General features: G+C 66.3%; 53 protein-coding genes and 1 pseudogene (2 of these 54 only partly in view). 24 read left to right on the top strand and 30 right to left on the bottom strand.

All coding sequences use genetic code 11. The features are described 5' to 3' along the window. The 6 genes in view from ACXJLH_RS25835 to ACXJLH_RS25810 are tightly spaced (at most 24 nt apart) and all read right to left on the bottom strand, a layout consistent with a single transcriptional unit that may run on beyond the window. Nucleotides 1-84: the 5' end (the start) of a HEAT repeat domain-containing protein gene (locus ACXJLH_RS25835; RefSeq protein ID WP_157281793.1), read on the bottom strand. 300 nt of this gene lie to the left of the window's left edge; 84 of the gene's 384 nt are visible here — the first part of the coding sequence; it begins with the start codon at nucleotides 82-84; its stop codon lies off the left edge, out of view. Nucleotides 85-108: 24 nt separating this feature from the next. Then, entirely contained in the window at nucleotides 109-600 is a 492-nt protein-coding gene (locus tag ACXJLH_RS25830; RefSeq protein ID WP_056199972.1) for a hypothetical protein, read from the bottom strand. A gap of 9 nt (nucleotides 601-609) precedes the next feature. Then, nucleotides 610-1,506, bottom strand: coding sequence for an ADP-ribosylglycohydrolase family protein (locus ACXJLH_RS25825; RefSeq protein ID WP_457447205.1), 897 nt, complete (start codon nucleotides 1,504-1,506; stop codon nucleotides 610-612). A 14-nt stretch (nucleotides 1,507-1,520) separates the two neighbouring features. After that, nucleotides 1,521-2,087, bottom strand: a complete 567-nt coding sequence (locus tag ACXJLH_RS25820) for an NADAR family protein (protein ID WP_457447203.1) — start codon at nucleotides 2,085-2,087, stop codon at nucleotides 1,521-1,523. After that, nucleotides 2,080-2,691: a DUF4291 domain-containing protein gene (locus tag ACXJLH_RS25815; protein WP_056199963.1), complete on the bottom strand. Its 612-nt coding sequence runs from the start codon at nucleotides 2,689-2,691 to the stop codon at nucleotides 2,080-2,082. The genes ACXJLH_RS25820 and ACXJLH_RS25815 overlap by 8 nt, the downstream gene beginning before the upstream one ends. A gap of 8 nt (nucleotides 2,692-2,699) precedes the next feature. Beyond that, nucleotides 2,700-3,056 (bottom strand): hypothetical protein, encoded by a 357-nt coding sequence (locus tag ACXJLH_RS25810; RefSeq protein WP_056199960.1) that lies wholly within the window; start codon nucleotides 3,054-3,056, stop codon nucleotides 2,700-2,702. Nucleotides 3,057-3,147: 91 nt separating this feature from the next. Here ACXJLH_RS25810 and ACXJLH_RS25805 point away from each other — a divergent pair, with 91 nt between their 5' ends. From ACXJLH_RS25805 to ACXJLH_RS25785, 5 genes are all read left to right on the top strand, one after another. Next, nucleotides 3,148-3,885: an NUDIX hydrolase gene (locus tag ACXJLH_RS25805; RefSeq protein ID WP_056199958.1), complete on the top strand. Its 738-nt coding sequence runs from the start codon at nucleotides 3,148-3,150 to the stop codon at nucleotides 3,883-3,885. Between the two features lie 259 nt (nucleotides 3,886-4,144). Beyond that, nucleotides 4,145-5,281: a hypothetical protein gene (locus tag ACXJLH_RS25800; protein WP_056199955.1), complete on the top strand. Its 1,137-nt coding sequence runs from the start codon at nucleotides 4,145-4,147 to the stop codon at nucleotides 5,279-5,281. Further along, nucleotides 5,281-6,279: a hypothetical protein gene (locus tag ACXJLH_RS25795; protein WP_457447200.1), complete on the top strand. Its 999-nt coding sequence runs from the start codon at nucleotides 5,281-5,283 to the stop codon at nucleotides 6,277-6,279. Before ACXJLH_RS25800 ends, ACXJLH_RS25795 begins: the two co-directional genes overlap by 1 nt. A gap of 131 nt (nucleotides 6,280-6,410) precedes the next feature. Next, complete coding sequence (locus ACXJLH_RS25790) at nucleotides 6,411-7,124, top strand: surface-adhesin E family protein (protein WP_157281789.1); 714 nt, start codon at nucleotides 6,411-6,413, stop codon at nucleotides 7,122-7,124. Nucleotides 7,125-7,140: 16 nt separating this feature from the next. Then, nucleotides 7,141-7,623, top strand: a complete 483-nt coding sequence (locus ACXJLH_RS25785) for a hypothetical protein (protein WP_457447198.1) — start codon at nucleotides 7,141-7,143, stop codon at nucleotides 7,621-7,623. A 410-nt stretch (nucleotides 7,624-8,033) separates the two neighbouring features. On the opposite strand, the gene ACXJLH_RS25780 is transcribed toward ACXJLH_RS25785, so the two are convergent. After that, complete coding sequence (locus tag ACXJLH_RS25780) at nucleotides 8,034-8,237, bottom strand: hypothetical protein (RefSeq protein ID WP_457447196.1); 204 nt, start codon at nucleotides 8,235-8,237, stop codon at nucleotides 8,034-8,036. Between the two features lie 101 nt (nucleotides 8,238-8,338). Here ACXJLH_RS25780 and ACXJLH_RS25775 point away from each other — a divergent pair, with 101 nt between their 5' ends. From ACXJLH_RS25775 to ACXJLH_RS25765, 3 genes are all read left to right on the top strand, one after another. After that, nucleotides 8,339-9,304 (top strand): hypothetical protein, encoded by a 966-nt coding sequence (locus ACXJLH_RS25775; protein WP_457447194.1) that lies wholly within the window; start codon nucleotides 8,339-8,341, stop codon nucleotides 9,302-9,304. A gap of 447 nt (nucleotides 9,305-9,751) precedes the next feature. Continuing rightward, entirely contained in the window at nucleotides 9,752-10,687 is a 936-nt protein-coding gene (locus ACXJLH_RS25770; RefSeq protein WP_056199936.1) for a chromate resistance protein ChrB domain-containing protein, read from the top strand. Between the two features lie 57 nt (nucleotides 10,688-10,744). Continuing rightward, nucleotides 10,745-11,764: a Cj0069 family protein gene (locus ACXJLH_RS25765; RefSeq protein ID WP_056199933.1), complete on the top strand. Its 1,020-nt coding sequence runs from the start codon at nucleotides 10,745-10,747 to the stop codon at nucleotides 11,762-11,764. Between the two features lie 2 nt (nucleotides 11,765-11,766). Here the strand turns inward: ACXJLH_RS25765 and ACXJLH_RS25760 are convergent, their stop codons facing one another. The 12 genes from ACXJLH_RS25760 to ACXJLH_RS25705 form a co-directional block, all read right to left on the bottom strand. Further along, on the bottom strand, nucleotides 11,767-12,819 hold the full coding sequence (locus ACXJLH_RS25760; RefSeq protein ID WP_457447191.1) for a DMT family transporter: 1,053 nt from the start codon (nucleotides 12,817-12,819) through the stop codon (nucleotides 11,767-11,769). Between the two features lie 14 nt (nucleotides 12,820-12,833). Next, entirely contained in the window at nucleotides 12,834-13,334 is a 501-nt protein-coding gene (locus ACXJLH_RS25755; RefSeq protein ID WP_457447189.1) for a hypothetical protein, read from the bottom strand. Between the two features lie 50 nt (nucleotides 13,335-13,384). After that, nucleotides 13,385-16,510, bottom strand: a complete 3,126-nt coding sequence (locus tag ACXJLH_RS25750) for an efflux RND transporter permease subunit (protein WP_457447187.1) — start codon at nucleotides 16,508-16,510, stop codon at nucleotides 13,385-13,387. A gap of 10 nt (nucleotides 16,511-16,520) precedes the next feature. Then, nucleotides 16,521-17,639: an efflux RND transporter periplasmic adaptor subunit gene (locus tag ACXJLH_RS25745; RefSeq protein WP_457447186.1), complete on the bottom strand. Its 1,119-nt coding sequence runs from the start codon at nucleotides 17,637-17,639 to the stop codon at nucleotides 16,521-16,523. Continuing rightward, the gene (locus tag ACXJLH_RS25740; protein ID WP_457447184.1) at nucleotides 17,636-18,262 is read right to left on the bottom strand and encodes a hypothetical protein; all 627 of its coding nucleotides are present in this window, start codon (nucleotides 18,260-18,262) and stop codon (nucleotides 17,636-17,638) included. The genes ACXJLH_RS25745 and ACXJLH_RS25740 overlap by 4 nt, the downstream gene beginning before the upstream one ends. Then, entirely contained in the window at nucleotides 18,259-19,518 is a 1,260-nt protein-coding gene (locus ACXJLH_RS25735; protein WP_457447182.1) for a TolC family protein, read from the bottom strand. Before ACXJLH_RS25735 ends, ACXJLH_RS25740 begins: the two co-directional genes overlap by 4 nt. A gap of 123 nt (nucleotides 19,519-19,641) precedes the next feature. Beyond that, on the bottom strand, nucleotides 19,642-20,004 hold the full coding sequence (locus tag ACXJLH_RS25730; RefSeq protein ID WP_457447180.1) for a hypothetical protein: 363 nt from the start codon (nucleotides 20,002-20,004) through the stop codon (nucleotides 19,642-19,644). Between the two features lie 69 nt (nucleotides 20,005-20,073). Further along, nucleotides 20,074-20,880: a PEP-CTERM sorting domain-containing protein gene (locus ACXJLH_RS25725; protein ID WP_082532801.1), complete on the bottom strand. Its 807-nt coding sequence runs from the start codon at nucleotides 20,878-20,880 to the stop codon at nucleotides 20,074-20,076. Between the two features lie 164 nt (nucleotides 20,881-21,044). Continuing rightward, nucleotides 21,045-22,751, bottom strand: coding sequence for a PQQ-dependent sugar dehydrogenase (locus tag ACXJLH_RS25720; RefSeq protein ID WP_457447178.1), 1,707 nt, complete (start codon nucleotides 22,749-22,751; stop codon nucleotides 21,045-21,047). A 46-nt stretch (nucleotides 22,752-22,797) separates the two neighbouring features. After that, nucleotides 22,798-25,851: a glycoside hydrolase family 2 TIM barrel-domain containing protein gene (locus ACXJLH_RS25715; RefSeq protein ID WP_457447176.1), complete on the bottom strand. Its 3,054-nt coding sequence runs from the start codon at nucleotides 25,849-25,851 to the stop codon at nucleotides 22,798-22,800. A gap of 15 nt (nucleotides 25,852-25,866) precedes the next feature. Continuing rightward, nucleotides 25,867-27,555: a GH39 family glycosyl hydrolase gene (locus ACXJLH_RS25710; RefSeq protein ID WP_457447174.1), complete on the bottom strand. Its 1,689-nt coding sequence runs from the start codon at nucleotides 27,553-27,555 to the stop codon at nucleotides 25,867-25,869. Nucleotides 27,556-27,690: 135 nt separating this feature from the next. Further along, entirely contained in the window at nucleotides 27,691-28,101 is a 411-nt protein-coding gene (locus ACXJLH_RS25705) for a TfoX/Sxy family protein (RefSeq protein ID WP_457447172.1), read from the bottom strand. Between ACXJLH_RS25705 and ACXJLH_RS25700 the strand changes: the two genes are divergently transcribed. Together ACXJLH_RS25700 and ACXJLH_RS25695 are read left to right on the top strand one after the other, a co-directional pair. Then, nucleotides 28,094-29,176 carry a GGDEF domain-containing response regulator gene (locus ACXJLH_RS25700; RefSeq protein WP_457447170.1) on the top strand — a complete coding sequence of 361 codons (1,083 nt, stop codon included), beginning with the start codon at nucleotides 28,094-28,096 and terminating at the stop codon, nucleotides 29,174-29,176. The genes ACXJLH_RS25705 and ACXJLH_RS25700 overlap by 8 nt on opposite strands. 5 nt (nucleotides 29,177-29,181) lie before the next feature. Further along, entirely contained in the window at nucleotides 29,182-29,673 is a 492-nt protein-coding gene (locus ACXJLH_RS25695; RefSeq protein WP_457447168.1) for a protein-L-isoaspartate O-methyltransferase family protein, read from the top strand. A gap of 38 nt (nucleotides 29,674-29,711) precedes the next feature. Here ACXJLH_RS25695 and ACXJLH_RS25690 read toward each other — a convergent pair whose 3' ends face one another. Further along, complete coding sequence (locus ACXJLH_RS25690) at nucleotides 29,712-30,182, bottom strand: adenylyltransferase/cytidyltransferase family protein (RefSeq protein ID WP_200955306.1); 471 nt, start codon at nucleotides 30,180-30,182, stop codon at nucleotides 29,712-29,714. 1 nt (nucleotide 30,183) lies between these two features. Between ACXJLH_RS25690 and ACXJLH_RS25685 the strand changes: the two genes are divergently transcribed. After that, complete coding sequence (locus ACXJLH_RS25685; protein ID WP_457447166.1) at nucleotides 30,184-30,618, top strand: hypothetical protein; 435 nt, start codon at nucleotides 30,184-30,186, stop codon at nucleotides 30,616-30,618. A 45-nt stretch (nucleotides 30,619-30,663) separates the two neighbouring features. Here ACXJLH_RS25685 and ACXJLH_RS25680 read toward each other — a convergent pair whose 3' ends face one another. Beyond that, nucleotides 30,664-31,245 (bottom strand): histidine phosphatase family protein, encoded by a 582-nt coding sequence (locus ACXJLH_RS25680; protein ID WP_457350756.1) that lies wholly within the window; start codon nucleotides 31,243-31,245, stop codon nucleotides 30,664-30,666. A gap of 186 nt (nucleotides 31,246-31,431) precedes the next feature. Here ACXJLH_RS25680 and ACXJLH_RS25675 point away from each other — a divergent pair, with 186 nt between their 5' ends. From ACXJLH_RS25675 to ACXJLH_RS25665, 3 genes are all read left to right on the top strand, one after another. Further along, the gene (locus tag ACXJLH_RS25675; protein ID WP_056201253.1) at nucleotides 31,432-31,788 is read left to right on the top strand and encodes a PRC-barrel domain-containing protein; all 357 of its coding nucleotides are present in this window, start codon (nucleotides 31,432-31,434) and stop codon (nucleotides 31,786-31,788) included. Nucleotides 31,789-31,893: 105 nt separating this feature from the next. Continuing rightward, nucleotides 31,894-32,442 carry a hemerythrin domain-containing protein gene (locus tag ACXJLH_RS25670; protein ID WP_056199883.1) on the top strand — a complete coding sequence of 183 codons (549 nt, stop codon included), beginning with the start codon at nucleotides 31,894-31,896 and terminating at the stop codon, nucleotides 32,440-32,442. Between the two features lie 27 nt (nucleotides 32,443-32,469). After that, on the top strand, nucleotides 32,470-32,727 hold the full coding sequence (locus ACXJLH_RS25665) for a hypothetical protein (protein ID WP_457447164.1): 258 nt from the start codon (nucleotides 32,470-32,472) through the stop codon (nucleotides 32,725-32,727). Between the two features lie 95 nt (nucleotides 32,728-32,822). Here ACXJLH_RS25665 and ACXJLH_RS25660 read toward each other — a convergent pair whose 3' ends face one another. From ACXJLH_RS25660 to mnmH, 5 genes are all read right to left on the bottom strand, one after another. Next, nucleotides 32,823-34,700, bottom strand: a complete 1,878-nt coding sequence (locus ACXJLH_RS25660; protein ID WP_457389319.1) for a potassium transporter Kup — start codon at nucleotides 34,698-34,700, stop codon at nucleotides 32,823-32,825. Nucleotides 34,701-34,817: 117 nt separating this feature from the next. Next, on the bottom strand, nucleotides 34,818-35,957 hold the full coding sequence (locus tag ACXJLH_RS25655; protein ID WP_157281781.1) for a sensor histidine kinase: 1,140 nt from the start codon (nucleotides 35,955-35,957) through the stop codon (nucleotides 34,818-34,820). A 7-nt stretch (nucleotides 35,958-35,964) separates the two neighbouring features. Further along, nucleotides 35,965-36,828: a transglutaminase-like domain-containing protein gene (locus tag ACXJLH_RS25650; protein WP_056199870.1), complete on the bottom strand. Its 864-nt coding sequence runs from the start codon at nucleotides 36,826-36,828 to the stop codon at nucleotides 35,965-35,967. A 153-nt stretch (nucleotides 36,829-36,981) separates the two neighbouring features. Beyond that, complete coding sequence (selD, locus tag ACXJLH_RS25645; protein ID WP_457447163.1) at nucleotides 36,982-38,043, bottom strand: selenide, water dikinase SelD; 1,062 nt, start codon at nucleotides 38,041-38,043, stop codon at nucleotides 36,982-36,984. A 9-nt stretch (nucleotides 38,044-38,052) separates the two neighbouring features. Next, entirely contained in the window at nucleotides 38,053-39,099 is a 1,047-nt protein-coding gene (gene mnmH / locus ACXJLH_RS25640) for a tRNA 2-selenouridine(34) synthase MnmH (RefSeq protein WP_457447161.1), read from the bottom strand. Between the two features lie 85 nt (nucleotides 39,100-39,184). On the opposite strand from mnmH, the gene sugE reads away from it, so the two are divergent. The 3 genes from sugE (at nucleotide 39,185) to ACXJLH_RS25625 (ending at nucleotide 40,663) form a co-directional block, all read left to right on the top strand. After that, nucleotides 39,185-39,505, top strand: coding sequence for a quaternary ammonium compound efflux SMR transporter SugE (sugE, locus tag ACXJLH_RS25635; protein ID WP_056199860.1), 321 nt, complete (start codon nucleotides 39,185-39,187; stop codon nucleotides 39,503-39,505). A 106-nt stretch (nucleotides 39,506-39,611) separates the two neighbouring features. Continuing rightward, a complete protein-coding gene (locus ACXJLH_RS25630) occupies nucleotides 39,612-40,169 on the top strand; it encodes a glycine zipper 2TM domain-containing protein (RefSeq protein WP_457447159.1) in 558 nt (185 codons plus the stop codon). Between the two features lie 44 nt (nucleotides 40,170-40,213). Next, nucleotides 40,214-40,663, top strand: a complete 450-nt coding sequence (locus ACXJLH_RS25625) for a glycine zipper 2TM domain-containing protein (RefSeq protein WP_457447157.1) — start codon at nucleotides 40,214-40,216, stop codon at nucleotides 40,661-40,663. Between the two features lie 9 nt (nucleotides 40,664-40,672). Here ACXJLH_RS25625 and ACXJLH_RS25620 read toward each other — a convergent pair whose 3' ends face one another. The 4 genes and pseudogenes from ACXJLH_RS25620 to ACXJLH_RS25605 form a co-directional block, all read right to left on the bottom strand. Further along, entirely contained in the window at nucleotides 40,673-43,018 is a 2,346-nt protein-coding gene (locus ACXJLH_RS25620; RefSeq protein WP_457447155.1) for a diguanylate cyclase domain-containing protein, read from the bottom strand. An 11-nt stretch (nucleotides 43,019-43,029) separates the two neighbouring features. Further along, nucleotides 43,030-43,992 carry an ABC transporter substrate-binding protein gene (locus ACXJLH_RS25615; RefSeq protein ID WP_457447153.1) on the bottom strand — a complete coding sequence of 321 codons (963 nt, stop codon included), beginning with the start codon at nucleotides 43,990-43,992 and terminating at the stop codon, nucleotides 43,030-43,032. An 8-nt stretch (nucleotides 43,993-44,000) separates the two neighbouring features. Next, nucleotides 44,001-44,981, bottom strand: coding sequence for an ABC transporter substrate-binding protein (locus tag ACXJLH_RS25610; protein ID WP_457390544.1), 981 nt, complete (start codon nucleotides 44,979-44,981; stop codon nucleotides 44,001-44,003). A gap of 2 nt (nucleotides 44,982-44,983) precedes the next feature. Continuing rightward, nucleotides 44,984-46,303: pseudogene (locus tag ACXJLH_RS25605) on the bottom strand (YifB family Mg chelatase-like AAA ATPase); the annotation flags it as partial. An 84-nt stretch (nucleotides 46,304-46,387) separates the two neighbouring features. Between ACXJLH_RS25605 and ACXJLH_RS25600 the strand changes: the two are divergent. From ACXJLH_RS25600 to ACXJLH_RS25570, 7 genes are all read left to right on the top strand, one after another. Further along, nucleotides 46,388-48,220 carry a hypothetical protein gene (locus ACXJLH_RS25600; RefSeq protein WP_457447151.1) on the top strand — a complete coding sequence of 611 codons (1,833 nt, stop codon included), beginning with the start codon at nucleotides 46,388-46,390 and terminating at the stop codon, nucleotides 48,218-48,220. Nucleotides 48,221-48,311: 91 nt separating this feature from the next. Then, nucleotides 48,312-50,444: a hypothetical protein gene (locus ACXJLH_RS25595; RefSeq protein WP_457447150.1), complete on the top strand. Its 2,133-nt coding sequence runs from the start codon at nucleotides 48,312-48,314 to the stop codon at nucleotides 50,442-50,444. Continuing rightward, nucleotides 50,444-50,998, top strand: a complete 555-nt coding sequence (locus ACXJLH_RS25590; protein ID WP_457447148.1) for a hypothetical protein — start codon at nucleotides 50,444-50,446, stop codon at nucleotides 50,996-50,998. The genes ACXJLH_RS25595 and ACXJLH_RS25590 overlap by 1 nt, the downstream gene beginning before the upstream one ends. Before the next feature lie 13 nt (nucleotides 50,999-51,011). Next, nucleotides 51,012-52,268 (top strand): tyrosine-type recombinase/integrase, encoded by a 1,257-nt coding sequence (locus tag ACXJLH_RS25585; protein ID WP_457447146.1) that lies wholly within the window; start codon nucleotides 51,012-51,014, stop codon nucleotides 52,266-52,268. Beyond that, entirely contained in the window at nucleotides 52,243-52,443 is a 201-nt protein-coding gene (locus tag ACXJLH_RS25580; protein ID WP_457447144.1) for a hypothetical protein, read from the top strand. Before ACXJLH_RS25585 ends, ACXJLH_RS25580 begins: the two co-directional genes overlap by 26 nt. A 927-nt stretch (nucleotides 52,444-53,370) precedes the next feature. Next, on the top strand, nucleotides 53,371-54,303 hold the full coding sequence (locus ACXJLH_RS25575) for a PIN domain-containing protein (protein WP_457447142.1): 933 nt from the start codon (nucleotides 53,371-53,373) through the stop codon (nucleotides 54,301-54,303). Then, a protein-coding gene (locus ACXJLH_RS25570; RefSeq protein ID WP_457447141.1) for a hypothetical protein crosses the window boundary here: on the top strand, nucleotides 54,300-56,488 show its 5' portion. It continues 217 nt past the right edge of the window; 2,189 of the gene's 2,406 nt are visible here — the first part of the coding sequence; it begins with the start codon at nucleotides 54,300-54,302; its stop codon lies off the right edge, out of view. The genes ACXJLH_RS25575 and ACXJLH_RS25570 overlap by 4 nt, the downstream gene beginning before the upstream one ends.

Below are 56,488 nucleotides of genomic sequence, written 5' to 3'. Positions count from 1 at the left end.
AATGAGGAAGGGTGCGCGAGCGTCGCCTTCTTGGAGCGCATCCAGCTCATCGGTCAACTCTTCAACGCTTCGTTGTTTGTCCATCTCACGACCCGAGATCGCCGGTTCCTATTTGCCCCGTCTGGGCGTCCATCTGACACTCTGGGCGTGAGGTAGGACTCCTGTCCCGTCGTTGACGGCCGAGACTTGGTTCCCCAGGCATTCAAGCAGCGCAACCAGGCAACCTACGCCGCCGAATGGATAGCTCTCAGGTTCGAATGTCAGATAGCACTTGCTGCCCTCGGTCGCAACGCCCGTGATGTCAAATTCGGCGCTTGCGATCGACTCCACCATTGACCCGAAACTCCAGCCTGGAGTTGGCATGTTCGGAGAGTGGCGTTGTGGCAGCGGTGTGGAAAACCAGAAGGCGTTCCACTCCTGCAGTTCTTCGGGATTCGGCTCCCAGAAGAACGCGCGCTCCGATGCGCTGAGCTCCTGGGCCATTTGCTTCTCATCGAGCGCGTCATCCCGCTTGAGCGCCGCCACATGGTTGACGCACGCAATAGTGCGCAGCAGGGATGATTCATCCGGCGAACTGAACTCGACAAAACATCCCTGCATATGGTTCCTTCAGAGCTGTCGCCACAGTGAGTCCGCGAAGCCCGCGATCTCTCGCGCAAGATGCAGGCGATCAAGCCAAGCCGTCGGAATGCCAGCTGCACCATAGGTGGCGCCGGCGAGCTGGCCCATGATGGCGCCGGTTGTGTCGGCGTCATCGCCAAGGTTCACGGCTTCGAGCACGGCGTCGCGGAAGTTGTCGTGCCTGGCATAACACCAGAGTGCGGCTTCCAGGCTGTCCACGACATAGCCGCTGCCCCTGATTTGTTCAACCGGCTTGGACCCGTGATCGGCTGCTGCGAGCGCTCGAATCTTGGTGCTTTCGATAGGCAGGCCGACAAGATCCAGCACTTCCGTCTTCGGCAGACCGCGCAACGCTCGACTCAGGGCCACAGCAAACACCCGGCAGGCGTCCAGACATTCCGCGGCGGCGTGGGTCGTCTGCGAACTGAGCGCCGCCATGTCCTGGACCACTTGCTCGTCGTGACCGAAGCGCAGCGCAATGGGAGCCAGTCGCATGAGGGAGCCGTTGCCCGCAGCTTCTGGGTCCGAAGACCCCGCGAGAGCCTCGCCGGTCAGCAGGAACTGGTGGATGGCGCCCTTGGTCGTGATCCCGATGTCGAAGCAGACGCCTGTTGAACTCCAATAGCCCCATTCGTACCAGTTGGCGTAGCGGGCCATCTGATCTGCCGGATCGCAGCGGCCGGTCTGGATCAGACTCTCTGCCAGGCAGAGCGCCATTGAGGTGTCGTCGGTCCACTTGCCCGGCGCCAGCGAGAAGGGGCCGCCACCCAGCATGTCGGTCACCGGTGCAAAGCTGCCCCTCGGCATGAATTCCACGGTGGTGCCGACCGCGTCGCCGCAGGCCAGTCCCAGCAACGCGCCCCGGTATCGATCAATGGCGTCCATCGTTGTCGTCCGATTCAGTCGGATGCCAACCGGGCGCGCACTTCCATCAGCGCGAAGCCCAGCAGGTTCAGGCCACACCACGAGCGCGGCTCCAAGGCGCGTTCATCGTTCGCTGCCAGGCCAATCCCCCAGATGCGGTCCACGGGGCTGGCCTCGACAAGCACGCGGTCTCCAGTGGTGAGCAGGTAGTCCTGCAATGCCTGGTTCTGCGAAAACTTGGCTTCGTTGGCGCGGACGACGATGTCAAAACGAGCCTGTTCCCAAAGCACATCTTCGAACCCCTTCACGCCTCGCCCCAGCTTCTTCGCCTCCGCAGGCGTCCTGGCTGCCAGGATGCTGGCGCGGGTCTCCACGTCGCCGAATAGGCGGGCCTTCTCGGCCATCATGAAGTGTTCGGCCGTCAGGTAGGTCTGGCCGTCGGCATCGAAGCTCGCCTCGAACCACTGACTGAAGCAGCCCTTGCCGATGGAACCGTCGGCGTTGGGCTGGTGTCCCCAGAAGAGCACGTACTTCGGCTTTGCGCCGGCTTCAAGCGCACGCAGCAGGTCTTCGACGGTGCGGAGATTCAAGATGTCAGTCATGGTGCTGCCGTTGATACACGTGCTCAAGCGGGGTTATCAGTTGCGGGTTGTCGTCCTGGGCGTACTGGCGCTGTTCGGCGACAAAGTCGGTCATGTCGATGACCTCCATCAGTTCGGTCGTCGCGAACGCACGCAAAAGGTTGCCGCGCAGTCCGAGCTGGATGGCACGACGCGGCAGCTTGGCGCCGCTGGGCGCATGGTCAGGATCCCACTGCCGGCGCACTTCGGAGGTGGCGACGGCGTCCTGCCAATCCTGCTGGGTGGCGTAGCGCGTCGGATCGAAGGACGACGACACCGCAGCGTCGAGCAACTTGTCGAAGAAGGCCCGACGGATGCGCAGGCCCAGGATGACTTCTTGCCCCTCCTTCATGCCCCAGCCGCAGCGGTACATCATCCACAGAAAGTTGGGCTTCACCCAGCTCATGCGGTTGAAGCTGTAGTCCGGACCACCGAAGTGCCCATGCTCGATGGCGTAGCGACCAATGGACGGGCGATAGGCCTGATAGACGACAACGCTGGTGTTGTCATGGTGGGCAAGGATGTGCTCGCCTTGTTCGGGCCATTCGGTAGCTTGTTGCAGGTGGGGAGCGGTTGCGATTTTCATGTTCCGTTCTAGTTGTTGTTCTCGGGGAAGCGCCGGATCACCTCGATGGCGCCGACGATGTTGTCGTTCAGGTTTTCCAGTTCCTCAGCCGGCACCCACCACTCAGTGTGATGGGCGGCGCCCACTTGATGGACGGTATAGCGCTGCATGAACGCCTCACGCACCTCAAAGCGAGTCACGAAGCCGGAGCCGCTTGCGGCCACGTTCCAGTCACGCGCGATCTCCACTGCGTACGCTTCATTGGTCACCGGATAGAAGATGGGCTGGTCCGGCAGCCGCGGCGGCCATCGGCGATTGCCGCTGGCTTCCACCAGCGCCAGTTCGCTGGGGCAGGTGGGGCGGTAGAGGGTGACGGTGTTGTTCATGGGGGTCCCTGAGCTTTATAAGTTGTTCTGTGCAACCCAAACAAGTTGCACAATACAACTCAAAAGCAGCTCCGTCAAGCAAAGAGCCCGTATGCCAGCCAAGCCCCCTCGAACGAAAGCCCCCGCTCTGAGTTTCCCGTTGCCATTCACGACGGTGGACGTGGTCATCTTCACCGTCGCGGACGACGCACTGAAGGTGCTGCTCGTGCAGCGCCCTGGGGACAAAGAGGCCGAGCCGTTTCCAGGCGCCTGGGCGTTGCCAGGGGGATTCGTAAACGTCGACGTCGACGTTGACCTGCTGGCTTGCGCGGAACGCAAGCTCGGCGAGAAGACAGGCGTTCGCAGCCCCTATCTCGAACAGCTGGGGAGCTGGGGCGGAGCGAGCAGGGATCCACGCGGATGGTCAGCCACCCACGTGTACTTCGCGCTGATCCCAAGCCGCGACATCGAACTTGCCAAAGGGGCCAACGCGGCGGACGTTGCCTGGTTCAAGGTCGAAGAGGTGTTGGCCAACCCGAGACTAGCGTTTGACCATGCGGCCATCCTGCAAGCTGCCGTCGAGCGCCTCCGCGGCCGGGTGGAGTACACCTCGCTGCCGGCCTTCCTGCTGACTGAGCCGTTCACGTTGCCGCAGTTGCAGCGCATCTACGAGATCGTGCTGAATCGCGACGTGGACAAGAGCGGCTTCAGAACGCGCATGCTGGCGGCGCAGTTTCTTGTCGAGGCAGGCCATGTGGAGGGCACTTCAAACCGGCCGGCCATGGGCTATCGGCTCGCCGACCGCAGTGCCCCCATCCTCTTTCCGAGGACCTTCAGCCCTAGAGGCTGATCAAAGTTCAAAGTTGAGCGAGACGAAAAACCGATAGTTCAGACTTGAGTGAGACACAGATTCAAAGCCAGCTGAGCCGTCCGGAGCCAAGTGGTTGATCTGAGCCGGTTTTCAGTTTTGGGTTGAGTGCAAACCGACAGCCGTGTGGCACGTTTCGCAGCCAGTTTTGGTGCGCCGGACTCAGACTCCGCGCGAGCCGTGGTGCAGCGACGGCTTCCGACAGGCCGTCACAATGCGCCCCATCCAGGGAGACTAGAAGATGAATCGTGAAGCCGGTCTCGGCCTCGTAGTGGCGTTGCTTTGCGCCGCGCCGGTACTCGCGGCGGGCCAGAAGAAGCCAACGCCCGTTGCCAAGGCGACTCCTGCAGTTGCGGCTGCATCTGCCCCCGCACCGGCCCTCAGCGAGGCGCAGCGTGACTATATCGAGCAGATCTTCAAGAACCTCGTGGTGCCGCGCTTCACTGTGCGAGCCGACGACGCGCTCGACGATGAAGCACGCGCCGCTGCACAGGCGATGCAGGCTGAGCATCTGCCGCGGGTTCAGGCGCTGATGACGCAATGGGCACTGGAGGAAATTCAGCAGCCCGAAGAAAAGGATTGGTTTCGCCGCATGACGGCGCGGTTGGCCAACGAGTTCGCGCTGTGGGGGCGCGACAGTACTGGGCCTGAGCAGGATGCCGCACTGAGCCAAGCATTGCGGATGCCGGGCATGTGCCGCCCGGTGGGTGGGTGGTCGAGCGAATTGGTCATGCGCCTCGCACGTTTGCGCGGGCTGCCGCCCGAAGTTCGACGCGCCGCAGTGCAAGCCGAGCGCGACCTGTTGGCGCGCTGGGGCAAGGCAAGACAAGTCGACGAAACCGAGCCGCTGGACGCGGAGGACATGCTGTTGGCACTGCGCGTCGATAGTCAGCCTCCCTGGAAGCCACTTCCCCCCGTGCTGGCACAGCTCTACCTCGGCGATTCGGGAGACAGCCGGTTGGATCCACGGGTGGCCGAACCAGCAGTGCGCTGTGCCCTGCACCAGTGGGGGGGCGTCACTCCGGCGCAATTCCGCGCCGCCATGGCCATGCAGGCCGCCGACGTGCTGGGGATCAACCGCCTGGTTGCGGCTGGCCCCACCAGCGCCGACAACGCCTACCCCAAGCTGGGTAGCCTTTTCACCGTCCGTGGCGTTATCACCATCCGGGCCGCGTTGAACTCTGACGGCAAGCTTGTGAATCCGACGGTGGTCCAGCGCGAGATTTCAGTGCCGGGCTTGCGGGAGGTACGTGCGTTGGCGTTTGAAGGAGTCCTTGACCTGGCAACGCTGACCAAGGCGCAAGAGATGGACTGGATGGAATGGGCGCCGAAACAGGGTATGCGTTTGTTCGAACGCGAATTTGAGTGGGACTTGTGATGGGACTCGGGCAAGCGCTGCTGGCTATCGCACTGCTCTTCGCGCAGGCGTTGAGCCATGCACAAGTGGCTGGCGGCCTGGGTGACATGATCCACTACCAAGCGGCCAGTGCGATGTACTGGGCCGACTGGGACGAGCTGACGCGGCTTGACGTCGCGGTGCGCGCTGCCCCGCAGTGGTCCCGCGACGGCGCGCTAGCCTTGTGCAGTTTTCGCCATGGACTAGGCGGCGGCGACGTCGAGCAGTCGCTGGCGTATCACGAAGCCCGCGTGGCTGGCACGCTTGCCTGGGCGAAGAGCAGACCGGAACTAGCGCTGGCGCATGCCGCTCACCTGCGCGCGCTGATAGACCTGGCCTGGTTCCAGTCTGGCAGCGCATTTGCCAACACCAAGCCGGGCGACCTTCGCAAGGATTACCGGGTGACCGTCGACCGCGTGCAGGCCCACGCAAACGAGTTTGCGCCCATGCTCTCCGGGGACAGCCATGTCGCTCAGGTGATGCTGGAGGTACTGATGTTCCGCAAGGCCAGCGTGGACCAGCGGCTGACAGCAGCGCGGCGCATCCTTTCAGGCGAGCCCAATGACGAATGCATCTACCGCGCCGCTATCGACGGGTTGATGCCGAGATGGGGTGGCACCCCGCAGCAGCTGGAAGCCTGGGTGCGCGAGGCAATGCGGCCGTTGCCCGAGGCCGAGTCCATCATGCGCTACGCAAGGCTCTACAACGACGCGGCTGTCTACTACTACGGACAATCGCTGTTCGATAAAACGCAGGTGCGTTGGTCATTGATGCGCCAAGGCCTGGAGCGGCTGGTTGCGGTGTACCCGGGCAACTATTGGCGCAACCGGAGCGCAGTATTGGCCTGCATGGTCAAGGATCGTGAGGTGGCCGCCGCGGCGTTGAAGACTATCGACAAGCCGGAATTGGATGCGTGGGGGAGTGACGGCGACGCCGAACGCAACTATGAGATCTGCAGCCGCTGGGCAACGCAAAGCTAGCCGGCTAAGGTGCTTCTGGCCTGAAGCCATCGTTTCTATGGGCGCTGCCAGAATTTCCGCAAAACGTCAATTTCGGGAGGGATCGAATGCGCCGCGGCACCGTCTCTTCAGGCCTGCTCTTGTGCCTGGTCATGCCTGCCCACGCTGACTGGAGCTACGTGGGGCCCACCGCGGCTGGCGAGATGTTCGTGGACTTGGCCTCGCGCGAGCGGCAGGGCGATCTCGGGCGGGTACGGGTGATGGCCAACTTCGACCAGCCGCGCGCTGAACAGGGTGGGGCGAAGTACCGCTCAAGCTCCTCCGTGCAGGAGTTCGACTGCTCAGGCCGCCGCCTGCACCTGCTGTCGCGCCAGACGCATGACGCGGCCTTCGCCCAAGGCGCGTCGCGCGTCACACGCATGCCCGCGCCCGACCCGTGGAAGGCTGTTCCGGCCGGCACGCGCGCCGAAGGCATGCTCGCGCTGGCCTGTGCCGACCAGCCGCTGCTGGACGCTCCCACCCGTGACTGGCCCCGTCAGCCCCTCGTGACCGGCTCGCAGACGTTGCGCCACGACCCGACCCACACCCGTCGCGATGGCGATCTCCTCTCGCTGCGCTGGCTAATGCAATCCCCGCCTGCCGACGCCCACCCGCCCGCCAGCCACGCGGCCCAGTCCACTGAGGTGGAGACCACCCTGTCTTGCAGCCGACAAGTGGCCCTCGCATCCACCGGCGCCGGCCGCGCGGCGCGAGAAGGCCAGGGCGCGGCGGTGGTCATTGCGGTCATTACCTCCGAAAGCGCGCTGGCCGACACGCTGCCGCCAGAGCTTGAGGTAGTGGCGCGCAAGCTTTGCGCGGCGCAGTGAGGCGCGTGGCGTCGTCGTGGCGCGTCCGAAATTGAAAGACACGTCTGACTGGCTGCCCTGGGCTGTGTCCGCCGTGTGCCTTGTGGCCTCGCTTGCGGCGCCGAAGTACTTGGGCGCCATCTGGACCGCCGGGGTTGGCGTACTACTGCCTTTCCTGTTCTTCGATCTGCGCAAGCCGGTCAACTACGAGTCGCTGAGCTTCGACACGGTAGGCTTTCGTTATTCGGCCTACAAGGGCTCCGTCGAAGAGGTGCGCTGGCAGGATGTCACCGACGTCTTCTACCGCCGGCTGATCAACCACTTTGCCGGCGACGTGGAAACCGAATGGGAGTTCCACTGCCACGATGGCAGACCAGTTGTGGTGCTCGTCGAATGGCCGCAGAAAACGCCTTTTGCCCGCGTCATCGCATTGCATGTGCCAGGCGTGCGACCCGAGTCGGTGGCCGCCGCCACGCGCCAGCGGGGCGAGGGGCGGTGGCGCTGCATGCGGCCGTCTTGACTCCCAAGCCAACGGAGCAAACGCCGTCATGGCCCGCCAGGCTAGCTAGAAATTCAGAACTGAGCGACGAGCTTTTGGTCGAATACAGAACTGAATGAAACGCCGCGTCAGACCTGCATGAGCTGGAGCGCGCCAACTGCCTCCCATCCAAGACCGGGGCCTACGGCGCTAAACGGGACCCAACACCCCTTGTCGGTTCACCGTTAAATAGTTATCTGGTCGGACCGCATTCGGTGTGATTGAATTCCTGTCAGACCAATTTGCGCGTTTCGTGGACACCTGCTTGCCCACAGCGAGCAGCCTACAAAGCCGAGGAATGTCACCGATGACCAAAAGAATCGCCGGGCCCTGCGTTGTCCGATCGCCGACAAAGGCATCGCTGACCCCTCGCAGCCCGAATCGCATGCGGCTCATCGCGATCGGCCTGTTGAGCTCCTGGCTCGCCGCTTGCGGCGGCGGAGGCTCATCCGGGGATGCGTCTGGCACCGGCGCACCCGCACCCGCACCTGCACCTGCACCTGCACCTGCACCTGCACCTGCACCTGCACCTGCACCTGCACCTGCACCTGCACCTGCACCTGCACCTGCACCGGCACCGGCACCGGCACCGGCACCGGCCCCTGCCCCTGCCCCTGCCCCGCCTCCTTCGATCAATGCGGCGCTTGGCATGCCGAGTCGGCTTCTCGTGGGGCTCGGTGGCAATTCGATCTCGGACATGACGAGTCAGCACATTCAGCCAGACATCATCGACACCTACCTCGTAGGGACCGGCCCGGGCTCATGGCCCTACTGGAACAGTCCGGACGGTGCCTATGTGACTTACGTCTCAGCCGCCGACAGGGCGATCGGGGCCGTGCCGTTGTTCACGCTGTTCCAAATGGCCGCCGATGGTGAAGCCGACATGATCCCGGTCAATGACGCGGCGTTCATGACGAAATACTGGTCACAAGTAAAACTGATGTACCAGAAGATCGCCGCCACTGGCCAGCCCGCCCTGGTCAACCTCGAGCCTGACTTCTGGGGCTTCGTGCAGGCCAAGTCAGGCGGCGATCCGACGAAGGTGCCGGCGCGCGTTAGCTTTGTCGCCGAATGCGCCGGCCAGCCGGACACCACAGTAGGCGTCGCCGGGTGCCTGTTGGCCCTCGGTCGCACCTACGCGCCAAATGCAAAGTTCGGCTTCCCGCCATCCTTTTGGGGAGGCGATGCCACAAGCGTCGGCAACTTCATGCTGAAACTCGGTGCAGACAAGGCTGACTTCATCGTGGCGCAGACGAGCGATCGGGATGCTGGTTGCTTTGAAGTCGCATCGCCGGTGGCTGAATGTGCGGGACGCGGCAATGGACCGTTCTACCTGGACGAGAACAACATCACCACACCCAACTACAGCCAGGAGCTGGCCAAGTGGAGCGCCACGCGCAGCATCCTCGGCAATTTGCCCATTCTGTTTTGGCAGACGCCGATGGGCGTACCCTCGGCCGCCCCTGGCGGCACACCAGGCCACTACCGCGACAACCATGTGCACTACATGCTCACGCATGCGGCGCAATACACGGCGATCGGTGTGTTTGCGATCGTCTTCAGTCCGGGCGGAAGTACGTCGGCGACCATCACGACCGATGACGGGCAGTTCGCGCGCCTGTTCAAGGACTACCTGGCGAGCCCGGCGCCGTTCCCCAATTGAGTGGTCATCGGCCGAACGGCCGAGGTTTTCGGCCCCGGCTCTTGGCGCGATGCTCTTAGCCACTGTCGGCTTGGGCTGGGCGCGATTCACCGCCAATCAGGTGACGTCCTGCTGCGCCAAGGATTGGTGATCCGGCGACCACTGGGAAACTGCAGATCGTGCCCGACGGAACCGTGCGCGATGCGCGGGCGGCGGACTACAACAGCATGCGTACCGACGACATCCTGCGCAAGGCAACGGACTCGATAAGCTGACCGACGAGCTTTCCTGGAAAGACGCTATTGGCTCACGGACCGTCCCCATGTCGCCGTTGCCGACCTCGTCGCGTTCCCAGTTCTGCGTGAACCATCAGCCAGACCAGCCCTACGGACCTGAGTGCGGGGAATTCAGAACTCAGCAAGAGCGGGCAATGTTGCAGTTGAGACATGATGTTATATATTAAACCAAATGAAGTGGCTGCTCCTCATCCTCTCGCTGCCGACTGAGAACACCGCCGCCCGCATGCGCGTCTGGCGGGCGCTCAAGGGCTGCGGCGCGGCGGTGCTGCGCGACGGCGTCTACCTGCTGCCGCACTCCGAGGCGCATGAGGCGGCGCTGGGCAGCATTGCCGACGACCTGCGCCAGAACGACGGTACGGCTCATCTGCTGGGCACGGAGTCTGGCGACGCAAATTTCCCTGCGCTGTTCAACCGCAGCGCCGAGTTCGCGGCCCTGCTGGGCGATATCGCCGACGGTCGCAAGCGGCTCAGCGCCGAGCAGGCGATGGAGTCGGTCAAGCTGGCTCGCAAGCTGCGCAAGGCCTTCGACCAGTTCGTCGCCATCGACTTCTTTCCCGGTGAGGCCCAACGCCAGGCCCGCGAAGCACTGGAAGAATTCGAGGACCAGGCCAGCCGGCTGCTGTCGCCGGATGAGCCTCAACCCGCCGTGCGAACCATCACGCCACTGGATCGGGCCGACTACCAGGGGCGGATCTGGGCCACGCGCGCCCGGCCGTGGGTGGACCGGATGGCCTGCGCCTGGCTGATCCGCCGCTTCATCGATCCCGAAGCCCGCATCCTGTGGCTCAAGTCGCCGGCCGACTGCCCGAAGAGGGCGCTCGGCTTCGACTTCGACGGCGCGACCTTCACCCACGTCGGCGCGCGCGTGACCTTCGAGACGCTGCTCGCCAGCTTCGGCCTGGAGACGCCTGCGTTGCTGCGCCTGGGCCTGCTGGTGCACAGCCTGGACATCGGCGGCGTGCAGCCGCCGGAGGCCGCGGGCGTCGAGCGCGTGCTGGCCGGCATGCGCGAGGCCATCACCGATGACGACCAGTTGATGCAAGTCAGCGCCGGGGTCTTCGAGGGCCTGCTGACTGCCTTTCAGAACGCCGAGGACAAGCCATGAACGCCATCCCCCAGGACCTTCCTCTTGACCCAGCCAGCCTGAACGGCCCGTCCGCGCATGGCTGCTGACCACCCACCCACGCTGGCGTTGCTCTATCCAGGAGACCGTGCGGCCCGCGACCGCAATGACCCGGACGAGAGTCGCTTTGCCGCGCTGTTCGAGGCCTTTGCCGCCGCCGGCATTGCGGCCGAGCCGGCCGTCTATCACGACGACTTCGCCGATGAAGTCGCTACCCAGCTGAAGCGAGTGGATGGCCTGCTGGTCTGGTGCAACCCCATCGAGGCGGGCCGCCGCCGTGACCGGCTCGATGCAATGCTGCGCGAGCTGGCCGCGGGCGGCGTCTTCGTCAGCACGCATCCCGACACCCTGCTCAAGCTCGGCACCAAGGACGTTCTTGTCGACGTCCGCGACCTGCCCTTCGGCAGCGATGCGGTCCGCGTCGACAGCCTGGCGCAACTGGTCGACGAGTTGCCGCAGCGGCTGACCATCGGGGCGCGTGTGCTCAAGCAGCACCGCGGGCAAAGTGGCAATGGCGTCTGGCGTGTCGAGGCCGCCGGCTCCGCGCTTTTGAAGGTGCGCCACGCGCAACGGGGCAGCGAGGAGGAATTGCTCAGCCTGCACGAGCTGCAGCAGCGGCTGGCGCCTTATTTCGAGCCGGAGAACGGCGGCCACATGATCGACCAAGCCTGGCAGCCGCGTCTCGTCGACGGCATGGTGAGGGCCTACCTCGTCGAGGACCGCGTTGCCGGTTTCGGGCACCAGGCGGTCAATGCGCTCCATCCCGCGAAGGACGGTGGGCCGCCACCTGCCACCAGCCCGCGGCTTTATCACCCGGCGGACCTGCCGCAGTTCCAGGCGCTGCGGCAGCACCTGGAGTCAGGATGGATAGACCTGCTGCGCGAGCGCGTCGGCCTGAGCCGGGACCAGCTGCCCATGTTGTGGGATTGCGATTTCCTGTTCGGTGAGCAACCGGGCAGCTACGTGCTCTGCGAGATCAACGTCAGCAGCGTGTCGCCGTTTCCACCGTCGGCCGTCGCGCCGCTCGTGGCGGCAGTCAAGGCGCGCCTGGGGCGTTGACTTCAGTGGTCATGCCCGTGATGGGCGTCCGGCACATGCGCATGGCTGTGGCGCTTGGGATCGTGCCGGTGCCGATGGCTGTGTGCGCCCGCGGGCATCGGATCGTGGTGATGGTCGTGGTGCCCGTCGTCATGCCGATGCGCGTGCTCGTGCTGCAGCTCCTCGTGCTCATGCTCATGGTCGTGCGACTCGGCCAGGTGCAGCGCCACACCCAGCAGCATCAGCAGGCCCCCGGCGGCCATGCCCCAGCCGGCTGAGCGGTCTCCCAACCCGAAGGCCAGCGCGGCGCCGATGAAGGGCGCGAAAGCGAACACCGAGCCCGTGCGCGCCGCACCGAACTCGCGCTGGGCCAGCAGGTAAAAGCGCAGGCTCAGGCCATAACCGGTCGCGCCAATGCCCATCAACCCTGCTGCTGCGCCAAGGCTGGGCATCGCCTCGCCCGCGACGAAGGCCAGCACCGTCGTTGCCGCGGCGCCCAGCGCAGCCTTGGCGAGCACGACCTGGCCGGGATCACGTTCAGCCAGCGCGCGCGACAAGGTGTTGTCCGTGCCCCAAGCGGCCGTCGCCGCGAGCACGGCAAGCAGCCCGACCCATTGGCCACTTGACGCCAGGCCCTGGTCCAGGATGAGCAGCACGCCGCCCGCGAGCAGCAACAGCATCGCCGCCCAGACGCGCCGGTCCATGGTCTCGCCATAGAGCCTCCAGGCCAGCACGGCCGTGAAGAGGGCCTCCAGTGTCAGCATCAGTGACGCGCCGGTGCCGCTGGTGCGCTGCAATCCCCACGCCAGCGCCACCGGGCCGATCACCGCGCCGAAGAGGGCGACGGCCAGCAGGCGCGGCACGTCCGAGCGGAGCACGCGCGCCTCCTTCTCCGCCTTCTGGCGCAGCAGTGCGCCGACGAGACCAGCGCCGGCATACAGCAACGCCGCGGTCGTGAACGGCCCCAGTCCTTGGCCGAGCGTCTGCACGAGGGGCGTGCTGACGCCGAACAGCGCGGCCGCCAGCAGAGCCAGCAGGCCACCTCGTAGCGCGGGAAGGTGCAGATGAAGGGGCACGTTCGGCTTCGCCTTCAGGGTTGCCCACCGTGCCGGACCAGGCGCTTGTGAAAACCCGTGATCGTGACGGTCACCGTGACCGGCTGCTGGCTGCGGTTCTTCCAGAACCAGCCATGCGTTCCCGCGAACGGCGCCACGAAGGTGCCGGCGCCCTGGCGCTGGCCGGCTTCGATGTCGTAGCTGGTGTACTCGTCCTTCGAGCCGGCCCGCTCGCCATGCAGGTCCACGGCCACGTCGGCACTGGCGGACCAGTGGAAGACCATGCCCTGGCCGGCGTCGAGCTCCGCCTGGACCTCGGCGCCCTTGCCCGGGGCCAGCGTCACCGTCACGCTCTCCGTGCGCGGCGCCGAGGCGCTCGGCTTGACCGCCGGCGCATCGAAGCTCTGCCCCGCCTGCTTGCCGAACACGGCTTCGGCCCTGGCTGCTAGCGTCCCGTTGTCGCGGGCCGCATCGGCCGCCCAGAGTGGCATGCCAGTGGCGAGCAGGACGCCCAGAGCAATCAGTCGTTTCGTCATGACGGCACGTTACTTGATGGCGTGCGGCGCCGCATGGCCTCGATCAACGTCTAGAAAGCCTCCTGCGCGCCCGCCGAGGGCTCTTCATCCCGCAACAGCCGCATCAAGGGGCGCTCACCCACCAGCCAGAAGATGACCGGCGTCAGCACCGTGTCCAGCAGCGTCGAGCTGACCAGGCCACCGAAGATGACGACGGCCACCGGGTGCAGGATCTCCTTGCCCGGCTCGTCGCCGGCCAGCAGCAGCGGGGTCAGCGCGAAGGCCGCGACGAGGGCCGTCATCAGCACCGGCGTCAGCCGCTCCAGCGAGCCGCGCACGATCATGGGCTGGCCGAAGTGCTCGCCCTCGAAGCGGCACAGGTTGATGTAGTGGCTGACCTTGAGGATGCCGTTGCGCGTGGCAATGCCGGCCAGCGTGATGAAGCCCACCATGGTTGCCACCGACAGCGTCACGCCGGCCAGCCACATCGCGATGACGGCGCCGACCAGTGCCAGCGGGATGTTGGCCATGATGATGCCTGCCAGCACCGCCGAGCGGTAGCGCGTGTAGAGCACGAGGAACATCATCGCCAGCGACACCAGCGACAGGCCGACGATGAGCCGCGTGGCCTGCTCCTGGGCCTGGAACTGGCCCTCCAGGCTGACAAAGGCGCCGGTGGGCAGCGCCGTCTTGGCGATGACCTGGCGAATGTCGCCGATGACGCGGCCCATGTCGCGGCCGTCCGTGTTGGCGTAGACGACGATGCGCCGGCGGCCGTTCTCGCGGCCGATCTGGTTGGGTCCGTCGGACTCTTCCACGGTGGCGATGCTGGACAGCGGCAACCGCCCGGCCGGCGTGTCGATCAGCGTGCGCGCGAGGTCCTGCGGGCCGCGCTGGTCGTCGGGCAGGCGCAGCACCAGGTCATAGCGGCGCTGGCCGTCGACGATCTGCGCTCCGTGGGCACCGTCCGTCAGGGTTTGCAGTACGCGCACGGCTTCGCCCGGCGACAGCCCGGCCTGGGCGACCTTGCGCTGATCCAGCCGCACGGCAATCTGCGGGATCAGCACCTGCTTCTCGACGGTGAGGTCCACCAGACCCGGCACGCTGCTCAGCCCCGCCCGCATCTGCTCGGCCAGGCCGCGCAGCGTGTCGGTGTCGTCGCCATAGATCTTCACGGCGACCTGCGCCCGTACGCCCGACAGCAGATGGTCCAGCCGGTGCGAGATGGGTTGGCCGATGGCGACCTGGGCGGGCAGCGACGCGAGCTGGGCGCGGATGCTGGCCATCACCGCCTCGCGGTCGACGGGCTTGCCGCCGCGCCGCAGGTCCACGTCGATCTCCGACGAGTGCACGCCCTCGGCATGCTCGTCCAGTTCGGCGCGGCCGGTGCGGCGGCCCACCTGGGTCACCTCGGGCACCTGGCCGATCAGCCTCTCGGCCAGCGCGCCCATGCGGTTGGCCTCGGCCAGCGACGTGCCGGGGTTGAACATCAGCGACAACACCAGGGAGCCCTCGTTGAAGGCCGGCAGGAAGGCGCGCGGAAAGAACGGCACGCTGGCCGCGGCGGCAGCCACGGCGATCACCGCCGAGACGATCAGCAGCTGCGCGCGCGGGAAGGACCAGGTCAGCACGCGTTCGTCCCAGCGCTTGAGCCGCGCGACCAGCGGGCTGTCGCCGTGCGCCAGCCGTTTCATGCGGGGCAGCAAGAAGGCGCTCAGCACCGGCGTGACCGTCATGGACACGAGCATCGAAGCGAGGATGGACACGATGTAGGCAATGCCCAGCGGCGTGAACAGCCGGCCCTCGATGCCCGGTAGCGCAAACAACGGCACGAAGACGAGCACGACGATCAGCGTCGCGTAGACGATGCCGGTGCGCACCTCGACGCTGGCGGCCCGCACGACCTCCAGCACTGGCTTCGGGTGGGCCAGCGCCCGGTTCTCGCGCAGCCGGCGCTGGATGTTCTCGACGTCCACCACCGCGTCATCCACCAGCTCGCCGACGGCGATCGCCAGGCCGCCGAGCGTCATCACGTTGATGGATTGGTCGAGCAGGCGGAACACGAGTGCCGTCACAGCCAGCGACAGCGGGATCGCGATCAGCGAGATCAGCGTCGTGCGCACCGACAGCAGGAAGGCGAACAGCACGATGGCCACCATGATGGCGCCGTCGCGCAGCGCGCCGGTGACGTTGCTGATCGAGGCCTCGATGAAGTCGGCCTGGCGGAACAGCACCTGGGGCGCGCTCAGACCCTTGGGCAGGCCGGGCTCGAGCTCGCCCAGGGCCGTCTCGATCTGTCGCGTCAGCTGCACCGTGTCGGCGTCCGGCTGCTTCTGCACGCTGACGATGACGGCCGGTGCGCCCTTGTAGCCGGCGTCGCCGCGCTTGAAGCCGGCGGCGAAGCGCGCGTTGGCCACCTGCTCCAGCAGGATGGCGCGGCCGTCCTTCCAGGCGACGGCGATGCCCTGCAGGTCCTCGATGCGATGGGTGCGCCCAAGGTGACGAATCAGGTACTCACGGCTGTTCAGGTCGACGAAGCCGCCACCCGCGTTGCTCGCAAAGCCGCGCAGCGCCTGCTCCACCTGCGTCAGCGACACGCCGAGCTGGGCCATGCGCATCGTGTCCGGCTCGACGCGCAGCGTGCGCACCTCGCCACCGATGGGAATGACCTGGGCCACGCCGTGGATGGCCAGCAGCCGAGGCCGCAACACGAAGTCCGCGTACTCGCGTGCCTGCATCGGCGTCGCCTGTCCGGCGCCCAGCGGCAACGCGATCAGCATGACCTCGCCCATGATGGACGAGACGGGGCCCATGACCGGCGCGATGTCGCCCGGCAGCTGGCCGCGCAGTTGCGCCAGCCGCTCGGCCACCTGCTGGCGGTTGCGGTAGACATCGGTGCCCCAGTCGAACTCGGCGTAGACGAGGGACAGGCCCACGCCCGACGTCGAGCGGACGCGTGTGATGCCCGGCATGCCGTTCAGCGCCGTCTCGATGGGGAAGCTGACGAGCTGCTCCACCTCCTCGGGCGCCATGCCGCCCGCCTCGGTCAGCACAGTCACCAGTGGCTTGTTCAGGTCGGGAAAAACATCGACCGGTGTGCGCCAGGCGGTGAAGCCGCCATAGGTCATCAGCAGTGCGGCAATGGCCAGAACGAAGAGCCGGTTGCGCAGGCTGGTGTGGACGATCCAGTTGAACATGGCCGTCCCTTCAGCGGATCTGCGCGATGAGCGCCGCGCCTTGCACGACGACGCGGTTGTCCGCCGCAAGGCCTCGCGTGACGAGCACGGTCTTGGCGTCCAGCGGTTTCACCTGCACCGGCTGCGGCATGTAGCGCTCGGCGCCGGTCTTGATCCAGACGACGGTCTCGTTGACGGGGCTGCGCACGACGGCCTCGGCCGGCAGCACGATGCCCTTGGCCTTGTCCTTCAGCGCGACGATGACCGTGACCGTCTGGCCGACGGCGAGCGATGTCGCTTCCCCGGCCTTGTCCGCCTGGGCGCGGAAGCTCAGTGGCAAGGTGCCGTCGCGCAAGGCCCGCGGCACGCCGGCCAGCTGCAGCTTCACGCCGCCGATGCCCGCAAGCTCGGCGCCGGCGATGCGCTGGCCCAGCGTCACGTCAGCCGTCTGCGCTTCGACCATCAGTCGAGCCGGGTCGACGATGTCGACGAGCACGTCACGCGCGTCGATGACCTGGCCGGCCATCAGCTCGGAGCGGGCGATGACACCCGACACCGGCGCGCGCAGCGGCTCGCGCTGGTCGAGGCTCGCGGCGATGCTGCGCTCGCGCGCGGCCAGGGACTCGGCCTCCAGGCGCGCGGCCTCGATCTCCTTGCGCGGCACCGTGCCCTCCAGCCCTTCAAGCCTCTTCAGACGCTGCTCGGCGAGCTGGCGGCCGGCGCGCAACTCGGCGCGCTGGGCCTCCTGGTTGGCCTGAGCGAAAGGCTCGGCGTGGTGGTGCAGCAAGGCGAGCACCTCGCCCTGTCGCACGGCCTGGCCGGGCACTGGCAGGCCTCTGGGCCCGGGCTCGATGCGGCCGCCATGACTGGCCTGTACGCGGCCACTGGCGTTGGGGTCCTGCACCACACGGCCGGGCAGCTCCAGCGTCGCGGCGGCTTCGGTCTCGGGTGCGATCTGCGTGCGCAGCCCCAAGCGGCGCTGGGCCAGCTTGGGGACGTTGACACTGCCGTCGGGCAGGCGCACGAGGCCAGAGGCGCTGGTCGGGCCGGCCTGGTCGAGGTGTTCGCCATTTGGGCCATGGGCGCCGGGACCGGCGAGACTGGCCGTGGCGGCCAGCAGCAGTCCAAGGGTCAGCAGCGGGCGCTTCATGCCTGGCCTCCGTTCCCGGTCCTGGCGCCGGCGCGGCGGCGCCATGCAGCCACGGCGATCAGCGCCGCCGCGATGACGCCCATCCCTGTCCACAGCTTGCGTGAGCCGCTGGGGTGGTCGTGCCCCTGGTCATCGCCGGGCTCGTGCGCGTGCGGCGCCTGCGCCGCGGCCTGGGCTTGGTCGGTGGTGACCTTGAGGGTCGCGTCCAGCAGGTCCGACTCGTTGCCGTGGATGACGGTGATGACGATGGCGTGGTCACCGGGCTTGCCGAGCAGCTTCAGCATCGCCTCGTCGGCGACTGCGTAGTCGCCGATGTCGTCATGGAAGGGCGCCTTGGCCTTGAGACCGCCGGACTCGATTTCGACCTGCGCCTTGAGCACCGGCTCGTTGGTCGCGAAGCGATCGATCAGTATCGAGAACTCGCCGCCGGCGAGCGTGGCGACCAGCTCGAACTGCTCGCTCCTGGCTTCGATGCGCGGGCGGCTGCCGGCAGGCGCGGTGGTGGCGGCCGGGCTGTCGAGATGTTCGCCGTTGGGTCCGTGGGCGCCGGGGCCGGCCGCAGCGCCCAGGCTCACGGCCAGCGCAGCGGCGCCGAGGGCGCGCAGCAGGGAAAGGGAGGTCATGGAAGCAATCCTTGGGCTTGTTGGAGTCGCGCCTGCGCCAGGCGCAGATGGACTTGCTGGCGTTCGCTGGCAGCCTCGGCGTGGGCGGCGGCACTGAGGGCGCGCAGCAGTTCGGGCAGCGGCGCTTCGCCCGCCTTGAAAGCCTTGTCGATGTGGCCCGCCCGCTCGCGCAGCAGCGTGGCGCGCTGCGTTTCGAGGCGGGTCTGGGCTTGAGCACCTTGCAGCTGGCTGCGTGCCAGCTCCAGCTCGGCCGCGAGGCGGTCACGGGTGCGTTGCTGCTGGGTCAGGGCCATGTCGACCTCGGACAGCGCGCTGGCAATGCGCGGCTGGGCGTGCGTCTCGGTGCCAAATGCAGCAAAAGGCAGGCGCAGCGCGACGCCAATGCTGTTCAGTGCCGGGTTGCCCTGGCCGGGGCGTTCCTGGCGCAGGTTGACGCCCAGCTCGGGGCCATCGCCGCGCTGGGCCTGCGCCAGGGCGAGCTGGCGCTGGGCACGCTCGACGGCGCGTGTGGCGAGCTGCAGTTCGGGGTGGGCGTCGTTGAGGTCGACGGCCGTGCCAGCAGATGCAGGCTCGAACCGCGCGGCAACGGCGAGGCCCGTCAGCAGTTGCCATTGCGTCTGCTGGGCGTGCAGCTTCAGTGCAGCCTCGGCTTCCAGAGCTTGGCTGGACAGCCACTCGGCCCGGGCCGCCATCGCGTCGGCAGGCGCGAGGTCGCCGGCCTTGACGCGGCGGTCGACGTCTTCGGCCAGGTGACCGAGCAACTGGCTTTGCAGCGCGGCCAGGCGCTGCTCCGCCTCCAGGCTGCTCAGCTGGCCAAGGGCTTCGCGCACCTGGCCGGCCACGTGCAGGCGGGCGGCCCGCTCGGCGGCGGCACTCCAGTCGAGGCCGGCTTGGGCGGCCTGGCCGGCGGTTGCGCGGGCGCCGATACGCCACAGCGGCAGGGCGACGCCGACCTCGGTTTCGCGCTGGCCGCTGGCGCCACTGCCGCGGCCTTCACGCTGGGACAGCTGCAGCGCTGGCGGCGCGGCGAGCCAGCTGGCGGCGACGGCCTGTTCAGCGCGAGCCTGGCGCTGCTGGCCTTGCGACTGCGTCACCTCGACGGAGCGCTGCCAGGCGGCGTCAATCGCCTGGGCCAGGCTGGGGCGGCTGGCCGCGAGCGCTGCGGAATTCGATAGGGGTTGGGCGGCACAGGCGAGCGCGCTGGCAGCAAGGGCGCTGCCGGTGAGCCATGGCGCCAACCATGGAGGGATTTTCACGAGGGTCCTGATGCGAAAGCGGCGGCGACCCGCATGAGGCCAGCCCAGGGCTGGTCATGCGCAAGAGGTCACCACCAGAGCGACAGACGGCCGCGCGTGTACACGCGCGGGTCGCGGGCGGGATCAGGACTGGGCTTTGGGCGGCCGCTCGGGGCCGGCAAGGCAGGGCGGTGGAGGCGGCGTCACCGCGGTCTGCACCGGCATCGCCGGCGGCAGTTGCGGCAAGTGCAGGTCAACACGGGTCATCAGGACCGGTGAATGCAAGCCGCAGTCGCTGGCCAGATGATGGGCCGAGGCGAGCGACTGGTCCTCGTGGACGCCGCTGGCATCGCCGTGATCATCGTGATGGTGCCCCTGGCCCTCGAGGTGCATCAACGCATGCTGCTGCTCTTCCTGGCCCGCCATCCCCACGGCAACGCCTGCATGGGCCAGCGCTTGCCAGCACATGCACAGCATCAGCAGGAAGGTCGTCAGGCCGTGGCGCATGGTCGTCAGTCTAGCGGAGCGACCATTTGAGGCGCATGGCGCGGCCGCCTACTGGGGCCAGTTAACCAATCATTGCGATTCGGGCACTGGCACGAGCGCAGTCCGCCGGCGCCGCACGCCGAGAACCACGCCCAGCCCCAACATCGTGAGCGCCCAGGTCGCCGACTCAGGCACGGCGCTAGGAATGCCTTCGAAGTGGTAGAGCGCGGCCAGCGCCGGGTCGTCGATCGTGAACGAAGGGTCAACGAAGGCCTTCGACCAGCCTGCCGGCCCGCCGGGGCCGCCCGAGCCGGAATCGGCACGGAGGTAGACATCAAAGACGGCATTGACCTTGAAGTTGGTGACCTGATCGAACGAGAAGCTGTTGCCACTCACTCCGTTGAGGTTGATGCCGGCGAGCAAAATCGCGCCAGCACCGCCGCTGTCGTAGTTCACGGAGAAGGAGGCCGATGCCTGCGTACTTCCTTCGCCGTCGACCAAGCCGTGGGCGAGGACGTGCACCGGCACTACCGTTGCCGCGGCCGGGCCGCTCAGCATGACCTGGTAATGAATCGTCGTGGTCGCTCCAGCACCACCGCCGACGGTGAATCCGAGGACGGGCGAGTACGCAGCCACGGAGAGGGAATAGGCATAAGCCGAGCCCCCCTGGGCTGAATCGGTGATCGAGGTGGCGACGTTGCCATCCACGTTCACCCCGTAGCTTGCAGGCGCAAAGGTCGTCCCGTGGTCGATGTCATTCAGGCGATTGAGCGGATTGAAATTGTCAGCGGCCGCGTGGCCCACATAGGTGACGACGCCGAGCGCATGCGCCGCGCCAAACGGCAAAACCGCGCAAGCGCAAAGAAGCGCGCTGAGCAACGTTCGTGAGCGAGTCATGATGTTCCTTGGCTGACGGAGACGAAAAACCTGACAACGGAATCGGGTGAACGGTCCGCCGGCAAGGAGAACATGTTTCCGGTCCGGTGGGACGCCCCGGGCAGCTTCCAATCTAGGGGGCGTGCAGGGCAACGGGCAACGCGTCGTCGGTCAGCCTGGAACGTTCATTTCGGAGCGACGCGCCAGATCTCGCCGGTCACATCGTCATCCACGAGCAGCGAGCCGTCCTTCTGCACGGCGACCGAGCTGGGCCGGCCCCAGACTTCGGTGTCGCTGGCGACGAAACCCGTCACGAAGTCCTGATAACGGCCCGTCGGCACGCCATCCTTCATGAACACCCGGACCACTTTCGACCCCGTGCGCGTCTGCCGGTTCCAGGAGCCGTGAAAGGCGACGAACAGGTCGCCGTCGTAGGCCTTCGCGAACGCCGCAGGGGCGGCCGGCGGCGCCTCATACATGACCATGCCGAGTGGCGCTGCGTGCGCCGTCAGCAGCAGATCGGGCGCCGTCACCTTGTCGCGAAGGTCGGGGCGATGGCCGGCGAGACGGGGGTCTTCATGAGCGCCGATGTAGAACCAGGGCCAGCCATAGAACGCGCCCTCCTTCACCCGGGTCAGATAGTCCGGTGGCAGGTTGTCGCCCAGCAGATCGCGCTCGTTGACGCTGCACAGCAGGTTCCCGGTGCGCGGGTAGAGGTACATGCCGACGCAGTTGCGCAGGCCCGCGGCATAGGTGCGCCGGTTCTTGCCATCGGCATCGAACGCCAGCACCACGGCGCGGCCTTCCTCCTCACCCCAGGCTGCACCCAGGCCGTGCCTGGCTTCCCAGCCGGCAAGCGGCTCGGGCGGCGTCTTGCCGATGCCCTCGGCGACGTTGGTCGCCGAGCCGATGGACAGGAACATCGTGCGTCCGTCGGCAGAGAACACCAGCGTCCGGGACGAGTGCGCGCCGACGGCCTGGGACAGCTTGGGAACGACCACTTCGGGCTCACCGCCGGCCACAAGGTCGCCGTTGCGGTACGGATATCGGACGACGGAATTGACGAAGGCCACGTAGAGGTACCGCGGGTCGGAGCCTGTCGGCCAGAAAGCCAGGCCGAAGGGGCGGTCCATGCCCGACGCAAAGGTGCTCACCACATCGGCGGTCTCGCCCGTGGACGACCGGAACACCTTGACCAGCCGTTTCGTCGTGGACGAGATGAAGATGTCCCCGTTGGGTGCCTTGACCATGACGCGGCCGCGATCAGGGTCCCTGGCCCACAAGCTGACCTTGAAGCCCTCGGGAACCAACGGCAACGCGCCCTCGGGGCGTGGCACCGTGCGGGGCCCGTTGCTCGCGCTTTCGGTGGCGAAGGGCTTGGGCAGGTCGGCCACCTTCCACTCATGGATCCGCCCCGGTCGATCAGCACTCCAGCTGCCCACGTCTGCACCAGGGACCGCCGGCTTGCTGGCCGCAGTGCTCACCGCCACCGTGGTCGCCGGGCCTGAAAGCTTTTCGAGATAGGCCAACAGCGCCCGGCGTTGTGCCTTGTCCGCCATGCTGATCGGCATGGTGGTGCCGGGTGCATAGGCCGAGGGGTCGGCGATGAACCTGTCCAGCTCCGCCTTCGTCCAGACCTTGCCCTTTGCACCCAGCGCGGACAGTGCCGCCGAGTAGCCGAAGCCCTGCGCTTCACCCACCCTGCGCCCGACGATGCCATGCAGGCCGGGGCCCATCAGCGCGCGCCTGTCCGGTGTCGCGGTGTGGCACATGGCGCAGTTGCTGTCGAACAGTCGTTGGCCCAGGGCGATGTCTTGCGCCTGAGCGGGTGCCGTGGCCGCCAGGGCGAGCAGGCCGCAAGCCGCGGCCCGCATGAAGTGAAGGGGGTTCAATGGGTCTCCTGTGATCGTTGTGCAACCGGGCAGCGCCATGCGGCCGTCAGAACCGCAGCAGCAACCGGCCGCCGTAGCGTCCCGTCGCCAGGGCCGGCTCACCCGCCGGCCCGGTCAGGTCAGCGGCCTGGCCCTTGGCGCCCATGGCGGGGATGGCGTGCAGGAAGCCGATGTCGCTGGCTGGGAAATCCACGCTGGTGGTCGGGAAGTCTGCCAGCCTCGCGCCCAGTTGCAGATAGCCTGCCCCGTCGTTGACGATGGTGAGGTCCCCAGCTGGTGAGCTCAGCCGCAGCCAGCGCGGGTCCGCGAAATAGCCGGCAGACGGCGCGATGTCGTACACACCCAGCACGGGCCCGCGCAGGCGGTTCTGCCAGACGGGGCTCGGCCCGCGCACGAGCGCGCGGGGCTTGCTGGCCTCAACGAGCGGCCGATCAAAGCCGACACCGTGGTACAGCGTGGGGCCTTGGAGCTGGTAGCCGTAGTCCAGCGCAAGCACGCCGCCGTCGTCGTCCTCGCCGAGCGTCCAGCGCACGCGGTCCAGCCCGCCGGCGCCAGGCGCTTCCAGCCAGGCGCCTTGCGGCCCGGTGCCTGCGGTCACGACGACCTGAGCCGCCGGTACGGCGAAGCGGTCTGCCTCGAAGGCCAGCCGCAGAGACACCACCGAGGGCGTGCGCCGCACACCCGCCAGGCGGGTCACGCGCAGTGCCTTCACGGCCTGGGGCGGGAAGATGTAGGTCTGGCCGTCGCGCGCCACCCGTGCGCCATCAAAGACGGTCTTCCAACGCTGGCCATCGGCAGACAGATCCAGCCTGAAGCTCGCCCAGCCATCGGTCTCGGTGATGCCGAGGTCGATGGTTGCAACATTGGCCATCGTCGGCGTGGGGAACTCGTAGACGCCGTCGGCCGCGGCGTCCGGCTCCAGCCATGCCGGCTCGGCGGCCTGCCTGGGCCGGGCGACCACCAGGCGCGGCCCGTTGGACAAGGGTTGCACCTTGCCGCCCCTTGCGAGTTCGAGCAGCAGGCCGGTACGGGCATCAAAGCGCGCGGACATGGCGCCGGCCTGCAGCCGGATGCTGTCGCCCTCTCTCACCGCCGCGGGCGTGCCGGCATGCTGGCGCGCGAGGTGGGAGGGCCGGTCCGGCTCTGCCCAGACCCAGGTCCACAGATGCTGGTCGCCTTGCATTGCCGTCAGGCGCAGCGCATCCGCCTCGCGCCAGGCCGCGGGCAGCGGCAGCTTCAATTCACCCGCGGCATGCGGAGCCACGGCCGGCCCGGCGAGGTCGCCTTGGGCCAGCACGCGGGCGTCCGGGCTGCGGTCCTGCGGTTGGGCGAACCGAATCCATTCCCACTGGAAGCGCACCGCCGCCAGCGTCGTGAAATCGAACGCGTTGCGCAGTTTCAGCACGCCGTTGAATTGATCGTCGAGCGTTGGCGGCGCGATCTGCACCGGTGACCAGATCTCCTTGACCGTGTAGTAGCTGGGCTCCTTCTCGTGCCGGGGGCCGACGATGCCGTCCGGCGCGTAGCTGCCGAACACGTCGATGCGCCCGCCCTGGTCGGTGCGCACGAGGCCTTCATCCGCCAGGTTCCAAAGGAAGCCGCCCGCGCCGCGCGGCGAGGCGCTCATGGCTCGCCAGTAGTCGTCCAGGCCGGCACCCAGGCCGCCGTCGAACAGGCCGTGCAGGAACTCGGTGGGCATCACCAGCAGCGGGCCGGCCAGCCGGCGCTGCAGATCCGGGTAGCGCGGGTAGTGCTTGGTGTCGATGCCGCCAAAAGCCTCCCACGGGTGGAGCAACGGCCGCGCCTGCGGGTCGTAGAGGGCGAAGTCGCCGTCCAGCTCGCGGTTCCAGCCGCCTTCGTTGCCGTTGGACCAGAACAGGATGCTGGGGTGGTTGACGTCGCGCTCCACCAGCTCGCGCACGAGCTTGCGGCCCACCTCGGTGTCATGGGCCTTCTGCCAGCCGCTCAGCTCGTTGATGACGTAAAGCCCCAACTCGTCGGCGGCCTCCAGGAAGGCCTTCTCGGGCGCGTAGTGGGCCACGCGCATGGCGTTCATGTTCATGGACCGGATGAGGTGCGCGTCCTCATAGGCCAGGGAGCGTGACACGGCGCGGCCCGTCTCCGGGCGGAAGCTGTGGCGGTTCACGCCCTTGAGCATGATGCGCTGGCCGTTGAGGTACAGGCCCCGGCCCTCGCGCACCTCGAAGGTCCGAAAGCCGAAGCGCTCGCTGACCTGGTGGACGGCCTTGTCGCCTTCGAACAGCGTGAGCTGCAGGAAGTACAGGTGCGGCGTTTCGGCGGACCAGAGCAGCGGCTGGTCGATCCGCCCCTGGACGCGCACGCGCCCGGCGCCGCCGGTGGGAATCGCGGCGGAGAAGGGTTGGCCCACGGCCGTGCCGTCGCGGGTGGTGACCTGGGCCGCCAGCCGGGTCACCGTGCGCGGCGCCCGCAGCGTCACGTCGGCCGTGAGCTCGCCGCTGGCCTGGGCGTTGATGGCCACGTGCGCGATGGACTGCAGCGGCGACGCCTCCAGCCACACCGGCCGGTAGATGCCGCCGAACACCCAGTAGTCGCCATGGCGCTCGGCGATGTCGGTGGCCGTGGCGGCCGAGGCCTCGCTGACTTGCACCTCGATCTCGTTGTCCTCGCCCGGCTTGAGCCAGCGGGTGATGTCGTGGCTGAAGCGGTTGAACCCGCCCTGGTGGATGGACCCCGTGACGTTGCCGTTGACCTTCACGAGGGTGTCGGTCATCACCGCATCGAAGACCACGCGGACCGTGCGGCCCTGCCACTCGGCCGGCACGCTGAAGCGGCGTCGGTAGGTCGCCTTGTCCGCCGCCCGCGGGCCTTTGTCGTAGCCGTACTGGTAGTGGCCAAAGCCTTGCTGTTGCCAGTTGGACGGCACCTTGATGCGCGCCTGCTCGCCCGCGCGCTGCCCGCCGTCGATGACGAAGTCCCAGTCCACCGCGTCATCCGGGCCGGTGCCCGACAGCATCAGCGTCTCGGTGCGCGGCGCGTCCGCGGCCAGCGCCAGCGGCGCCAGCAGGCCGCAGACGAGCAGGCCGGCCAGCCACTTCAGTGCTGCAAGCTTGACGTTCACCGGGTGTACTTGCGCCTACTCGATGACGAGCAGCGACACACCCTGCCGTGGCAGCGTGAAGCTCAGCGTCGCACTGCCATTGGCCACCGCCAGCGCCGGCAGCGCGGCCGGCGCCATCACCGAGGCGGCTTCCAGCTGGGCGTACTGCTTCGCGTCCGGCGCCTGGGGCGCGCCCATCGCCTGCCAAGCCGTGAATGCGTTCGCGTGGGCCTTGTCGACGCGCCACTGCGTCACCGACCGCGTCGCCTGCCCGCCCAGGCCCGCCAGCTTCAAGCTGACCGCCGCATCCGGGCCGCTGGCATCGTCGTCGTGATAGTGCCAGGTCATCACCGCAATCTTGCCGTCGGGCGTGCGGGTGGCCAGCACGCCCACATCCGGGCGGCCGCGGACCCCGTTCGCCACGATGTCCTCCAGCGCCACTTCGGCGTCGCTGGTGGCGCGCAGCTGCGTTGGCCCCAGCTTGGCGAACATGCGGAACACGTTGAGGACCGGCAGGTCGACGCCATTCGTCGCCAGTTGGCGATAGCCCGCAAACCAGGGTTGGTCTTCAAACGTGAAGGCCCAGGTCAGCGCGCCTTCCAGGTTTACCTGGTGGCGGTCGGCGAGCTGCCAGATGCGCTTGTAGCTGGCCGCCGTGTAGCTGGAATACATGGTGCCGTTGCGGTAGGCGTTCTGCGGGCCGGGGCAGGCGGCGCAGCCTTCCGGGTCGTTCTCGCCGATGACGATGGGCTTGTCCTTCAGCTCGGGCACCGCGGCGATCTTCTGGAAGCCGTTGGCGATGCCGCTCAACTGGGGCGCCATGCCCATGCGCACATGCCCGTCGACGAACCGAGGGCTGCCCTTGGCGTGGAAGGCGAGGAAATCGGTCGGCGTGCCGATCTGCCCCGTCGCATGGTTGCGGCCGCTGACGACATGCTTGAGGAAGGCGTCCATGAACGCCCCCCCGGAGCCCGCAACGTCGGGGCCACCCACGCGGGCCTCGGGCAGTGCGCGGCGCACGGCGTCGATGGCGTAGTCATGCAGCTTGTTGAACTCTTCCTGCGTGCCGGTCCAGTAGGCCGGGCCGTTGGGCTCGTTCCAGACTTCGAAGTACCAGCGCAGCACTTCCTCGCGGCCGTAGCGCTCCACGCAGTGCCTGGTCCACTGGAAGACCAGCTCGGCCCACTTGGCGTAATCCTTCGGCGGGGCGTTCCAGCCGCCGGCGATCAGGTCGTAGGCGAAGCCGGGGCGCCAGCTGTGCTGGTACGGCGTGCCCGGCTTGGCGCTCGACAAGGCCTGCGGCATGAAGCCAATCTGCAGGTAGGGCCGCACGCCGCGTTCGAGGTAGCTGTCGATGATGCGATCGGTGACGGCCCAGTCGTAGACCGGCTTGCCGTCACGGTCCTCGGTGTAGGCATTCGTGCTGCCCCACTTGAACGCCGGCGTGCCGTCACCCGTGTTCAGCAGGTTGTGCGCGCGGAAGTACACGCTCCCCGGCCGCAGCTCGCCCAGCCGCTTCATCAGCTTGCGGCCGTCCTTCATGGTCGCGTAGTTGGGCTCGTCGGCGCCGAAGAAGCGCCAGATGGGCTTGAGCTCGCCAGCTGTGCGGCCGGCGTCCACCTCGATATGGACCGGGAAGGGTTCGGCCGGTTGAGCCTGCGTGGTAGCGGCGATCAAGCCGGCCATGACGATGGCGACGGTCCTGGGCAGTGGCTTGAGCTTCATGGCATGAATGGCGTGAAACGAGAGGTCGAAAGGCTCGGACCGCGATCATGACGACATCCACTGCGTGTGCCGCTCGCAATTCCTGGCCGAGTGTAGGAAGGGCCTTCGCTGCGCCGCAAGCGCCCGGCCATTCACTCAAGAACGTGAGCGCGTGCCGTCGGTGGTGCCAGCCCCTTTGGCCCTGGCCCGCGATGGGCTCTGCCTTTCCCTGGCCGCAGGCAGCGTCGCGTTGTACTTGAGGGACAGCTCGATCCAGTAGTCCAGTGCCGCCTTCGTTTGCACGGTCGTCGAGGCGACGAACACATAGCCTGGGTAGGGGCGCCCCTTCATGACCACCGTCTCGACACCGTCACGCTGGAGCGCCATCTCGTGCAGCGCCGGGTCGATGCGGCACATCAGCCGCTCGGGCCTCGCCGTCACGCACAGGTGGTCGCGCACCATGAAGCCGGCGCTGCCGAACATGCGCTTCTCACGCACGTCGGCGACACCGGCCAGCGCGTGGCGAACGCGGTCTACCAGGTCGTCGCTGATCGGGGACGTGTTCACGGAGATTCCTGATGTCGACTTGACGGCGCCAGTATCTGCCAGGGGTGGCACCGGGAGCGCCAATTGCCGCCCACGACCAACGTCCTCCCGGGAGCTTCAGCTGCCTGTTCGTGAGACTGCCTTCATCCTCCATGTCGATGACAACCTGGACAACCTTGCTTCGACGAAGCTGATCCTGGATCGTCCCGGCATCGAGGTGGTATCCGCCGAGTCCGCTGCGGTGGCGGTGGAACGGTTGACGCAGCACGACTTTGCGCTGGCGCTGGTCGACGTCAACATGCCCGACGTCAATGGCTTCCAGCTTGCCGAGTCCATGCGCGATGAGGCGCTTTCCCGTGAAGTTCCCATCATTTTTCTGACGGGCGACGGCGGCGACGCAGCGCGGACTTTTCGTGGCTACGAGGCCGGTGCCGTCGACTTCCTGGTCAAGCCGGTGCACCCTCAGGTGCTGGAAAGCAAGGTCGGTGCGTTTGTCGCTCTCTATCTGCAGCGCAAGTTGCTGCGCGATCAGAAGGACGACTGCGAGCGCCTGTTGAGAGCCAACCAGCGGATGGCTTCGGAGCTGGAACGTGCGCACGAGCTGGCGGTTCAGGCAGCTTTTACCGACGATTTGACCGGCACGCCGAACCGCCGGCACATCCTGAAACTCGCTCAGAGCGCCCTGAACGACCCGCGCAGGCATTCCCAGCCGGTGAGCCTTGCGCTGCTGGACCTGGACCACTTCAAGAGAGTCAACGACACGCGTGGCCACGCCGTCGGGGACGCCGTGCTGCGCCACTTCTGCGATCACACCCAGGCCCATCTGCGATCCGGCCAGGCCATGGGCCGCATCGGCGGCGAGGAATTCCTCCTGCTGCTCCCGGGCACCGAGATGGCGGAGGCCTGCACCGCGCTCGAGCGGGTGCGCCACACGCTGGAGCCGCATGCCGGCATTGCCTACACCTTCTCGGCTGGCGTCGCGCAGGCCCGCCCGGACGAGGCGCTGGATGCCGTGCTGGAGCGTGCCGACCGGGCGCTCTACGTTTCCAAGGAGCACGGCCGGGACTGCACGTCCAGCGAATTGATGGATTTCTGAGCGCCATGAACGTGGATTACGCCGAGCGGCGCGAGCGCATGGTGGCCACACAGCTGGCCGCCCGCGGCATCCGCGCCGACGCGGTGTTGCGGGCGATGCGCACCGTGCCGCGCGAGGCTTTCGTCGAGGCGGGCTTTGAGGACGTCGCCTACCAGGACGCAGCAATGCCCATCGCCCAGGGCCAGACCATCTCCCAGCCTTTCATCGTCGCGCTGATGATCGAGGCCGCCGAAGTGAAGGCGGGCGACGCGGTACTGGAGATCGGCGCGGGCTCGGGCTATGCGGCTGCCGTGCTGAGCCGCATCGCCGCGCACGTGTCGGCAATCGAGCGCAGCGAAGTGCTCGCCCGTCGTGCGCATGAGCGCCTGGCGGCGCTCGGCTACGACAACGTGGAGATCATCACCGGCGACGGCAGCGGCGGCTGGCCCGGCGGTGAGAGCTTCGATGCCATCCTTGTCGCCGCATCGGGCCCGACACTTACCGCCTTCGGCCCCTGAGCCGGTCTTGCGGAGCGGCGCATGCGCCCCAAGCTCGATCAGCTGCGTCTGGCCGCCGCCGAGTGGCCGGCCAAGTAGGGCACGGTGACGACGCGGCCGCCCCAGCCGCGCACCAACGGTGTCTCAGGCAGTTGTTCCGCCGCGTGGTCGCTGCCCTTCACGTACACGTCGGGCCGCACCGCCTGCAGCAGCGCCGCCGGCGTGGCCTCTTCGAACCACGTCACCCAGTTCACGCAGGACAGGGCCGCGATGACGTGGGCGCGCTCGTGCAGCGTGCAGCAGGGACGCTCACCCGGCTTGCCCAGGTCGTGGGCGGAGGCGTCGCTGTTCAGCGCAACCACCAGCACATTGCCCTGGCGGCGTGCCGCCTCCAGGCAGCTGACGTGGCCGACATGCAGCAGGTCGAACACGCCGTTGGTGAACACCAGCGGCCGCTCCAGCCATGCCAGCCGCTCGATCAGCTGCTCGGGTGCCAGGCATTTGAAGGCGCCATTCCAGTTGCTCTGCACCTTGCATCTCCTGCCGGTTGAAGCCCCCGGTCATGTTCCAGGCGAGGCGCTGCGCGTTAGCGCAGACGAGGTCCCGTGCGCCAGCGCATTGGCCGGCCTCGACGCCGTCGATGGAGACGCCGAATTCCACCTGCAGTCTGTGCAGCAGAACTTGCCGCAGCTGCGCAAACTGCGCTCGCGTGAACGGGCCGCTCCGTTGGGGGGCGATGACGAGGGCCGCGCCCGCGCGCTGCCGCCGCGCCAGTCGACCATGGCGAGCTGGACGGCGATGGCAGGCGCCGTCAACGCCGCCTTCGCAGCGTCGGCGGTGAGGAAGCGGCTGGCGGTTGGTGCTGGGCTCAAGGGGCTTTTGCGCAGGGTGCGGAAGGCCCAACGATTGGCAAATGCCGCTCCCACCGGCCGCGAGGGCCGATACTGGCCGAGCGGCTGCACCTGATGCCGCAGGCGGACCACCATGGCGGCCAGACCGTCGGCAACCTGCTCAAGCCGCTTGCCGTGCCCTTGCTCTGTTCTGCGGCCAGTCGACGGGTGTGAGCCGGTCACCGGCCAGCAGGAGCTGCGGCACTTGCTGGAACAGCCAGCGACCCGCCTGGCAGCGAAACGACCACGTCAGGTCGAATCGCTCGGACGGCCAGTTCTCCGGCACTTCATCGACTGTCGTGATCGCCTTGGCAAGTTTGGGGAGATCGTCGTGCCGCCAGCAAACCAGCACCGGCGCGTCCAGCGACCGCAAGTGCCACGCGAGTTTGTCTACCGGATCGTGGTCCGACCAGCGTTCGTCGACGGCAACCCCGAGGCGGTCGGCCAGGCCTTCCACGGTGTCATAAGGGCGGGTCGACGGATGCCTTGCCGTTGGCCGGGCCGCAAGGATGTGCTGCGGGCGCTCCAGCACCTGCGGATGCAGACGTTCAGCCAGTGCCGAGAAGTACGGAACCAGCGCGCCGGCGCGGCGCCAGCCTTGAACGCTGAGCGAGTTGGGATCGTCGCGACCGGATTCATCCACGCCGCCGTCTTCGCCGTGTGGCTTCTCGGCGTGGCGAATCAGCATGATGCATTTCGACATGGCTGAACTTCAACTGCTGCATCGCAGCATGCGCCAAGCCAGCGGTGGCATGTGTAGGACGGAATGCCGCATGGTTGGCAAGCCTGCAAGGCGGTTCAACGAGGCAGGAGGCACCGCGCGTGGGTACGTGATTTGCCGTCGAAGCAGGGCGGCGCCATCGACCGCTACACAGCTACGGAGACCACCATGAACACTGACAACACCACCGGCCCCACCATCGCTGCCTCGAAGGTTGAAGGCACCGAGGTCTACAACCTGCAGGGCGACAAGCTCGGCTCCATCGACGACCTGGTCATCGACAAGGCCTCCGGGCAGGTGCGCTACGCCGCCCTGGAGTTCGGCGGCTTCCTGGGCATGGGCACCGATCTCTATCCCATGCCCTGGTCCAAGCTGAAGTACGACACCGCCAAGGACGGCTATGTGGTGAACCTCGACAAGTCGCAGCTGGAAGGCGCGCCGCGCTATGCCCGCTACAGCGAGCCGGCATACACGCGCGACTACGGTCGCAAGGTCTACGACTACTACGGCGAGACCTGGGTTTGATCTCGACAGGGCGGTTCGTACCGCCCTTGCCGAAGACAAGCTCTGAATTCACCGGCTCCGGTGCCCGCCGGAGTCTTTCCAAACCATCAGCCAGCAGGAACTCCCATGCCCACCAGCGCAACGAAGACCTCAGCCAAATCCACCAAGAGCACGGCCAGGAAACCCGCCAGCCCGACGACACGCGATTCGACACCGGACGCGATCGATCTGCTGACCGCCGATCACCGGGAGGTGAAGTCCCTGTTCCGGGCCTATGACAAGCTTGTCAAGGCCGATGGCGATGCCGGCGAGAAACAAGCCATCGCGCTGCAGATCTGCGTCATGCTGACCGCGCACGCCACGGCTGAGGAAGAGCTCTTCTATCCGGCCGCGCGGGACGTGCTGGGCGACGACGCCGACCTGATCGACGAAGCCGACATCGAGCACGCCAGCGCCAAGGAACTCATCGCGCAGATCGAAGCCGGCTCGCCCGATGACGATCACTACGACGCCAAGGTGAAGGTGCTTGGCGAGTACATCGACCATCACGTCAAGGAAGAGGAAGGCGAGATGTTCCCCAAGATCCGCAAGTCCGACCTCGACCTGGATACCTTGGGTGAAGCCATCGCCGGGCGCAAGGCGGAGTTGATGGGGCAGGACGCTGAGCCGCACTGACGGCGTCGTTCAATCCAAGGAGAAGCCATGAGTGAGGCCATCGCCGACGTTCACCGGGGTGTGCGGTTCACGGTGGAGGCGGTGCCTCGCAGCGGCGGCTTCGAAGGACGCTTCGCGATCCTTGACGTGGCCGCCGCTGGCCAGGTTGGCACGGATGACAGCTACCGCCCGGCAACCGACAACCTGTGGGCTACGGAGCAGGAAGCATTGACCTATGCCACCGAGGCCGCTCACCACGCCATCGAGGGGATACCGGCGTTCGACAAGGGAACGCCGGGGTTGTAGTGCGAGCACGTCGTTGCTGCCGTGGTTGAGCGCCTCGACGCTGCCGGACTGCCCCCGCGGGCCGAACTGTTCGCAAGACGGCGCGACGCGCCTGGCTATATCTGCACGCGTGTGCCCAGTTCGACCACCGCGTTGTCCGGCAACCGGAAGAACCTGGCGACCCCGCTGGAGTTGCGGCTCAATGCTGCAAACAGGCGCTCACGCCAGTTCGCCATGCCGCCACCGGGAGTCGGCACCACCGTCTCGCGGCTGAGGAAGTAGCTGGTCTCGAAGGGCTCGATGCGCAAGCCCTTGGCCTCGCACAGCGCCAGTGCCAGGGGAACGTCGGGTTCCTCCATGAACCCGTAGTGGACGAGCACGCGCCAGAAGCCTGGCGCCAATGACGTCAATTCGAGGCGGTCGGCTGCGTCGACCATCGGCCGGTCGTGGAACATGACGTTCAGGATGACGTTCGTTTCGTGCAGGACCTGGTTGTGCTTGAGGTTGTGCAACAGGGCCTGCGGCACGAGGTTCGGGTCGGCGACTGCATAGACCGCCGTGCGCCGTGCACGATGGGCTTCGCCCAGGGCGAGGCTCTCAATGAAGGGCTGGAGTTCGATGCCTTCGCTGCGCAGGCCGGCCATCAGCAGCTGACGGCCGCGCGCCCAGGTGCTCATCAAGACAAACAGCATCAGGCCCAGCGCCAGCGGAAACCACCCGCCGTCGAAGAACTTGATCGCGCAACCGGCAACCAGCAGCATGTCCACGGCCAGGAAGAACACCGTGGCGCCGATCGCCAGCGGCGCGGGGAGCTTCCAGCCGTCGCGAATGACGAAGAAGGTCAGCACGGTCGTGATCAGCATCGTCAGCGTCACCGCGATGCCGTAGGCCCCCGCCAGCGCCGATGAGCTGCCGAACATCAGCACCGCACCGATGACGCCGGCCAGCAGTGCCCAATTGACCGCCGGCACGTAGATCTGCCCGGACTCGCTGGCGGAGGTATGGCGCAAGGTGAGGCGCGGCAGGAAGCCGAGCAGGATGGCCTGCTTGGTCATCGAGTAGGCCCCGGAAATCACGGCCTGCGAGGCGATCACGGCGGCCATCGCAGCGAGGCCGACCATGGGCAGCACCAAGGCGCTGGGGAAGAGGCGGAAGAACGGGTTCTCGATGGCCGTGGCGTCTCCGATCAGCAGCGCGCCCTGGCCCAGGTAGTTGAGCGCCAGCGCGGGAAACACCAGCCCCGTCCAGGCCAGGCGGATCGGCCTCACGCCGAAATGGCCCATGTCGGCGTAGAGGGCCTCGGCGCCCGTCAATGCCAGCACGATGGCGCCGACGGCAGCGAACAGATGCCATCCCCGCGTGCTGAGGAAGGCCCAGGCCTCCAGCGGGTTGAGTGCAGCCAGGATCTCGGGATGCTGGGTGATGTGCATGACGCCGATGGCGCCGAGCACGGCGAACCACAGCACGATCACAGGCCCGAACACCTTGCCCACCGCCGCCGTGCCATGGCGCTGCACCAGAAACAGCCCCACCAGGATGGCCACCGAGATCGGCAGCACATAGGGCTTCAAGGTCGGCGTCACGACCTCCAGGCCTTCGATGGCGCCCATCACCGAGATCGCGGGCGTGATGACGCTGTCGCCATAGAACAGCGTCGCCCCGAACAGGCCCAGCAACAGCAGCGCGCCACGCAGCCTGGGCCGCTGCTGCACGGCATGGGCGGCCAGGGCCGTCAACGCGAGTGCACCGCCTTCACCGCGGTTGTCGGCGCGCAGGATCAGGATCACGTACTTGAGCGTGACGACGAACATCAGCGCCCAGACGATCACCGAGACCGCGCCCACCAGGTTGTGGGTGTCCAGCGTGACGCCGGTAGCGGGCAGGAATACTTCCTTGAGCGTGTAGAGGGGGCTGGTGCCGATGTCGCCATAGACGACACCGATTGCGCCGAGCGTCAGTGCGGCCAGGCCGCTGCGTTGGGTCTCAAGGCTCATGAACGGGAAACTGGGTGGGATGGAGCCAGTTTCCCGTAGGCGGTGTAAAGAACGTATAAAGATCGCGGCAGCCCGCTGCCGGCGTGTGCACCATGCGCCAACCAGGCTGGCGAGAGTTCAGCCTTGGCGCAACACCGGAAGGTCGCGGGCTGTACCGTTCACTCGGCCTTGAGGACTATCCGGCGGAGATGTGGCGGCGGCGATGCTGAGGTATTCGGAGGGAACGGGGGCTTCGGTCGACGCTGGCAGCCTGACCCGGATCAGCGTGCCCTGATTCGGCGCCGAGGTCACCGACAAGCTGCCGTGCTCGGCTTCGACCCTGAATCGCATGCCCAGCAGGCCGTAGCTCGAGTTCGTTGCTGCGTTGGCGTCGAAGCCGACGCCGTCGTCCCGCACCGTCAGTTCGGCCTGCCCCTGGATGATGCCCAGGTTCAGCCACAGCTGGCGCGCGCGCGCATATTTGCTGACGTTGGTGATGGCTTCCTGAACGACGCGATAGACGACGAGTTCGGCGGCCTCGGCGAGCCGCACGGGCGCCAGCTCGCAATGCACCAGCACGCCGGAGCGCTTCGCGAAATCGCCGGCCAGGATGTCCAGCGTGACGGCCAGGCCCAGGGTGTCGAGGGTGGACGGGCGCAGGTTCTCGATGATGTCCTGCTTCAGCGCGATGCCGCTGTTGAGCTTCTCGATCAGCCGCGTCAGCGGCTCCAGCGCCTCGGGTGCGAGGCTCGCGACGCGGGTCTTGATGCGCGCGGCATCAAGCTTGGCGGACGTCAGCAGCGAGCCCATCTCGTCGTGCAGGTCGCGCGCCAGCCGGGCCCGCTCCTGCTCGCGCGCCGTTTCGATGTGATGCGCCAGCTTGACGAGCTGCGCGGTGCGGCGCGCCACCTCGACCTCCAGCCGCTCACGCTCGATCTGCACCAGGCGCTGGCGTTCCTGCTTTTCGCGCTCGCGCTGGTCTTCCAGCGCGAGGCCCTGGCGCAGGTACAGGAACAACGCAGCGAGGCTGGCCACGCTCAGCAGCGCCACGCCCAGGCGGTTGAGCAGCAGCGTGCGGTGGATGTCGGTCTGCTGATCGGTGGGGGCGGCGCGCAGTTCCTCCAGCCTGGCGGTGCCGGCGCGCAGGGCGCTGAGTTCACCCAACACGTCTTCAGACTGCCAGTAGGAACTCTCGCCCACCAGCACCACGGTCAACGCTGCGGCGCAGGCCAGGGGAACCAGGATGGGATGCCGGGCTAGAACCGAGAGAATCTTCACGGCCACGTTATCCGTCCGTCGAGATGGCGTCGGTGCAGTGGTAGGGCAGCTGCAGGCGACCGTCGGCACCGGCCACGGCCTGGATGTTGATGACCGGGGCGCTGGAGTTGACCGTGCCGAAGATGGTGGCGAAGGCGACGTCGGCGGCATCGCGCCCGGTGCCAAAGCGCACGAAGCCCATCGGGATCGCGGTGCCTGAAGGGTCGAAGATGTACCAGCGGTCGCCGACGTAGGCCTCCACGTAGGCATGGAAGTCGGTCGGCCCGAGTGCGGGGTCGGCACCATAGTCGATGCCCGTGGCGAAGCGCGCCGGGATGTTGATGGCGCGGCACAACGCGATCATCAGGTGGGCAAAGTCGCGGCACACGCCCACCTGATCGAGCAGGGTGTCGATGGCGGAGGTGTTGGAGTCCGAGGTGTTGGACGTGAAGGTCGTGCGCTCCAGCACCCAGTCGCGGATGGCCTGCACGCGGCCGTAGCCCTGCCAGCGCTGGCCGAACTCGCGCATGGCCATGCGGTGCAGCCGGTCGGACTGGCAGTAGCGGCTCGGGTAGATATAGCCCAGCACCTCGGCGGGCAGCCGCGCGACGGGCACCTCGCCCACGTCACCCGGCGGGGCGAAGTGATGCATCAGGTCGACCGTGGCGCGGTAGGCCACCTTCAGCGGCCCGGCCTGGGCCTGCAGGCGCAGGTAGCGGTTGCGGGTGACCGGCTCCGTCTCGACGCGGGCCAGCAAGGGCTGGCTCAGCGTCAGCGACTCCGCCACCACCAGCTGGCGGGGGGTGCTGGCCGCGTGGATGTTGAAGATGAAATCACAGCCCGGGTCGGCAATGACGTAGTCGAGTTCAAGCGCGATCTCGAGGCGGATCATGTTTGGCACGCAGGAGTGCGACCTGCTGCCAGCAATGCGGATCCAGAACGGGACGTCATGAGGGGCTCCAAAGTAGCCCGACCTTACACCCCCCGGCCGGGCATACCTCTGTTGCCGGGAGGGGATAGGCGGTTGGACCCGCCGTGGGGCAGCTCAGTTCAAGCGCAGGCGGCTGCCTTGCGGCCCGTTTGCCACGACCCTGCCGATCTCCGCCGCCGCACCGAACCCATGGCGGCGAAACACGTCCAGCACGGCGTCAACCGCGCTGGCGTCGCAAGACACCAGCAGGCCGCCGCTGGTCTGGGGGTCGCTCAACAGCGCCTGATCGATGGCCGGGAAGCCCTGCGGCAGCTGCACGTCCGAGCCGTAGCCGGCCCAGTTGCGCCCCGAGGCGCCGGTGACCATGCCGCGCTCGGCGAGCTCGCGCACCTGCGCCAGCAAGGGCACCCGCGCCCAGTCGAGCTCGACACTGGCCTGGGCACCGCGCGCCAGTTCCAGCGCATGGCCGGCCAGGCCAAAACCCGTCACATCGGTCATCGCATGGACGCCGTCCAGCGCCGCCAGGTCCGGCCCCGGGGTGTTGAGCTGTGTCGTGGTGGCGATCATCCGCGCGTAGCCCTCGGGCGAGAGCGACTCCTTCTTGAGGGCCGCGGACAGGATGCCCACGCCCAGAGGCTTGCCCAGCACGAGCCGGTCGCCGGGGCGTGCGTCCGCATTGCGCTTGACGCGCTGGGGGTGCACCACGCCCAGCGCGACCAGCCCGTAGATCGGCTCGACCGAATCGATGGTGTGGCCGCCCGCGATCGGGATGCCGGCGGCGGCGCAGACCGATTCACCGCCCGCCAGGATCTTGCCGATCACGTCGACAGGCAGCACGTTGATGGGCATGCCCACCAGGGCCAGCGCCATGATGGGTTTGCCACCCATGGCGTAGACGTCGCTGATGGCGTTGGTCGCCGCGATGCGACCGAAGTCGAAGGGGTCATCGACGATGGGCATGAAGAAGTCGGTGGTGGCGATCAGCGCGATCTCGTCGGTCAGCTGGTAGACCGCCGCGTCGTCGGCGGTCTCTATGCCCACCAGCAGTTCCGGCGGCGCCGGAAAGTGGCGCGTGCTCTTCAGGATCTCGCTCAGCACGCCGGGAGCGATCTTGCAGCCGCAGCCGCCACCGTGGGATAGCGAGGTCAGGCGGGGCACGGAAGAGGAGGGGATCATGTTTCCAACCTAGGGCAGTGAAGCGATGCGACGGGCCAGGGCCTGGATGCCGGCATCCGACAGATCCTCGCATTGCAGGCGCTGGGCGTCGGGCAGGCCCGCCAGATGGCGGCCCTGCGAACGGGCATACAGAGGGTCGTAGTGCCGGGCCATCAGGGCTTCGAAGAGCGGCGGCAGGGCGCCTTCCAGCGCCCAGGCCTGCCACTCGGCCAGCACTTCCTTGGGCAGCAGTTCGCGCAGCGTGCCCAGCTTGTCGGCCAGGCCCTGCGGGTCGTCGCCCAGCCAGGCGTAGTCGCGCAGCAGGTAGTCGAGCCGCGCCTGGGCAGAGGCGTCAATCTCGACGACGGAGCTCTCGCGCAGGCGCTGCAGCAGCGGCTCCGGCACCGTGATGCGGCCGATGCGCCGGCTCTCCGCTTCGACCCAGACGCGCCGGCTCAGGTCCAGGCCGGCCAAGGCCTGCATCAACTGCGTCTCGAAGCCCTTCTGCGACGGCTGCGGCCGGCCGGGCATGGCGCCCAGCACCGAACCCCGGTGGGCCGCCAGATCTTCGAGGTCGAGGACTTGCTCTCCTTGAGCGGCGAGCGCCTGCAGCACCCGCGTCTTGGCGCTGCCGGTGGGGCCGCACAGCACGCGCAGGTCGAGCCGCGGCGCCAGCAGCGCAATCTGCTCGATGACATGGGCGCGCCAGGCCTTGTAGCCGCCCTTGAGCTGCTGTGCATCCCAGCCCACCAGCCTCAGCCAGTTGACGAAGCTGCCGCTGCGCATGCCGCCGCGCCAGCAATAGACCAGCGGCCGCCACTCCTTGGGCTTGTCCCTGAACAACTGGTCCAGGTGGCTTGCGATGTTGCGCGCCACCATGGCCCCACCGATCTTGCGCGCCTCGAAGGCCGAGACCTGGACATAGGTGGTGCCGACGATGCGACGCTCCTCGTCATCCAGCACGGGGCAGTTGATGGCGCCGGGAATGTGGTCGAGGGCGTATTCGGCCGGCGAGCGCACGTCGATGAGGACGGTGAACTCGCCCAGGTCGTTGACGGTGGTGGGCTTGTGACTCATTGCTGCTAGGTTAAGGCAACCCCACGCGGCCCCGGGGATTCAAGCGCGGCCAGAATCCGCGGCGCATCTCCCCAGAGGAAAACGGATGGCCTGGATCATTCTCGTCATCGCCGGCCTGTTCGAGGTCGGCTGGGCCATCGGCCTGAAATACACCGACGGCTTCACCAAGCCCTGGCCCAGCGTGGCAACGGCGGCCTGCATGGTGGCCAGCCTCTGGTTGCTGGGCATCGCGATGAAGTCGCTGCCGGTGGGCACGGCCTATGGCGTCTGGGTGGGCGTCGGTGCGGTCGGCACCGTGATCCTGGGCATCTTCCTGCTCGGCGAGCCGGCCAACCCGGCGCGGCTGTTCAGCATCGCACTGATCGTGGCCGGCATCGCCGGGCTCAAGCTGTCGTCGCCGGGCTAGGTCGACACCCTGGGCCTGAAGCGGTCCCGTCCTACAGGGAGGGCCGCTGTAGGGGCGGCATGCTTCGGGTCATACCAACCACATCGGAGGCCCCATGTCGACCCCCATGAATTCCGTCAAGTCCACGCAGATCGTCGCCGGCGTCGCCGTCGTGCTGGCGCTGCTCGGTGGCGCCTATGCAGTGGGCCGGTCGCAGACGGTCACCAGTGAGCCGATTGCCGCGACGACACAGCAGCAGACCACCGCCGCACCGCAACGGTTGGTCAGCGCCGAGCCGGTGCGCCAGGCCCAGCCGGCTCCGGTCGTTGAAACCCAGGCCCCGCCCGCGCTGTGCGACAGCTGCGGCCGCGTGACCGACGTGCATACCGAGGCGCGCCGTGGCAAGGGCAGCGGCGTCGGCGCCGTGGGTGGCGCCGTCGTCGGTGGCCTGCTGGGCAATATGGTGGGTGGCGGCAACGGCAAGAAGCTCGCCACCGTGGCGGGTGCCGTGGGTGGCGGTTATGCCGGCAACGAGATCGAGAAGAACCAGAAGAGCTACAACGTCTGGATCGTGCAGGTGCGCGAGCGTGATGGCCGCCTGCGCCGTTTCGAGCGCAGCACCGACCCGGGCCTGCGCGTCGGCGATGAGGTCAGGCTGACCGAGAACGGCTTCGTGCGCGCCTGACGCGACGCGAAGCCTGGGCAGGGCGGGTTCCAAGGAGTGATGCGATGAAGTTGCTCATTGCCACCGCGGCCCTGGCGGCCACCCTGTCCACTGCCGTGCGTGCCGAGGACAACCCCGCCCCGGTGCTGGCCATCCCGACGCAGGCTCAGCGCAACGCGCTCTGCGACGGCTGCTTGTGGGTGCAGGAAATCCACAGCGAGACCCGCAAGGGCAAGGGCAGCGGCCTGGGAGTCGTGGGTGGTGCCGTCATTGGCGGCCTGCTGGGCAACCAGGTGGGCGGCGGCACCGGCAAGAAGCTGGCGACCGTCGGCGGGGCTGCCGCTGGCGGCTATGCCGGTAATGAGGTCGAGAAGAACGCCAAGAAGTCCACCGTCTGGGTCGCGCAGGTCGTCGATCGCCACGGCCAGATGCACCGCGTCGAACTCGGCGCCGATCCCATGCTGAGGGCCGGCGACACCGTGCGCGAGAAAGACGGCCAGCTCGTCAGGCCCTGACGAGGCCTGCTACGACGCGTGCAACCGGTACTGGTTGCGCCCCGCGCCCTTGGCGAGATACAGCGCCTGATCGGCACGGCCGAGCAGTTCCTCGCCGCCGAGTTCGTCTCGCGGGTGAACGGCAATGCCGATGCTCGTCGCTATCGACAGTTCGCCGGCCGATGTGGCAAACGGCCGGTTGATGGCCTCGATGATCTTGCCGGCGACGATCTCGGCCTCGGTGGCAGCGCGCAGGCCTTCCAGCACGACGACGAATTCATCACCCGCCAGCCGGCCGACAAAGTCGGTGCCCCTGACCAGTTGCTGCAGCCGCCGCGCAAACTCGCGCAGCACCTCGTCGCCGACACCGTGGCCATGGCTGTCGTTGATGAGCTTGAACCGGTCGATGTCGAGGAACAGCAGCGCCGTGAAGCTCTGCGCCCGATGGGCCCGCTTGATCACCGCGGCCAACTGCTCGTTGAAGCTGTAGCGGTTGGGCAGCCCGGTCAGCGCGTCAGTGCGGGCCAGCTCGGCAAGCTGGCGCTCGAGCTGCCGGCGTTCGGTCACGTCCGTGCTGAGCGCATAGAGGCCGCGGACTGAGCCGTCCTCGGCGATGTCGGGCAGGTAGAGGTTGTGCAGCGAGCGGGCCGCGCCGGCCGCCGTGGATTCGACATGGAACTCGACACGCTCGCCGCCAAGTGCCCGCGCCAGGTGCTCGCGGCGCTGTTCGTACAGTGCCGCCGGCACGGCCTCCGCGACGGTCTTGCCGACGGTGGTGCGGTGATCCAGGCCCGTCCACTTGCTGAAGGTCTCGTTCAGGAACAGCAGGCGCTGGTCCTTGTCGATATAGGAAATCATCACCGGCAGGTTGTCGGCGATGTCACGCAACCGTTTCTCGCTTTCGGCCAGCTTGGCCTCGGCCTGGCGCCGCTCCGTGATGTCGAAGGAGACGGAGTAGAAGCCCTGGACCTGGCCGGCCGCATCGATGTCAGGCACATAACGCTGCGCGAAGTACAGGGTGCCATCGGCATGGCTCACGAAGGATTCGAACTCGCGGGGATTCCCCTGCATCACGGCGTCGATATGGGGCTTGGCGATCTCCCACACCGCGTCTCCCCGGATCTCGCGGAAGGTCTGGCCCAGCAGCTCGGAGATGGGGCGCCGCAGCACGCGCTCGGCGGCCAGGTTGCCAAAGTCCGCGCGCAGGTCCTTGTCGAAGTGCGAGACCACGACGGGGATGTTGTCCGTGATGTCCTTCAGCCGATGTTCCGAAGCCTGGACGGCCAGCTCGGCGGCCTTGCGTTCGGTGATGTCCATCGACACCGAATAGAAGCCCACCACCGTGTCGAACGCGTCGCGCCTGGGTACATAGAGTTGATGGAAATGCCGCTGCGCCCCGGGCAGTGCCTGCGTGCTGTCGAACTCGACGGACTGACCCTGCAGCACAGCCTCGATGTGGGGTTGCAGTTGCCGCGCCCCGTCCTCGCCGCGCACGTCGCTGACATGCTTGCCGACAAGCGCTTCGGCCGGCACGCCGTAGATCCGTCCGGCCGTTGCATTGGCGAACACGATGCGGGCGCCGGCATCGAACTCGGTGATGAGCACGGGGACGTTGTCCGCAACGGCGCGCATGCGTTGCTCGGCTTCGCGCAGCTCGCCCGTGCGGCGCTGCAGGGCGATGGTCATGGCGTCAAAGCGGCGCTTGAGGGTGCCGAGCTCGTCCCGGGCCGTGCTGCCGAACAACGGCACCTGCTCGCCGCGCTCGAGGGCCTCGGTGGCCTGCGTGAGCAGGGCCAGCGGCCGCAGCACGCGGCGCACGCCAACACTGGCCAGCACGACCAGCAGCACGCTGAAGGCGACCACCGCGGCCATGGTGACCTGCTCGTGCACGTCCTCCGCGAGCCTGCGCGCGTCGCCAGCGTTGCGTGACCAGCGGAAGGCCGCGTCCGCCATGGCCTGGGTGTCGCCGAGCAGCAGCTCGAAGGCCTGGTCGTGGCGGCGGCGCTGGAAATCGCTGTCTGGCGCGGCTGCCGTCTTCAGCGCGCGCTCAAAGAGAGCAGGCAGCCGGCCGGCCGCGTCTCTCAGCAACTCGACTTCGGCATGCGCTGATCCCTGAAGATCGGCGCCTGCCAGGTCACGCACGATGTTGGCGTGCCAGCTCTTCCATTCCGAGACCGAGAGCTCGTCGCGCTCGCGCTGGAACACATGAGTCACGCCGACCAGGCCTGCCACGTCGCGCGCCACCTGCTGCGCCCGTTGCTGCTGGGCTTCCGCGCGGCCTTCCAGCCGGGTGGCCGTCCACATCGCGACGATGGCCGACGTGCCCACCAGCGCGGCAACGGCCCCAGCGGCAATGAAGAGGGAGCGGATCTTCATGGTGGTGCAGGTCAGCGAGGCAGGCCGACGGCGTTGGGCAGCACGGCGCGCAGCGGCGCGGCGTCGACCAAGGCGCGGTAATCGGCAGGCTTTCTGCCGGTGGCATAGCCCTCCCTCACCGCCCAGTTCGCCTGCGACTGCAGGGTGCGCAGCAAGGCCTCGTCCAGGGACAGCTCGGCGTGGGTGCGCTGCATCGACCAGCGCGCAAAGCCGGGCTCGACGCCCAGCCGGTTCACGAAGATGGCCTCGGCCCGGCGAGGCTGGGCGCGGATGAATTCGTTGGCGCGGTGGATGGCCTTGAGGAAGCGCTCCAGGTCGGGCCGCCGCGCCTTCAGGACGCTCGTCTGGACCACGAGGTTGAAGGTCTGCTTGTAGTCCCCGGATTCGCTCAGCACGACACCGTCCACGCGCGGGCTGTGCGCCGCCGCATAGGCAAAGGGCTGGAAGACGGCCACCGCATCCACCTGGCCGGCGGCCATGGCGTCCAGCGCGCCCTCGGGCTGGATGGCGACCTGCAGGACGTTCTTGGGGTCGACATCGTTGTTGAGCAGGAAGGTGTCCAGGAAGTATTGGGCCGAGGTGCCTTTGACGACGCCGACTCGCTTGCCGACGAGGTCGCGGGCGGCCTTGATGCCCGCGCTGCGGCGGGTGACCAGTTCGACGTCGCTGGATGTGCTGGAGAAGGTCGCGATGACGGAGAAATCGGTGCGCTCGAAGGATTCGAAGGCGATGGCGGTGTCGGCAGCCGTGCCCAGGTCGGCCTGGCCTTCGGCCATCAGCTTCAGGCAGCGGCGGCCGCTGGGCGCCTCGATGGCCTTGACCGTCAGGCCTTCGGCCTCGAACAGCCCCTCGGACAGGGCCACCAGCACCGGCAGCGAATGCGGCGACCGGGACACCGCCACGGTCAGCGGCGCCGCGGCGACGGTACCTGCCAGCCATGCCACCAGCAATGCCAGCAGGCGTCGTGTGTTCAAGGCGAACCTCATCGTGTGAGCGTGACCGAGCCCGGGGCGAGTGACTGCAGCGGGCGGGCGTCGATCAGCTGCTGCATGGAAGGGACCGGTTCCGTCGCCTTGCCGTCCTGGCCCAGTTGCCAGCGGATCTGGCTCAGCATCGTCGCTGGTAGCGAGGTATGCAGGGCGAGCCGGTAGTCCTGCTCGGCCATCAGGCGCTGCGCCACGGCGGCGCTGACCTTCAGGTTGGCCGCCAGGATGGCCTGGGCCTCATTGGGCGATTCGGCGATGAAGCGCTGGGCCCGCAGCAGGGCACGCAGGACTTTCTCGAAACGCGGCCGGTCCCGGTCGACGGCGCGGGCCTGGGCCACGATGCAGAAGTGCTGGGTGTAGACATGGGCCGAAGGCAGGCGGACCGCATCGGCGCCAAGCCGCTCCTCGATGCGGGCCGCCTCCGGCTCCCACACGACGGCCGCGGCGGCCTTGCCCTGCTGCACGAGATCGCCCAACGCGCCGGGCTCGGCGAAGCTCAGCTTGACGCGGTCGGGGTCGATGCCTTGATAGGTGAGCCAGCGGTCCAGGAAGTATTCGGCCGAGGTGCCCGCCACCGTGGCGATGCGCTTGCCGGCCATGTCCCGGCTCTCGCGCACGCCGGCGCGGCGGCTGGCGATGAGCTTGATCTGAGCGGTCGACTCGCCGATGGACGCCAGGATGGTGACGGCCGGTGTCTGCGCAGCCGTCATCGCGACGGCAAATTCGGCGCCCGCGGCGACTTCGGCGACGCCAGAGCGCAGCGCGGCCAGGCAGGCCTTGCCGCTGTTGCAGGGAATGCGCACGACGTCCAGCCCCTCGGCCTGAAACAGGTGCTGCTCGATGGCGACCAGCAGCGGCAGGGCGACCGGGCCGCTGGGCACGGCAATGCTGATCGTCGCGGCCTGCGACGGCACCGCGATCGCCGCCAGCAGCAGCGCGGTGGCCAGCCCGAGCGCCAGCCCGATGCGGCGGCGCATGGTCAGCCCGCCTGGCCGGGCAGGCCCCGGCGGAGCTGGATGGCCTCGGCGACATGGGCGCTGCCAATCGCCGCCGCCCCCGCCAGATCGGCCACCGTGCGGGCCACGCGCAGCACGCGGTGAAAGCTGCGTGCCGACCAGCCCAGGCGCTCGGCCGATCGCTCCAGCAAAGCCTTGGCTGCGGGCTCCAGCACCGCATGCTCGGCCAGGTCCTGGGCCTGCAGCAGGGCGTTGGCCACACCCTGGCGCGCCACGGCCCGCTCACGTGCCGCAGCCACGCGTTCCGCGACGACGGCGCTGGGCTCGCCCGGGGAGAGATCCTGCAGGTCGCGTGGCGGGACGGCAGCCACTTCGATGAGCAGGTCGAGCCGATCGAGGAAGGGGCCGCTGAGCCGGCCCTGGTAGCGTGAGACCTGGTCCGGCGAGCAGCGGCAGGCTTTCAGGGGGCTGCCCAGATGACCACAGGGGCAGGGGTTCATCGCGGCGACGAGCTGGAAGCGCGCCGGGAATTCGGCCTGGCGCGCGGCGCGCGAGATCAGGATGCGACCGGTCTCCAGGGGCTCGCGCAGGGCTTCCAGCGCGGCGCGGGGGAATTCGGGCAATTCATCCAGGAAGAGCACGCCGTGCTGGGCCAGCGAGATTTCGCCCGGCCGGGGCGGTGAGCCGCCGCCCACCAGCGCCACGCTCGACGCCGAGTGGTGGGGCGAGCGCAGCGGGCGCAGCCCCCAGCGCGCAATGTCGAACTGGCCGGCCAGGCTGAGCACGGCGGCGGATTCCAGCGCAGCCTCGTCATCCAGCGCTGGCAGCAGCGCGGACAGGCGTTGCGCCAGCATGGACTTGCCGGTGCCGGGCGGACCGACCATCAGCAGGCTGTGGCCGCCCGCCGCGGCGATCTCCAGCGCCCGCTTGGGGCCGGCCTGGCCCTTGATGTCGGCGAGATCGGGCAGGCCGCGTGCGGCCTCGCGGGTCAGGGCGATGGCGCGCGGCAGGGCTTCGCCGTCGGGCTGCAGGGCCGCCACCACGTCAAGAAGATGGCGGGCCTGCCGCACCACCAGGCCGTCGACGAGGGCCGCCTCGGCGGCGCTGGCCTCGGGGAGCAGCAGTTCTCGCTCGCCACCGTCCTGGCGCAGCGCCAGGGCCATGGCCAGGGCGCCGCGCACCGCGCGCACCTCGCCGGCCAGCGACAGTTCGCCCGCACACTCGAAACGCGCGAGCCTGGCGGCATCGATCTGGCCGTTCGCGGCGAGCAGGCCCAGTGCCATCGGCAAATCAAATCGGCCGCCTTCCTTGGGCAGGTCGGCCGGGGCCAGGTTCACCGTCATGCACTATGTAGGATTCACGTTCGTGCTGGGTAGCCGCCTCATGGGGGGAGGGCTTCCAAGTTTTACCATGAACGTGAGGGATAGATGGTCAAAAAGATCACTCTGAAGTTTCACTCAAAACGCTACGGCCGAATCACTTTCAAGGATGTTGACGTCGCATTCGACGACTGGCAACCCGTGGTGATGAACTGGCTGTGGCCGGCGCTAGAGCAGTTCGCAGAGGACACCGATCTTGAACCGACCCACCTCACGACGTGGGACGTACTGTCATTCGGGCTTCCTGGACTGGCTGAAGTGCCAAGTTGGAGCGCCTTCGCAAAAATTCCAATCCAGGCCTTGGAAATGGAGAACGTGCGAGACCTCTACATGGACATCGACGACGCGTTCCATAGGCTCTGGGGACAGGATCGAGGGGCGCTGCGCTCGGCAACGACCCGGAAGTTCCTCACCGACCATCTTCTCGAGTTGCGACCGGACGGCGCTCTGGCCCGCGTCAGCATGGCGTTTCGGCCTAAGGGCCGCGGGGACCATACGCCGAGGCCTTTGATCAGCGACGGCGTGCGCTATGAGGATGGAGCGGCCAAGGACGCGCCGCTCGGCGCTTTACCGCACGCAAATCCCAAGGAACTCAAGGAACTGCAGCTCAAGCGAATGCACGCGGACCTTGACGCGATCTCAGACGCATGCTGTCGCGAACTCGACACGTACTACAGGGCGTGTGCAGTCCAAGACGCAATCCTTGCCGAGGACTGGGACCCCGCGTTCATTCAAGCGGTCCTCGACAACCTGCCCAAGCTAGGGATCACTGATCACGTCCGGGCGCTCAGCACCGACCAACGTCGGGCGCTCGTAGCGCACTACCTGCAAGTCGACAGTAGATTGGAAACACCGTTTGAGGCCGCTGGCAACAAAGGCGGTGCCGTCCTAGCCCCTGAGCTCGCGGAGCGAATGGGCATCGAGCCGCTGGATCTGCAACGATGTCTTCGATATCGCTACTACCCCCATCAGACGGTTCTGATCGCGGCGATCGTCCTGATTCAGCTTGCGACGGCGTGGAACGTGGGTGCAGTAATTGAGCTGAGGAAGAAGGACGTGCGCCCGCTGCCCGCTGGCGGATTTCTGATCCAGTCGGTAAAGGACAAGACGGGCGACGACACGCCAATGGTCCTCATTGAGGGGCACGACAACCCTGCTGCGCGGGCGCTCCGGTTTGTGCTGGAGCGGCTGGAGAATTTGGTGCGGCGCGGCTGGGCCGATGTCGACGAGCAATGCCTATGGCTGAGTTCAGAGAGCAACTTCGAAGCCAGTCGCGGCCAGCCCATCTCCAACCTTCAAAAACCACTGAAGACGATTCGAGATCGGTACGGGCTTCCGTACTTCTCGTTCGAGATGATCCGTACCCAAAAGCTGACCGTGGTCAGTGTTGAGGAAGGTCCGATCGCTGCAGCGGAGCTTGCGGGCCACAGCACCTTCGCGACCATTGGCGACTACATCGACCACCTGATCACCCGCCGCATCAATTCGTCGATCAACTTGGAGTTCCAGCGCCGGTGGGAAGCGGAGGTCGCGGCGCGGATCACGATGAAGCCCGTGGGCATTCCCTTGATGCCGATCGGAGACGGCACGTCTTGCCTGGATCCATCAACACCGTCCGACGACGCCTGGCTGAGCGGTGGAGTCTGCGATGGTGCGCATTGCCATGAAGACGGCGGATGCCCCAATCGGAAGCTCGTCATTGATCGGGAGCGGGTCGAAGAAGCCGTGCTCACGCGCCGCTACTACGACGCCAACTGGAACCGTCTGTACGCGGAGAACCCGAAAGCCTTCGCAGAGATTCATGTCCCAAGGTTGGAGTTCAACATGTACTTGGTTGAGTACCTCAAGAAGGGCCCTTACCGGCATCTGATCAATGGCTAAGCGCAAAACACCTTACATCCCGTCATCCGACCGGGAGGTGCCTGACGAGACTCCACGAGTCACAGCGTATGGGTACGAAATCCGGTGTCGGATGCTGACCTTCAAGGATGACGTCGTTGGCGTGGGCCTCAAGTTTCCCGAGAACCACGATAAGGGCGAAAGGACGATCGACTTTGCGACTGCATACCTGCCGCCGAATCGGCTGCATCCAACGGTCACGCTTCTCAAAGATCGCCCAGATCTTGCCCGGGTGGTCGTCGCAGTCATCGACACCTACGTGCTGAGGCAGCAGGACACGAAGAGTACGGCCACTACCGCCGTCACCCTAGGGCGAACAGTCATCCGCGCGCTTGAGTACTTCTGGCTCCATGAGATTTACCACCTCAAGTGGGTGACGACGGGCCACTGGGAAGCACTGCTCGACAAGTTCGTGAAGGGCGGCTGGTACCTTGCGTTGGATCTTGAACGTCGCGCTTCGGCTATTGACTTGAGAACCCTTTCATTGTCTAGAAGAAGGAAAAAACAAGGGGTCATTGAGTACAGCTGCGACAGCCTGCTTGCAGCGATGGGCGCCAACATGGGGCCGGGCCAGGTGCGAATTGAATACCGTCGAGGTGATGTGCACGGCCAGCTCCACAGGACGCGCGCAGATGAATTGCCCGGTGTCTCAAGCATCAGCGCGTTGATCACTCAACTGAATAATCTGGTTGAACTCCCGAAAGATATGCGCGCGCTCTGCGTGGCGCATCCGAGGCCATACTCCTTCGCAGAATCGGCAGCAGCCGCCGCCCAGAATCGAACAGAGAACTTCGATCCAGCCCAGCTTGCAGCATTGATGTGCGAGGCCTACCGCTGGGTGTCCATCTACTCAGACCCGATCGTCAAACTCGTCGGCCACGTCTATTCAGACCTGACCCCATACGAGCAAGAAGAGGTGGACGAATCGAGAATGCTGAGGCTACTGGAGGCGCCAGAAGCCCGGGAACTTGAACAACTGCTCGGTTTCCGTGTCGCTACCGTGGCCAGACTTGGCGACTGGCAGCGCGGTCTCGGTCTGCTTGGTCTCGTGCGGACGCTCCTGGCGGCATGCTTTGTGCTGTTGGGGGTCTTCAATGGGCGACGGAAGGACGAGGTCGCTTCCAAGGCCACGGGCCTGTATGCAGATGCCTTCGAGTGCATCGACGAAGAACTCAGCCTCTTCCAGTCTTACTTCTACTGCGAGAAGACGATCAGCGACTACCGCCAGTTCTACATCAATGAGATCTCCTTCAAGGCGCTCAAGACGGCCAAGGCCATCTCTGACATCGCTTGGAGCGAAGCGGGCCGCAACGGAGGGCAACAGCAGAAGGACCGGATGAGGAAGGTGTTCTGCATGCCGCCGAGAGGCCGGGAAGACGTGCCCACTTGGTACGACTACTCGTCCGATCCAGGGATTGGACTCCTATGCGAGCGGGCAACGGGCTTTGGGAGCAACATCGCACCTAACTCGCACATGTTCAGGCGGGCGTACGCCGTGGTCTTTCACTATCGCTATGAGAACGCGGACCTATACGCGCTTTCCCAGCAACTGGCGCACTTCGACTTGGCGATGACCCTGCACTATGTGCTCGACGGCCCCAGCCGTGTTCTTGCGCATCACGCGGCGAAGCTGTGGGGCGACGGCGGCGAATCGAAGAAGGCACGGGCCGCGCAGGCTGCCGAGCTGGCAGCGGAGGTCAAGGAGTACGCCCGCGTCAAGCTGCATGACGACGTGCTGGAGATCCTGCAAGGCGGCATCTCAGTGGCGGGCGGGTTTGCTCGCCTGGTGCAGCGTTTCGCGCGCAAGATGCTCGGACGGATCAGCTACGACGACGCTGATCTGAAGGTGGCAGCAAAGAAGGTGTCGAGCGTGCTGATCGACAGGGGGCATACGGTGATCCCGTTCCGCCACGGCAACTGCAACGCCGGCGGTCCCAAACCTGGTGCACGGTGCTTCCGGCACGGGCAGTTGTCTCGCGAGCTCGCGTCCCCGACGGTGTGCGGCTCCTGTCCATATCACCAGATGAAGAAGACGCATCGAGTCGCCGTTGAGGATGACCTCAGCAGGCAGCGTGAACGTCTTTCGCAACGTCCGGAATCGCTTCAGACCAGCGCTGAACAGAAGGCGCTTCAGGCCACAGAGCAACTCGTGGCCTTCTATCGGAAGAAGGCGCAACCCGAGGCGGCGGTGATGGGGGGCGAGTGATGGCCAAACCAAAAGTGGCATTCGCAAATGCGGACGAGGGGCGAGTCAACATCGAGCGCAAGATCAAACGCTTGGCCACCATGCTGAAAGATGGGGCGCTCACCGAAGATGCGCCGACGAGCCTGAACAAGTTCAATAAGTGGGTCTTCACAGGCGCYAGCGCCGAAGAGTCTTTTGCGAGCAATGGGCATGACACGCTGAGGAGGAACGGCACTCTTCAGACTGACGCAAAGGCCCTCACCGACCTTGTGAAAGCGGCTGCAAATCCAGCACCGCCAGTTCGAGAGCTCTCGGTGAATCGTTCTCGCGAGCGGGTGAAAGTGCACCTGCAGTTGCGTCAGATCGCCGAACGGCACGCGCTCCAAGTGACATCAGAGAACGGAGAACTTCGGCGCCAGATCGTGGCTTTGAATTCGACGGTCGACTCCATGGCCGAAGAGCTCGCGGCGATCCGCGAAGCTTACGAGGAAGCTCTGCAGGAGCTTAGGTCTCGAAATGCCGAGTTGGTCCGGTCGACGCCTTCGAACGTTAGGGTGCTTCGCAAGGATGTCTAACCCCCGCTACATCGTGTCTGAGGTTCCCGTGCAGGAGGGATGCCCAGCCTTTCTGGTCTATGACCTGGAGGTGGATTGCGTCCTTCGCGAACTTACGGACTACGCGACCTACCAGATCGATGAGCGTGGCAACTCATCTCTGACGGTTGGTCAGGGGCTGCACCACCTCGTCGAGTTCTGGACGTTTCTGCAGAACGAGGGTACCCGTCTCCGGTCCGTATCCAACGCGACGATTCGCAAGTTCAAGGCAGAGAACTTCAAGAAGGTCAAGAAATCAAAGGCACATCGCGGCGGCGACGATCAAGCCAAGAACACGGTGAACGTCAAGCTCGAGCGGATCTATCAATGGATCGTGTGGCTGCAGGAGACCGGTCGGGTGCCGGTTGGGACGATCGGCCGCCGAGGGCTGGTGGTTGCGATCATCGAATCAAAGGTGGTGCGAAAGCGTAGCGGCGGAAGGTGGGCTGCGGGGAGCGAAAAAAAGTATCCGCTGCTCTTTAAGGTTGGGAAGCGCAACGCCAAGCACAACGCTGCGGGATCGGTGGTCACGGACAACGATGTGAGTGACCTCATGGCCTACTTCAGCGAGCGGTTTGATCCATTCGTCGCACAGCGCAACAGTCTCTTCGCCGATATTGCGGAGTCGGCCGGATTTCGTCGTGGGTCCATCTGCTCACTTCGCATAGATCAATTCGATATGAGCGAGATTGAGACGGCGGAGGGCGAATACCTTGTGCGGCCTCCCAAGCAGAAGCTCAGCTACACAAAGACGTTCGGCATAGAGCTAGCCCTAGCCTATCGAATCTGTGAGTTCATCGAAAACTACTGGAAGCCGTGGGTCAAGGAGCACAAGGTTCCGAAGTCGGTGCATGACAACGCGCTTTTTCTCTCGGAGAAGACGGGCAAGCCCATCCTTGAGAGATCGATGACCCAGGTGATCTCACGAGCGTTCAGGTCGCTCGGCTTCGACAAAGGCATCGGACCTCATATCTTGCGAGGCAAGTTCGCTTCGACCTTCGTCGACGAAGAACTCGCTGAGCGGCGTGAGCTCGGCCTCGATACAAGCAACAGGTCAATCGCCGCAGCCGCCGCAATGAAGCTTGGGCATGACGATCCAGACCAGTTCTATGCCTACGCGTCATCGAGCCAAGCCAGGCTTGCACGGATCGCTAGAGAAGGACGTCTGGCCGAGGTGAAGGCCCTTCGCGAGGAGGTCAAAGCGCTTAGAGAGCAAGTGAGACGACTTGCTGGGGGCGACACTTGTATTTGACCAGTCGGCGCGCGGCGCGTGGAAGGACGGCGCCGTGTTCATGGCGGTCCCGAAAATTCTGCGCGAGATGCTGGCTCTCAGCGGCTTCACTTTCGAAGAGAAGGCGGACGGTGGCTTGACCGTATTCGTGGGCGAATACCCGCCGGGGCTGTTGCCCAGGGAGGGCCTAATCTGATAGCGCTGTAAATTTGGCGCTGGCCCCGAGGAGCCCAACCGGCTCTTCCCGCCCAATTATCGAGAATTACCAGCAATTACCAGTACAGGCCGAAGCCCGCCGAGGCAGACCTTCCTATGGGAGGCGCTGAGGCGATAGCGCCACCTCCGGGCGACCATCAGCGGAGGTGTTGCAGCTCTGCTGAGCCCGGAAATTTGGGCGGCCAGGCAGACCTTTCATGCACTCCTCGAACCGTCCAGCAACGCCAAAATCAGCCTCATTCCGACCCATCCAGACACGCGTTCAGGAAATTTGTCGCGCACGCGATATCCCCAATGCTTGATCGAACCGACGTGGGCTGAGAACAGTGTCTGCCGGCGTGTTTGGGCACCTTGCAGGCGCTCGTCGCGCTTGGACCGACGACACCAACGGCACGGCACATTGCTGCTGTACCCACGCCCGCCGCGACCTTCAGCAAACGCTCCATTGCTGCTGGCCTCCAACGGGATGTCGGTTCTAGGCTGGAACCGGCCTCCAGCCTCTCGTTCGAAGCGAGCAATCGAGACTGTTGATACACCAGTCTTCCAGACTGGGCTGTCATCGCGACCGCCTAGTTCGATTTCCGGCGGACGGTTGGTCGACGAGGTGCACTCGCTCGGCTCTACGATGGCGGGGACCACACGCTCCCTGCTTTATCTCCATGAGCAGGCTTCATCCGTACGCGATGAGGGTCCAGCCCTCGGCTACGGCCGGGGCTCTTTTCTCTGCTCGACGCCGGCAAACAGGTTGAGCAGCCTTGAACCAATGGCGTACGCGCTCTCGCCACTGCTTTTGACCAGGCCGTCAAAGGACTCCTGAGCCTGACGGTCTGGCCGCGCAACTTGGTCGGGGACATAAATCCGGACCCTATCATCACGGGATCCGCGCTGCTGCCGTCGGTCGGAGCCCATGGACACTTTCCACATCATCTTCGACACGAGTCTGCTGCGTCAGACGCCGTTCGGGCATCCGAACTTCGCCCGGTTGCTCAGGCGGGTCCAGCAAGGCGTGGCGAAGCTCTACATCCCGCTCATCGTCCTGGAAGAACGCCGGACGCAGTTGCTTGACGATTACGACGAAGTGATGGTCGCGGTGCGATCGAAGCTCGGCGAACTCAAGCGCGGGTCACTTGGCATGATTTGCGATGGCATCGTCAACCCAGACCTGCGGGTGCCCAGCCGGGCCGATTTGGATCGTCACTCGGTAGAGGTCCTGAGGGCGTACCTCGCTGCCAACAAGATCGAGGTCTTGCCGTTCACCGGCGAGCACGGCGATAGAGCTTGGGCTCGGTATTTCAACGTCAGTCCGCCGTTCAACGGCGAAGAGAAGCGAGAGAAGCGGCGCAGGGACATTCCTGACTCGTGGATCCTCGAAGCCGCGTTGGATATCAAGGCGAAGGCTGGACGTCACATCGTGTTGGTTCGGGACGGGAAACTCGAAGGAGCCTTGCGTGACGACGGCTTCGAGATCTGGAAAGACATCGAGCTACTGGATGCAGCCATCGAGGAAGCCACCGCCGTGGTGCCGATCAGGGGCCGGCCGCTGGCTGTCGCGGCGGTTCCTCTGGACCAACTGCGGAGCAAGCGGTTCGAGAACCTCGATCGCATCGTTCTAGGCATGATCGACGCATGGGAAACACCTGTGAAAGACGAACTCTTCTCTCGGCTAGAGGCGCTCGGAATACCCAGGGACTTCGCCGAGCATGAGGCCAAGACGCTCCAGTTGTCCGGCATGCTGCAGGACATAGGCAACCGCTACCTGCCAATGAATCCCGAAACGGCACGCCTCGCAGCAGAGGATCCGCTTGTGCAAGACTTGTTGGTGAAGTCGCTTGACCTATGAATCTGGAACTGCGCGTCGCCACGCTGTCCAAACTGATGGACAACCCTTCCGTCGCGGTACAGAAGCGCTTGGACGAAGAGCTTCGCCGCGTCGAAACCGTCTTGGGGAGCGCCGCCGATTACGACGAAATCCGCGGTGCCCTCAAGATCCTCAGCGTCCTGGCACCGAAGTATCACGGAGCCGTCATACCGACGCTGGTCAACTTCGTGCGGTCACTGCCTGAACGAGCGCTCGAGGATTGCGGCGAGCCGATCAAGGCGCGGGGTTACCGGTCGGCAGCCGAGCTGATCTGCGATGCGATCGACGTCCCCAACACGATCCGATACGCCCACATGGAGGCGATGGTGGACTTCCTATTGGAGCTGACCCGGTCGTCCGAAATGGATGTGGTCAAGAAGGCCCAGAACGCGCTGCAGAGTCTTGCGACCATCGACCTCGACTTCTTCCCGGCACTCGGTGTTGAACCTCAGAAAAGCCTGGTCAGAAAGCTGGCCGACCTCACTGACGCACAGCTCGTAGCCGATTGCCAGGCTGTCCTCGGTGTGGTCAATACGACTTTGGCCCCGTCCATGGAAGGACGGCAGTGGACGTACAACGCGGTGACGATCTCGCGCGGCAGCGTGCCGGGTACCGCTGACGTCGCCGGCATGCGTGCAAGTGCCATCGCCCTGCTGAAACGGATGTATCCGCTGAAGGACGCCATCCGGTACAGGGAGAGCATCATCAATGCGCTGAATGCTGCAACCCATCGGGAGCGGAGTCCGCAAGACGTCGATACCGCTGAGATGTTCCAGCGCGATGCAATCGATGTGCTGACTTTCTGGCGAGGCCTCCTGCCGACGGAGGCGATGCCGTTGCTCCAGGACATCGAGCACCACGGCTACTGGAACTACTTTCACGCGACTTCCACCGAGGTCGCCGATGCAGCCTTAGCGATCCGCGATGCCATCGCCCTGCACGACGAGTATCAGATTTACAAGCAGCTGATCGGCTTTGAAGGCATCTTCGGAGACTGGGAGAGGCTCAAGACTCGAGAAGAGGAATGGGACTACGGCAACACCAAACGCCTGGAAGCAGCCCGCGGATACATCGAGGCTATCAACGCCGACAACCGGGTGGAGTGGCGGGACCGCATCCTCGAGTTTTCGAAGACCGAGTCGGATGACCTGGCCACCTTTCCGGTGTACTACGAGTTCCTCGATCTGCTGGCGCGCCAGCAGCCCGATCTTGCGCTGGAACTGGTGACCGAACACGAGGCGGCCATGCAGCCGTTTCTGATCCCGCTGCTGGGCGGCCTGCAGCTCAGCGCCCGGGAGAAGGAAGTGGGTGAAGTCATCGACCGTTGGTTGGTCGAAGGAACGCACTTGGTCGCCATCGCGAAGTCGCTCTTCAAAGTCGGGCCCGACCGGTTGGACATGTTGGTGGCAGTTGTGGCTCGTGCCGAGGAGTTGGATCAGCGGGACGCGTTGAGCATAGCCATGGGTGTTGCGGCCACGCTCCACGGGCAAGGATGTGCCAAGGCGAAGGATGTGTTTATGCGTGGGCTGCGGGCCCTAGCGAAACACGACGACGCCCGGTGGGCGAAGGTGTTCTGGTTTGGCCGGGAGTTCAAGTCGTTGGTGACCGCGATGGAGAAGTCGGATCGCGACGAGGTCCTGGTCAGCCTGGTGAACCTGCAGGAGCTCGACTACCAGACTGAGGAGGTCCTCCGTGCCGTCGGTGAGAGCGATATCGACGCCGTTTTAGGCTTCCTGTCATCGAGGCTAAAGGTTGAGGTCGACGAACGGCGTCAGCGTCGTGCAGAAGGTCGTAGCGTTCTAGAAGACAAGTTCGAGGCCATACCCTACCAGCTGCATGGCCTCAACCAGCTGCTCCAGGAGCACCCGGCCCCGCTGCTTCAGCTCCTTCGCCAGAACTTCGACGACATGGATGCGCGTTCCATGTTTAGCTATCGTGGGGGCGCCAAGCTGGTGAAGGCGGTGTTCCCTAACTTCGAGCAGCCGCTGCAGTCCCTGCTGCTTGAACTGGTGGCTCGCGACTCCAAGCACGACATCGAGTTCGTACTGGCCGTCACGCGCGCCTACGGTGGTGGCGCGCCCATCCTGGAGATCTGCAAGGCGATCGTGAAGGCGGTCCCGGAGCAGTCCAGGGCTTGGCACGAGGTGGCTGCCGCGCTCGAGACCAC

This window comes from Roseateles sp. P5_E4 (assembly GCF_054049255.1).
Note: the sequence above shows the minus strand (reverse complement) of the source record. Positions and strands in the feature narration are given on the sequence as shown.

Coding starts and splice junctions, on each gene's coding strand:
- ACXJLH_RS25810 (WP_056199960.1), bottom strand. CDS start 3,056: ATGAACAACACCGTCACCCTCTACCGCCCCACCTGCCCCAGCGAACTG.
- mnmH (WP_457447161.1), bottom strand. CDS start 39,099: ATGAGTCACAAGCCCACCACCGTCAACGACCTGGGCGAGTTCACCGTC.
- ACXJLH_RS25575 (WP_457447142.1), top strand. CDS start 53,371: ATGGACACTTTCCACATCATCTTCGACACGAGTCTGCTGCGTCAGACG.
- selD (WP_457447163.1), bottom strand. CDS start 38,043: ATGATCCCCTCCTCTTCCGTGCCCCGCCTGACCTCGCTATCCCACGGT.
- ACXJLH_RS25825 (WP_457447205.1), bottom strand. CDS start 1,506: ATGGACGCCATTGATCGATACCGGGGCGCGTTGCTGGGACTGGCCTGC.
- ACXJLH_RS25730 (WP_457447180.1), bottom strand. CDS start 20,004: ATGCGCCACGGCCTGACGACCTTCCTGCTGATGCTGTGCATGTGCTGG.
- ACXJLH_RS25710 (WP_457447174.1), bottom strand. CDS start 27,555: ATGAAGCTCAAGCCACTGCCCAGGACCGTCGCCATCGTCATGGCCGGC.
- sugE (WP_056199860.1), top strand. CDS start 39,185: ATGGCCTGGATCATTCTCGTCATCGCCGGCCTGTTCGAGGTCGGCTGG.
- ACXJLH_RS25790 (WP_157281789.1), top strand. CDS start 6,411: ATGCCTGCCCACGCTGACTGGAGCTACGTGGGGCCCACCGCGGCTGGC.
- ACXJLH_RS25750 (WP_457447187.1), bottom strand. CDS start 16,510: ATGTTCAACTGGATCGTCCACACCAGCCTGCGCAACCGGCTCTTCGTT.
- ACXJLH_RS25670 (WP_056199883.1), top strand. CDS start 31,894: ATGCCCACCAGCGCAACGAAGACCTCAGCCAAATCCACCAAGAGCACG.
- ACXJLH_RS25745 (WP_457447186.1), bottom strand. CDS start 17,639: ATGAAGCGCCCGCTGCTGACCCTTGGACTGCTGCTGGCCGCCACGGCC.
- ACXJLH_RS25740 (WP_457447184.1), bottom strand. CDS start 18,262: ATGACCTCCCTTTCCCTGCTGCGCGCCCTCGGCGCCGCTGCGCTGGCC.
- ACXJLH_RS25620 (WP_457447155.1), bottom strand. CDS start 43,018: ATGAAGATCCGCTCCCTCTTCATTGCCGCTGGGGCCGTTGCCGCGCTG.
- ACXJLH_RS25770 (WP_056199936.1), top strand. CDS start 9,752: ATGAAGTGGCTGCTCCTCATCCTCTCGCTGCCGACTGAGAACACCGCC.
- ACXJLH_RS25675 (WP_056201253.1), top strand. CDS start 31,432: ATGAACACTGACAACACCACCGGCCCCACCATCGCTGCCTCGAAGGTT.
- ACXJLH_RS25795 (WP_457447200.1), top strand. CDS start 5,281: ATGGGACTCGGGCAAGCGCTGCTGGCTATCGCACTGCTCTTCGCGCAG.
- ACXJLH_RS25630 (WP_457447159.1), top strand. CDS start 39,612: ATGAATTCCGTCAAGTCCACGCAGATCGTCGCCGGCGTCGCCGTCGTG.
- ACXJLH_RS25800 (WP_056199955.1), top strand. CDS start 4,145: ATGAATCGTGAAGCCGGTCTCGGCCTCGTAGTGGCGTTGCTTTGCGCC.
- ACXJLH_RS25695 (WP_457447168.1), top strand. CDS start 29,182: ATGAACGTGGATTACGCCGAGCGGCGCGAGCGCATGGTGGCCACACAG.
- ACXJLH_RS25805 (WP_056199958.1), top strand. CDS start 3,148: ATGCCAGCCAAGCCCCCTCGAACGAAAGCCCCCGCTCTGAGTTTCCCG.
- ACXJLH_RS25765 (WP_056199933.1), top strand. CDS start 10,745: ATGGCTGCTGACCACCCACCCACGCTGGCGTTGCTCTATCCAGGAGAC.
- ACXJLH_RS25775 (WP_457447194.1), top strand. CDS start 8,339: ATGACGAGTCAGCACATTCAGCCAGACATCATCGACACCTACCTCGTA.
- ACXJLH_RS25600 (WP_457447151.1), top strand. CDS start 46,388: ATGGTCAAAAAGATCACTCTGAAGTTTCACTCAAAACGCTACGGCCGA.
- ACXJLH_RS25830 (WP_056199972.1), bottom strand. CDS start 600: ATGCAGGGATGTTTTGTCGAGTTCAGTTCGCCGGATGAATCATCCCTG.
- ACXJLH_RS25725 (WP_082532801.1), bottom strand. CDS start 20,880: ATGACTCGCTCACGAACGTTGCTCAGCGCGCTTCTTTGCGCTTGCGCG.
- ACXJLH_RS25595 (WP_457447150.1), top strand. CDS start 48,312: ATGCTGACCTTCAAGGATGACGTCGTTGGCGTGGGCCTCAAGTTTCCC.
- ACXJLH_RS25755 (WP_457447189.1), bottom strand. CDS start 13,334: ATGACGAAACGACTGATTGCTCTGGGCGTCCTGCTCGCCACTGGCATG.
- ACXJLH_RS25815 (WP_056199963.1), bottom strand. CDS start 2,691: ATGAAAATCGCAACCGCTCCCCACCTGCAACAAGCTACCGAATGGCCC.
- ACXJLH_RS25610 (WP_457390544.1), bottom strand. CDS start 44,981: ATGCGCCGCCGCATCGGGCTGGCGCTCGGGCTGGCCACCGCGCTGCTG.
- ACXJLH_RS25625 (WP_457447157.1), top strand. CDS start 40,214: ATGAAGTTGCTCATTGCCACCGCGGCCCTGGCGGCCACCCTGTCCACT.
- ACXJLH_RS25680 (WP_457350756.1), bottom strand. CDS start 31,245: ATGTCGAAATGCATCATGCTGATTCGCCACGCCGAGAAGCCACACGGC.
- ACXJLH_RS25820 (WP_457447203.1), bottom strand. CDS start 2,087: ATGACTGACATCTTGAATCTCCGCACCGTCGAAGACCTGCTGCGTGCG.
- ACXJLH_RS25660 (WP_457389319.1), bottom strand. CDS start 34,700: ATGAGCCTTGAGACCCAACGCAGCGGCCTGGCCGCACTGACGCTCGGC.
- ACXJLH_RS25650 (WP_056199870.1), bottom strand. CDS start 36,828: ATGATCCGCCTCGAGATCGCGCTTGAACTCGACTACGTCATTGCCGAC.
- ACXJLH_RS25665 (WP_457447164.1), top strand. CDS start 32,470: ATGAGTGAGGCCATCGCCGACGTTCACCGGGGTGTGCGGTTCACGGTG.